58 protein-coding genes, 1 tRNA gene and 1 pseudogene (1 of these 60 running past the window's edge) are annotated in these 50,791 nt (G+C 57.8%); 16 read left to right on the top strand and 44 right to left on the bottom strand.

Annotated elements, in window-relative coordinates:
* Positions 1–117: 117 nt before the first annotated feature.
* Complete coding sequence (locus BG455_RS11270) at positions 118–885, top strand: FadR/GntR family transcriptional regulator (RefSeq protein ID WP_071470103.1); 768 nt, start codon at positions 118–120, stop codon at positions 883–885.
* Between the two features lie 49 nt (positions 886–934).
* Here the strand turns inward: BG455_RS11270 and BG455_RS11265 are convergent, their stop codons facing one another.
* From BG455_RS11265 to BG455_RS11245, 5 genes are all read right to left on the bottom strand, one after another.
* Entirely contained in the window at positions 935–1,495 is a 561-nt protein-coding gene (locus BG455_RS11265; RefSeq protein WP_425438743.1) for a F0F1 ATP synthase subunit B family protein, read from the bottom strand.
* Positions 1,495–2,013 (bottom strand): F0F1 ATP synthase subunit B', encoded by a 519-nt coding sequence (locus BG455_RS11260; RefSeq protein WP_071470101.1) that lies wholly within the window; start codon positions 2,011–2,013, stop codon positions 1,495–1,497. The genes BG455_RS11265 and BG455_RS11260 overlap by 1 nt, the downstream gene beginning before the upstream one ends.
* A 74-nt stretch (positions 2,014–2,087) precedes the next feature.
* The gene (locus BG455_RS11255) at positions 2,088–2,324 is read right to left on the bottom strand and encodes a F0F1 ATP synthase subunit C (RefSeq protein ID WP_071470100.1); all 237 of its coding nucleotides are present in this window, start codon (positions 2,322–2,324) and stop codon (positions 2,088–2,090) included.
* A 57-nt stretch (positions 2,325–2,381) separates the two neighbouring features.
* A complete protein-coding gene (locus BG455_RS11250; protein ID WP_084386306.1) occupies positions 2,382–3,089 on the bottom strand; it encodes a F0F1 ATP synthase subunit A in 708 nt (235 codons plus the stop codon).
* A 25-nt stretch (positions 3,090–3,114) separates the two neighbouring features.
* Positions 3,115–3,468 (bottom strand): AtpZ/AtpI family protein, encoded by a 354-nt coding sequence (locus tag BG455_RS11245; RefSeq protein WP_071470099.1) that lies wholly within the window; start codon positions 3,466–3,468, stop codon positions 3,115–3,117.
* Positions 3,469–3,692: 224 nt separating this feature from the next.
* Here BG455_RS11245 and BG455_RS11240 point away from each other — a divergent pair, with 224 nt between their 5' ends.
* Positions 3,693–4,046, top strand: coding sequence for an ArsR/SmtB family transcription factor (locus BG455_RS11240; protein ID WP_425438745.1), 354 nt, complete (start codon positions 3,693–3,695; stop codon positions 4,044–4,046).
* On the opposite strand, the gene BG455_RS11235 is transcribed toward BG455_RS11240, so the two are convergent.
* From BG455_RS11235 to BG455_RS11215, 5 genes are all read right to left on the bottom strand, one after another.
* On the bottom strand, positions 4,034–4,756 hold the full coding sequence (locus tag BG455_RS11235) for a proteasome-type protease (RefSeq protein ID WP_071470097.1): 723 nt from the start codon (positions 4,754–4,756) through the stop codon (positions 4,034–4,036). The two genes, BG455_RS11240 and BG455_RS11235, sit on opposite strands and share 13 nt — an antisense overlap.
* Positions 4,757–4,823: 67 nt before the next feature.
* The gene (locus BG455_RS11230; RefSeq protein WP_071470096.1) at positions 4,824–5,642 is read right to left on the bottom strand and encodes a transglutaminase family protein; all 819 of its coding nucleotides are present in this window, start codon (positions 5,640–5,642) and stop codon (positions 4,824–4,826) included.
* The gene (locus BG455_RS11225; protein WP_071470095.1) at positions 5,639–6,592 is read right to left on the bottom strand and encodes an alpha-E domain-containing protein; all 954 of its coding nucleotides are present in this window, start codon (positions 6,590–6,592) and stop codon (positions 5,639–5,641) included. The genes BG455_RS11230 and BG455_RS11225 overlap by 4 nt, the downstream gene beginning before the upstream one ends.
* Position 6,593: 1 nt before the next feature.
* On the bottom strand, positions 6,594–8,012 hold the full coding sequence (locus BG455_RS11220; protein ID WP_071470094.1) for a circularly permuted type 2 ATP-grasp protein: 1,419 nt from the start codon (positions 8,010–8,012) through the stop codon (positions 6,594–6,596).
* Positions 8,013–8,181: 169 nt separating this feature from the next.
* Positions 8,182–8,778, bottom strand: a complete 597-nt coding sequence (locus BG455_RS11215) for a LysE family translocator (RefSeq protein ID WP_071470093.1) — start codon at positions 8,776–8,778, stop codon at positions 8,182–8,184.
* 90 nt (positions 8,779–8,868) lie between these two features.
* Here BG455_RS11215 and BG455_RS11210 point away from each other — a divergent pair, with 90 nt between their 5' ends.
* The 3 genes from BG455_RS11210 to aroA all read left to right on the top strand — a co-directional run bounded on the left by BG455_RS11210 (position 8,869) and on the right by aroA (position 11,480).
* Positions 8,869–9,321 (top strand): Lrp/AsnC family transcriptional regulator, encoded by a 453-nt coding sequence (locus BG455_RS11210; protein ID WP_071470092.1) that lies wholly within the window; start codon positions 8,869–8,871, stop codon positions 9,319–9,321.
* Positions 9,322–9,404: 83 nt separating this feature from the next.
* The gene (gene parA / locus BG455_RS11205; RefSeq protein ID WP_071470091.1) at positions 9,405–10,046 is read left to right on the top strand and encodes a ParA family partition ATPase; all 642 of its coding nucleotides are present in this window, start codon (positions 9,405–9,407) and stop codon (positions 10,044–10,046) included.
* Positions 10,047–10,130: 84 nt separating this feature from the next.
* Positions 10,131–11,480, top strand: coding sequence for a 3-phosphoshikimate 1-carboxyvinyltransferase (gene aroA, locus BG455_RS11200; protein ID WP_071470090.1), 1,350 nt, complete (start codon positions 10,131–10,133; stop codon positions 11,478–11,480).
* A 4-nt stretch (positions 11,481–11,484) separates the two neighbouring features.
* On the opposite strand, the gene trmD is transcribed toward aroA, so the two are convergent.
* From trmD to ffh, 5 genes are all read right to left on the bottom strand, one after another.
* On the bottom strand, positions 11,485–12,288 hold the full coding sequence (gene trmD / locus BG455_RS11195) for a tRNA (guanosine(37)-N1)-methyltransferase TrmD (RefSeq protein ID WP_071470089.1): 804 nt from the start codon (positions 12,286–12,288) through the stop codon (positions 11,485–11,487).
* Complete coding sequence (gene rimM / locus BG455_RS11190; protein ID WP_071470088.1) at positions 12,285–12,794, bottom strand: ribosome maturation factor RimM; 510 nt, start codon at positions 12,792–12,794, stop codon at positions 12,285–12,287. Before rimM ends, trmD begins: the two co-directional genes overlap by 4 nt.
* A gap of 87 nt (positions 12,795–12,881) precedes the next feature.
* Positions 12,882–13,235 carry a 30S ribosomal protein S16 gene (rpsP, locus tag BG455_RS11185; protein WP_071470087.1) on the bottom strand — a complete coding sequence of 118 codons (354 nt, stop codon included), beginning with the start codon at positions 13,233–13,235 and terminating at the stop codon, positions 12,882–12,884.
* Positions 13,236–13,296: 61 nt separating this feature from the next.
* The gene (locus BG455_RS11180) at positions 13,297–13,593 is read right to left on the bottom strand and encodes a chorismate mutase (protein ID WP_071470086.1); all 297 of its coding nucleotides are present in this window, start codon (positions 13,591–13,593) and stop codon (positions 13,297–13,299) included.
* A 57-nt stretch (positions 13,594–13,650) separates the two neighbouring features.
* A complete protein-coding gene (gene ffh / locus BG455_RS11175) occupies positions 13,651–15,144 on the bottom strand; it encodes a signal recognition particle protein (protein ID WP_071470085.1) in 1,494 nt (497 codons plus the stop codon).
* Positions 15,145–15,394: 250 nt separating this feature from the next.
* On the opposite strand from ffh, the gene BG455_RS11170 reads away from it, so the two are divergent.
* From BG455_RS11170 to BG455_RS11160, 3 genes are all read left to right on the top strand, one after another.
* Entirely contained in the window at positions 15,395–16,534 is a 1,140-nt protein-coding gene (locus tag BG455_RS11170; RefSeq protein WP_071470084.1) for a PQQ-dependent sugar dehydrogenase, read from the top strand.
* A gap of 127 nt (positions 16,535–16,661) precedes the next feature.
* The gene (locus BG455_RS11165; protein ID WP_071470083.1) at positions 16,662–17,504 is read left to right on the top strand and encodes a bifunctional allantoicase/(S)-ureidoglycine aminohydrolase; all 843 of its coding nucleotides are present in this window, start codon (positions 16,662–16,664) and stop codon (positions 17,502–17,504) included.
* A gap of 55 nt (positions 17,505–17,559) precedes the next feature.
* A tRNA-Ser gene (locus BG455_RS11160) sits at positions 17,560–17,649 on the top strand.
* 143 nt (positions 17,650–17,792) lie between these two features.
* Here the strand turns inward: BG455_RS11160 and BG455_RS11155 are convergent.
* Positions 17,793–18,482 (bottom strand): ion transporter, encoded by a 690-nt coding sequence (locus tag BG455_RS11155; RefSeq protein ID WP_211307067.1) that lies wholly within the window; start codon positions 18,480–18,482, stop codon positions 17,793–17,795.
* A gap of 96 nt (positions 18,483–18,578) precedes the next feature.
* On the opposite strand from BG455_RS11155, the pseudogene BG455_RS17710 reads away from it, so the two are divergent.
* The 5 genes and pseudogenes from BG455_RS17710 to BG455_RS11140 all read left to right on the top strand — a co-directional run.
* Positions 18,579–18,728 (top strand): annotated as a pseudogene (locus tag BG455_RS17710) (DUF4236 domain-containing protein); the annotation flags it as partial.
* Between the two features lie 12 nt (positions 18,729–18,740).
* Positions 18,741–18,899 carry a hypothetical protein gene (locus tag BG455_RS17600; RefSeq protein WP_245735533.1) on the top strand — a complete coding sequence of 53 codons (159 nt, stop codon included), beginning with the start codon at positions 18,741–18,743 and terminating at the stop codon, positions 18,897–18,899.
* 389 nt (positions 18,900–19,288) lie between these two features.
* Complete coding sequence (locus BG455_RS11150) at positions 19,289–19,555, top strand: spike base protein, RCAP_Rcc01079 family (protein ID WP_071470081.1); 267 nt, start codon at positions 19,289–19,291, stop codon at positions 19,553–19,555.
* 59 nt (positions 19,556–19,614) lie between these two features.
* Complete coding sequence (locus BG455_RS11145; RefSeq protein WP_071470080.1) at positions 19,615–20,511, top strand: glycine-rich domain-containing protein; 897 nt, start codon at positions 19,615–19,617, stop codon at positions 20,509–20,511.
* A gap of 2 nt (positions 20,512–20,513) precedes the next feature.
* Positions 20,514–20,849 (top strand): hypothetical protein, encoded by a 336-nt coding sequence (locus BG455_RS11140; protein ID WP_071470079.1) that lies wholly within the window; start codon positions 20,514–20,516, stop codon positions 20,847–20,849.
* An 11-nt stretch (positions 20,850–20,860) separates the two neighbouring features.
* On the opposite strand, the gene BG455_RS11135 is transcribed toward BG455_RS11140, so the two are convergent.
* Together BG455_RS11135 and BG455_RS11130 are read right to left on the bottom strand one after the other, a co-directional pair.
* On the bottom strand, positions 20,861–21,970 hold the full coding sequence (locus BG455_RS11135) for a glycosyltransferase family 4 protein (RefSeq protein WP_071470078.1): 1,110 nt from the start codon (positions 21,968–21,970) through the stop codon (positions 20,861–20,863).
* A complete protein-coding gene (locus BG455_RS11130; RefSeq protein WP_211307068.1) occupies positions 21,967–22,500 on the bottom strand; it encodes a glycosyltransferase family 4 protein in 534 nt (177 codons plus the stop codon). Before BG455_RS11130 ends, BG455_RS11135 begins: the two co-directional genes overlap by 4 nt.
* Before the next feature lie 36 nt (positions 22,501–22,536).
* Here BG455_RS11130 and BG455_RS17450 point away from each other — a divergent pair, with 36 nt between their 5' ends.
* Entirely contained in the window at positions 22,537–22,689 is a 153-nt protein-coding gene (locus BG455_RS17450) for a hypothetical protein (RefSeq protein ID WP_211307069.1), read from the top strand.
* Between the two features lie 85 nt (positions 22,690–22,774).
* On the opposite strand, the gene istB is transcribed toward BG455_RS17450, so the two are convergent.
* The 17 genes from istB to BG455_RS11060 form a co-directional block, all read right to left on the bottom strand.
* The gene (gene istB / locus BG455_RS11125; RefSeq protein ID WP_245735535.1) at positions 22,775–23,551 is read right to left on the bottom strand and encodes an IS21-like element helper ATPase IstB; all 777 of its coding nucleotides are present in this window, start codon (positions 23,549–23,551) and stop codon (positions 22,775–22,777) included.
* A 35-nt stretch (positions 23,552–23,586) separates the two neighbouring features.
* Positions 23,587–25,095, bottom strand: a complete 1,509-nt coding sequence (gene istA, locus BG455_RS11120; protein ID WP_425438741.1) for an IS21 family transposase — start codon at positions 25,093–25,095, stop codon at positions 23,587–23,589.
* A gap of 59 nt (positions 25,096–25,154) precedes the next feature.
* A complete protein-coding gene (locus BG455_RS11115; RefSeq protein ID WP_143079926.1) occupies positions 25,155–25,649 on the bottom strand; it encodes a hypothetical protein in 495 nt (164 codons plus the stop codon).
* Positions 25,646–26,572: a glycosyltransferase family 2 protein gene (locus tag BG455_RS11110; protein ID WP_084386300.1), complete on the bottom strand. Its 927-nt coding sequence runs from the start codon at positions 26,570–26,572 to the stop codon at positions 25,646–25,648. The genes BG455_RS11115 and BG455_RS11110 overlap by 4 nt, the downstream gene beginning before the upstream one ends.
* Positions 26,566–27,810 (bottom strand): hypothetical protein, encoded by a 1,245-nt coding sequence (locus tag BG455_RS11105; protein WP_071470074.1) that lies wholly within the window; start codon positions 27,808–27,810, stop codon positions 26,566–26,568. The genes BG455_RS11110 and BG455_RS11105 overlap by 7 nt, the downstream gene beginning before the upstream one ends.
* A 54-nt stretch (positions 27,811–27,864) precedes the next feature.
* Entirely contained in the window at positions 27,865–28,341 is a 477-nt protein-coding gene (locus tag BG455_RS11100) for an EpsG family protein (RefSeq protein ID WP_177190880.1), read from the bottom strand.
* The gene (locus BG455_RS17150; protein WP_143079925.1) at positions 28,305–29,393 is read right to left on the bottom strand and encodes a glycosyltransferase family protein; all 1,089 of its coding nucleotides are present in this window, start codon (positions 29,391–29,393) and stop codon (positions 28,305–28,307) included. Before BG455_RS17150 ends, BG455_RS11100 begins: the two co-directional genes overlap by 37 nt.
* On the bottom strand, positions 29,380–30,240 hold the full coding sequence (locus BG455_RS17145) for a polysaccharide pyruvyl transferase family protein (protein WP_111361328.1): 861 nt from the start codon (positions 30,238–30,240) through the stop codon (positions 29,380–29,382). The genes BG455_RS17150 and BG455_RS17145 overlap by 14 nt, the downstream gene beginning before the upstream one ends.
* A 1-nt stretch (position 30,241) precedes the next feature.
* Positions 30,242–31,267 (bottom strand): glycosyltransferase, encoded by a 1,026-nt coding sequence (locus tag BG455_RS16915; RefSeq protein ID WP_170124768.1) that lies wholly within the window; start codon positions 31,265–31,267, stop codon positions 30,242–30,244.
* On the bottom strand, positions 31,264–32,766 hold the full coding sequence (locus BG455_RS11095; protein ID WP_071470072.1) for an O-antigen translocase: 1,503 nt from the start codon (positions 32,764–32,766) through the stop codon (positions 31,264–31,266). Before BG455_RS11095 ends, BG455_RS16915 begins: the two co-directional genes overlap by 4 nt.
* Positions 32,763–33,863, bottom strand: coding sequence for a DegT/DnrJ/EryC1/StrS family aminotransferase (locus tag BG455_RS11090; protein ID WP_071470071.1), 1,101 nt, complete (start codon positions 33,861–33,863; stop codon positions 32,763–32,765). Before BG455_RS11090 ends, BG455_RS11095 begins: the two co-directional genes overlap by 4 nt.
* Positions 33,860–34,285, bottom strand: a complete 426-nt coding sequence (locus tag BG455_RS11085) for a sugar 3,4-ketoisomerase (protein WP_071470070.1) — start codon at positions 34,283–34,285, stop codon at positions 33,860–33,862. Before BG455_RS11085 ends, BG455_RS11090 begins: the two co-directional genes overlap by 4 nt.
* Before the next feature lie 91 nt (positions 34,286–34,376).
* Positions 34,377–34,916: a GNAT family N-acetyltransferase gene (locus BG455_RS11080; RefSeq protein ID WP_071470069.1), complete on the bottom strand. Its 540-nt coding sequence runs from the start codon at positions 34,914–34,916 to the stop codon at positions 34,377–34,379.
* Positions 34,913–35,110 (bottom strand): hypothetical protein, encoded by a 198-nt coding sequence (locus BG455_RS11075; RefSeq protein ID WP_071470068.1) that lies wholly within the window; start codon positions 35,108–35,110, stop codon positions 34,913–34,915. The genes BG455_RS11080 and BG455_RS11075 overlap by 4 nt, the downstream gene beginning before the upstream one ends.
* Positions 35,111–35,113: 3 nt before the next feature.
* The gene (locus BG455_RS11070; RefSeq protein ID WP_071470067.1) at positions 35,114–36,136 is read right to left on the bottom strand and encodes an SDR family NAD(P)-dependent oxidoreductase; all 1,023 of its coding nucleotides are present in this window, start codon (positions 36,134–36,136) and stop codon (positions 35,114–35,116) included.
* Positions 36,133–37,482 (bottom strand): UDP-glucose dehydrogenase family protein, encoded by a 1,350-nt coding sequence (locus BG455_RS11065; RefSeq protein WP_071470066.1) that lies wholly within the window; start codon positions 37,480–37,482, stop codon positions 36,133–36,135. Before BG455_RS11065 ends, BG455_RS11070 begins: the two co-directional genes overlap by 4 nt.
* 292 nt (positions 37,483–37,774) lie before the next feature.
* A complete protein-coding gene (locus tag BG455_RS11060) occupies positions 37,775–38,155 on the bottom strand; it encodes a MarR family EPS-associated transcriptional regulator (RefSeq protein WP_071470065.1) in 381 nt (126 codons plus the stop codon).
* 320 nt (positions 38,156–38,475) lie between these two features.
* Between BG455_RS11060 and nusG the strand changes: the two genes are divergently transcribed.
* The gene (nusG, locus tag BG455_RS11055; RefSeq protein ID WP_071470064.1) at positions 38,476–38,988 is read left to right on the top strand and encodes a transcription termination/antitermination protein NusG; all 513 of its coding nucleotides are present in this window, start codon (positions 38,476–38,478) and stop codon (positions 38,986–38,988) included.
* 398 nt (positions 38,989–39,386) lie between these two features.
* Here nusG and BG455_RS11050 read toward each other — a convergent pair whose 3' ends face one another.
* From BG455_RS11050 to BG455_RS11015, 8 genes are all read right to left on the bottom strand, one after another.
* The gene (locus BG455_RS11050; RefSeq protein ID WP_071470063.1) at positions 39,387–40,052 is read right to left on the bottom strand and encodes a nucleoside/nucleotide kinase family protein; all 666 of its coding nucleotides are present in this window, start codon (positions 40,050–40,052) and stop codon (positions 39,387–39,389) included.
* A 104-nt stretch (positions 40,053–40,156) separates the two neighbouring features.
* A complete protein-coding gene (locus BG455_RS11045) occupies positions 40,157–41,635 on the bottom strand; it encodes a mannitol dehydrogenase family protein (RefSeq protein ID WP_071470062.1) in 1,479 nt (492 codons plus the stop codon).
* Positions 41,623–42,396 carry an L-iditol 2-dehydrogenase gene (locus BG455_RS11040; RefSeq protein WP_071470061.1) on the bottom strand — a complete coding sequence of 258 codons (774 nt, stop codon included), beginning with the start codon at positions 42,394–42,396 and terminating at the stop codon, positions 41,623–41,625. Before BG455_RS11040 ends, BG455_RS11045 begins: the two co-directional genes overlap by 13 nt.
* A complete protein-coding gene (locus BG455_RS11035; protein ID WP_071470060.1) occupies positions 42,393–43,397 on the bottom strand; it encodes an ABC transporter ATP-binding protein in 1,005 nt (334 codons plus the stop codon). Before BG455_RS11035 ends, BG455_RS11040 begins: the two co-directional genes overlap by 4 nt.
* A 12-nt stretch (positions 43,398–43,409) precedes the next feature.
* Positions 43,410–44,240 (bottom strand): carbohydrate ABC transporter permease, encoded by an 831-nt coding sequence (locus BG455_RS11030; protein WP_071470059.1) that lies wholly within the window; start codon positions 44,238–44,240, stop codon positions 43,410–43,412.
* A gap of 10 nt (positions 44,241–44,250) precedes the next feature.
* Entirely contained in the window at positions 44,251–45,117 is an 867-nt protein-coding gene (locus BG455_RS11025; protein ID WP_071470058.1) for a carbohydrate ABC transporter permease, read from the bottom strand.
* 95 nt (positions 45,118–45,212) lie between these two features.
* Entirely contained in the window at positions 45,213–46,517 is a 1,305-nt protein-coding gene (locus tag BG455_RS11020; protein ID WP_071470057.1) for an ABC transporter substrate-binding protein, read from the bottom strand.
* 90 nt (positions 46,518–46,607) lie between these two features.
* Complete coding sequence (locus tag BG455_RS11015) at positions 46,608–47,639, bottom strand: LacI family DNA-binding transcriptional regulator (protein WP_071470056.1); 1,032 nt, start codon at positions 47,637–47,639, stop codon at positions 46,608–46,610.
* A gap of 273 nt (positions 47,640–47,912) precedes the next feature.
* On the opposite strand from BG455_RS11015, the gene BG455_RS11010 reads away from it, so the two are divergent.
* Entirely contained in the window at positions 47,913–50,327 is a 2,415-nt protein-coding gene (locus BG455_RS11010; RefSeq protein ID WP_111361330.1) for a hybrid sensor histidine kinase/response regulator, read from the top strand.
* 210 nt (positions 50,328–50,537) lie between these two features.
* On the opposite strand, the gene BG455_RS11005 is transcribed toward BG455_RS11010, so the two are convergent.
* Positions 50,538–50,791, bottom strand: partial view of an FAD:protein FMN transferase gene (locus BG455_RS11005; RefSeq protein ID WP_071470054.1) — the end only. The gene runs 673 nt beyond the window's last position; only the last 254 of its 927 coding nucleotides appear in the window; its start codon lies off the right edge, out of view; the stop codon is at positions 50,538–50,540.

Here is a 50,791-nt window from a genome sequence, read left to right as displayed (position 1 = left end):
CGGCCCGGAACGGTTTTTTATTGCGTATCGGTCGAAGCGGTCATATCTTTTTACCAATATCTGCGTAAAATTCGGGCAGGCCCTGTTTGCCCGTACCAGACCCAAGGCCAAAACAGCATGCCCTTCCAACGCGTCCAACCCGAAAAACTGTCGCAAAGTGTCGTCCGGCAAATCGAAATGCTGATCTTGCGCGGCATTCTGCGCCCCGGTGAGCGGCTGCCATCCGAACGGGAACTGGCTGAAAAGATGGGCGTCTCGCGCCCGTCGCTGCGCGACGCGGTCTCGGAAATGCAGGCGCGCGGGTTGCTGACGACCAAAGCAGGGGCCGGAATTTATGTGGCCGAACTGCTGGATTCTGCTTTCTCTGACTCGCTGGTCAGCCTGTTTGCGGGCCATGACGCGGCCCTGTTCGACTATATCAGCTTCCGACGCGACCTGGAGGGGATGTCTGCCGAACGCGCCGCGCGGCTTGGGTCCGAGATGGATTTGAAAGTCATCGACACCATTTATCAGAAGATGGAAGACGCCCATCTCATCCGCGACTCGAGCGAGGAAGCCAGACTTGATGCGGAATTTCACCTGTCGATTGTCGAGGCGTCTCATAACATCATCATGCTGCATATGATGCGCGCCATGTTCAACCTGTTGCATCAGGGGGTGTTTTATAACCGCCAGATGATCTTTCGCCAGCGCGGCACGCGCGACGAACTGCTGAACCAGCACCGCGCCATCAACACCGCGTTGCAGGACCGCGACCCGATTGGCGCGCGCAACGCAGCGCAAGCGCATCTGGACTATGTGAAACAGTTGATGAGCGACCTGAAACGCAGCGAACAGAATGAAGAAATCGCGCGCCTGCGGTTCGAGCATGCGCGCGCCATGTAAAAAACCCGGCACAGGGCCGGGTTATTTACATATCTTGTCCGATGATGGCTTAGTGCAAATGCTCTTGCGCAGAGGCGATCGCTTTTTGAACGAGCGCGTCATTACGCTCTGCATCCATCTGCTTGGCCAGCACATCGCCCGCCGCCGCGATGGCAACCGCCACAGCCTTGTCACGCACAGCGCGAATTGCGGCGGCCTCGGCTGAGGCGATCTGGTCTTCAGCGCTTTTCAGGCGGCGCGCGATCGAAGCCTCGATATCGGCCTTTGCCTGATCTGCTGCGAGTTGCGCATCTGCCTTGGCCTTTTCGACAATGCGCGCGGCATCATCTTTGACCTCGGCATGGCGACGCTCGAACGAGGCATGTAGTGCCAGCGCTTCTTCGCGCAGGCGGCGTGCCTCATCCAACTCGGACTGGATACCGACTGCGCGGCTGTCCAGCAGGTCTGTCACTTTCGCAGGCACCTTGAAGTAAATCAGGATACCAAGAAAGATGACAAACGCCATCAGGACAATCAGGTCTGTATTATACAGCGAGAAGAAAGGCTTTCCCGCAGGCGCGGCCAGCGCAGGGCTGGCAATCAGTGCTGCAAGAACGGAAAGTCGCAACATCATGCATCCCCTTTCAAGCGCGCATTCACTGCCGCCGTCACGCTGCGCCCATCTGCTTTTGCGCCAAAAACATTCAGGATGTCCGATGTCACGTCTTTCGACACATCCGACACCATATCCATGGCACTGTCGCGGATGTCGCGGATGCGACGTTCCGACTCGGCAGATTTTGCGGCAATCTCTGCATCGGCCTTAGCAAGCTGAACATCAAGTTCTGCCTGCATTTCAGCCTTGGCGGCGTCAACAATCCGGCCTGCTTCGGCACGCGCATCTGTCAAAGCCTTGTTATAGGCTTCTTCGGCTTGCTGTGCTTTCAGCTTGAATTCTTCAGCCGCGGCAATATCGCTGGTGATTGTCCCACGGCGATCGGCCAGAACTGCTGCAACACGCGGCAAAGCCACGCGCGACATTATGTAGTACAAAACCACAAGCGTCACGATAAGCCAGAAAATCTGGTTCGAGAACGTGGTTACATCAAGTTGGGGCATACCTGGCCCCGAAGCGGCAGTCTCTGCCATGTCGTCCCCCTAAGCCCTGAATTCACCGAAGGGGCCAATCGGCCCCCCCGGGCATAAGGATATTCGGGAAGCGCTTAGACAGCGAACATCAGCAGCAGAGCGACGAGGAACGAGAAGATCCCCAGCGCTTCTGCGAATGCGATGCCGATGAACAGCATGGCTGTCTGGCCTGCGGCAGCCGACGGGTTGCGCAGGGCACCCGACAGGAAGTTGCCAGCAATGTTGCCCACACCGATGGCTGCGCCGCCCATACCAATGGCAGTCAGACCAACACCGATGTATTTGCCCATTTCTGCGATATCGCCTTCCATGTCATTTCTCCTTGAGGTTGGAATTGGCTAGAGTTGATATTCGACCGGAAACACCCGTCAGTGCGAGGGATGCAGTGCGTCCTTCAGGTACACACAGGTCAGAATGGTAAAGACGTAAGCCTGGATCACAGCGACCAGCAGCTCCAAAGCATAGAGCGCGGTAACAGCCAGAACCGGCACGAAGAACGCAGCCCCCAGCGCGCCCGCAAAACCTGCGAACACTTTCGCCACCGCATGCCCCGCCATCATGGCACCGGCAAGACGAATGGAATGACTGATGGGGCGTGCGAAGTAAGAGATCAGCTCGATCAGCGCCAAGACAGGGCGCAGGGCCAAGGGCGCGGAACTGACCCAGAACAGGCCCAGAAACTTGGTGCCGTTCAGAATGAAGCCCAGCGCCGTGACCGACAGGAACACCGTAAAGGCCAGCACCGCAGTCACAGCGATATGCGACGTCGTGGTAAAGGCGAACGGGATCAGGCCCAAGAGATTCGCAAACAGCACGAACATGAACAGCGTGAACACATGCGGGAAGAAGCGCACAGCGTCATGCCCTGCCACGTCTTTCACCATGTTATAGATGAACCCATAGGTCATTTCAGCGGCAGATTGCGCGCGGCTTGGAACCAGCGCGCGACCGCGTGCGCCGTAGATCATCAGCACAGAGGCCGCAACCACAGTCAGCGCCATCCACAGCGTCACATTCGTTGGTGTATACCAACTGACATCGCCACCAAACAGCGCCTTGACTTCAAACTGGTCCATCGGCCTGATTTCAAGGCCACCATTTTCACCCGCCACTGGTCTTGTCCCCTTGTTCCGCAGCCGCTTTCGGCGGCACCGTCGTGTCTTTTCCGGTTTCAAACTCGCGCGCAGAGCGCATCATCGTCTTGATCCCGGCCGCAAAGCCCAACAAAGTCAGCAGCACCAGAAATATCGGCAAGGTGCCAAGCAGCACATCCAGCCCGTATCCCATTGCCGCACCGATGCCCAAACCAGACACCAGCTCTATCACCATACGCCAGCCGATCTGGGCCATCGAATGGTGATCTTGCGCAGCGCGCGGCGGCTCGATCGCGGCTTTGGCCTTTGCGATCCGGTCTTCGAGCGCTTTGAGCTGCTCCATCTCGTCTCGCTTGGTCATGCCCGCCACCTCCGGCTGCAAGTTGCGCGATAACTAGGCAGGCAGGGGGTTAGAGTCAAGTCAGATAAATCACCCCCGAACACCGCGCAACCAACTGTAAATAAACAGATTTTGTAAATACGCAGAGTCAGGGCAAGCTGCCGCGTGCCACTTCTGATGCGCAGAGCATATTCAACCAAACAGTTGACCTTTTGCAACCAGCCCCCCAGAAGACGGGAATGGAGATGAATTCCGCCCCCAATCTTGACCAGATTTTCATGGCGCTTGCCGACCCCACACGGCGCGCCATTCTGGCCATGTTGCTGGAAGATGACATGGCCGTAACCGATGTGGCCCACCCGTTCGAGATGTCGCTTGCCGCGATTTCCAAGCACTTGGGTATCCTTGCGACTGCGGGGCTGATAAGTCAGGAAAAACGCGGGCGCGTGAAATGGTGCAAACTGGAACCCGATGCCCTGCGCGAAGCCAGTATCTGGATGCAAGCCTTCGGGCAGTTCGAGGCCATCAATCTGGATGCGTTCGAGCGGTTTTTGGCGCAGGAACTGTCCAGCCCCCCCGCAGATGATCACTTGATCTGAGTGAAGGCGTCGCGCAGCGCTTGTGACCATGCCGCAGACATGGCGGCGAATTGCTCGTCATTGGCTTCGATCCGGCGCTGTTCGGTGATCCGCAGCGCATCGGCTTCGATCACGGCCATATCCAGCGGCATCCCGACACTGAGGTTAGAGCGCAGCGTTGAATCCATCGATAGCAACACAGCCTTGCGCGCATCTTCCAGTGGGGTATCGGCGCTTATAACGCGGTCCAGAATGGGCTTGCCGTATTTATGCTCGCCGATTTGCAGATAGGGCGTGTCATCTGTCGCCTCGATGAAATTGCCCTCTGGATAGATCAGGAACAGGCGCATCCGCCCGCCCTTGCGCTGGCCTGCCACGATCATGGAGGCGCTGGCGCTTTGGTTCATGCGGTCCATGCGCATTTTTGTTTCTGCTGTCACGCGCGAGAGCATCTCGCCCACCATTGTGGCGACATCAAGCATATTCTCGGCCTTCATGATCGAGGTGTCATGCGTGGCGTCAGCATTGTTGATGTCTTCGGTCAGGCGCGCAATGGTCGTTTGCGTTACAGACAGGTTTCCGGCTGTCATCATGACGATGACACGCTCGCCCGGTTCCTCGAAGGTGAACATCTTGCGATAGGTTGAAATATTGTCCAGTCCCGCATTCGTGCGGGTGTCGGACAGCAAGACGAGCCCCGCATTCAGCAGAAGTCCGACACAATAGGTCATCGTTTGGTTTCCCTGAAAAGATCAGCCGTGAAGTCGTAGCGCTGTCGCTGCGCAGGTGCAAGCGCTGTCACTGTTGCTGCGCCTCGATCAGGACGGTTACATCCAGCGTTTCCTCGGCCCCGCCCAGCACCAACCCGCGGATGGGTGCTGCATCCTCTGCATCAAGGCCAGAGCCAAGGCGGATGTAATGCTCGTTCGGGCAGCATTTGTTAGACGCATCGAACCCGACCCAGCCCAGACCCGCGACAAAGATTTCAGCCCAAGCATGGCTGGCTTCATGCGGAGAGCCGTCATCGGTTGCGTTCAGATAGCCGGACACATAGCGCGCGGGCATATTGGCGATATGCGCGCAGGCAATCAGCACTTGCGTATGGTCCTGACACACGCCCGCGCCTTCGGTCATTGCCTCGGCGGCGGTGGTATGGGCGTGGGTTGCACCGGGGCGGTAGGGCAAAGCCTCGGCCACGGCGGCGGCCAGCAGATGCGCGCGGTCCAGTTCCGGCGCATCTTCCTTGCCCCGCAGCGCGTCATCGACCAGATCGCGGATCGCGCGGTTCGCCTCGGTGCGCATGGTGTGGCGCATATAGGCGCGCGGGGCCACGCGTTCGCGGTGGCCGCGCAGAATGCCAGAGGTGTCTGTCGTCTCGACCTTGCCGCTGACCGTCACCTCGATATGGGTGACGGGCATCCGAAGCGAGACGGTTTGAATATAATCCCCAGCCCCATCGCGGAACAATTCCCCCATCACGGCGCCCGGCACCTCGACCTTCCAATCAATCACCTTCTGCCCGTCGCATTTGGCCGGCGTCAGGCGGTGACTTTGCAATATCCCCCCCACGGGAGAGGCGAAATCATAGCGGGTCTTGTGAAAGACAGTCAGGATCATCGCGCTTCTCCGGTCAGATATTGGTCATTGATGCACTGACCAAGGCCCGCATTCTCGGAAATCATGCGCGTCAGGAATTCGTGCAGCCCTTCATCGAACACATCTTCGATCCGCGCTTCGGCCAATTCGCCCAACAATGTGCGCGCGGCTTCCTGCGCGGGGCTGGAGCGGCCATAGATGCGCCCCAGATGGTCCAGGTGTTCATTCACTTCCAGACAGCAGGACAGAAGCGAGCGCGGGAATTTAGGGTTCAGGATCAGGAAATGCGCAATCTGCGCGGCACTCAATTCCCCGCCATAGGCCCAGTTATAGGCCCGATGCGCCGACAAGGCGCGCAGCAGCGTTGTCCATTGGTAATTGTCCAGCCCCGATCCGATATAGGCGACCGAGGGCAGCAGCACATAATATTTCACATCCAGCAGGCGCGCCGTATTGTCCGCACGTTCCACCGCATAGCCCAGATTCATGAAGCGATAGCCATCATTGCGCAATTGCGTGGTTTCAATCGCGCCACGGATCAGGGCGGCGGTGCGCAAGGTCCAGTCAGTCAGTTCCGGCACTTCCAGCGAGGACCGCTCGCGCCGGGTCAGGGCCTTCAATTCCTGAAAGCTGGTATTGATCGCATCCCAGACCTGAGAGGTCAGGGCCGTGCGCACAATGCGCGCATTCTCGCGCGCAGCGGTGATGCAACTTGCAACAGACGAGGGGTTTTCAAGATCGAAAAACAAGAAGCTCTCGGCATTGCGCTGCACCAGATCGCCGTATTTATCGGTGAATTGCTGCAAGGTGCCCTTGCTTTGCAGTATCGCGCCCCATTCATTGCGGAACCCCCCGCCCGCATTGGGCAGAAGTGCGTTGCGAAAGCCCAGATCCAACAGACGGGCCGTGGTTTCAGAGCGTTCCAGATATCGGGCCATCCAGAACAGGTTGGCGGCTGTGCGGCTTAGCATTTCATTCCTCCGCGATGACCCATGTATCTTTCACACCCCCGCCCTGACTGGAATTCACAACCAGTGATCCATCTGTCAGCGCCACGCGCGTCAGCCCGCCCGGCACCAGTTCCACATCGCGCCCGACCAGACAATAGGGCCGCAGATCGACATGGCGCGGGGCGATGCCTTCCTCAACAAATGTCGGGCAGGTGGACAGCGCAAGCGTGGGCTGGGCGATATAGTTTGACGGGTTCGCGGCAAGTTTGGCGGCAAAAGCCTCGATCGTGGCCTTATCGGCTTTTGGCCCCACAAGCATGCCATAGCCGCCCGATCCATGCACTTCCTTGACCACCAGTTCGGCCAGATGTTCCTGCACATATTTCAGGTCATCCGCCTTGGCGCATTGCCATGTCGGCACGTTTTCCAGAATCGGTGCTTCGCCCAGATAGAAGCGGATCATCTCGGGCACATAGGTATAGATCGCCTTGTCATCTGCCACACCCGCACCGGGGGCCGAACAGATGGTCACCCCGCCAGAGCGGTAGACATTCATCAGCCCCGGCACCCCAAGGGTGGAATCGGGGCGGAAACACAGCGGGTCAAGATAGGCGTCATCAATCCGGCGATAGATGACATCCACTTTTTTCGGCCCTTCTGTGGTGCGCATCCAGCAGAAATCGCCCTCGACAAACAAATCCTGCCCCTCGACCAGCTCGATCCCCATCAGGTCGGCCAGAAAGCTGTGCTCGTAATAGGCCGAATTGTAATGGCCGGGCGTCAGCAGCACCACGCAGGGGTCACGCTCGCATTTCGCGGGCGCGACAGAGGCCAGCGTGCGCTTGAGCAGCCGCGCATAGCCATCAACCGGAGCCACGCGGTTTTCCTGAAACAGATGCGGGAACATCCGCATCATCACCTCGCGGTTCTCCAGCATGTAGGACACGCCCGAAGGGGTGCGGCAATTGTCTTCCAGCACATAGAACTGGTCTGCGCCCGTGCGCACCAGATCAATGCCCACAATATGGCTGAACACGCCCAAAGGCGGGCGGAACCCTGCGACGGCAATCTCATAGGCCTCGTTTTGGTAGACCAGATCCGCCGGAATGCGGCCCGCGCGAATAATCTCACCCCGATCATAGACATCGGACAAAAACGCATTCAGCGCGCGCGCGCGCTGCTTGATACCCCGTTCCAGCCTGCGCCATTCATTGGCCCCGAAGACACGGGGGAACATATCGAAGGGGATCAGCCGGTCAGGGTCACCCCCTTCGCCATAGACGGCGAAGGTAATGCCATAGCGGCGGAAAAGCCCCTCTGCCTCGGCCTGTTTCAGCGCGCGGAATTCGGCGGGCATGTTCTGATACCAGCCTTCCAGCATCTGGTAAGGCATGCGAAGTCCATCGCGGTCATACATCTCGTTAAAGAAAGCTTCTGTCATCTGCTCAATCGCTCCCTGACTTGGGATCATCAAAGGCGGAAGCTTGGGGAATGTAAAGGTGTCAGGCTATATTCGCTGAAATTTTGGGCATTTGTGCGAATATCCGCCGTAAAAACAAGGTTTCCAGCCGCGTGCCGCCAAGATACGCGCCCTGCCCGCCCTGCAGCACTTAGTTCTGGAACAACACGGGCACCAGTGACGCCACCAGCAGCGCAGCCATAGTGTAATTGAACACCCGCAGCGCAACCGGATTTTGCAAGAACCGCCGCACCCCCAAGCCCAGCACTGTCCAGATGATCGTGGTCGTCCACCCGACACACAGGAACCCGAACGCGACCCATGCCACCGCGATCCATTCCTGCCCCGGCGCATAGAGCGCCACCGCCCCCAGCGAGATGATCCATGCCTTCGGATTCACCCATTGAAACGCCGCCGCCTGCAAAAAACTGAGCGGGTTTCCTGCCCGCTGCGCGCCAGCCGGCGGGGCCGCATGGGCGATTTTCCACGCCAGCCACAGCATATAGACCGCAGACACAAGTTTCAGCACCATCTGCGCAGGCGGATAGCCAATGAAAATTCCCATCAGCCCGACACCCACCAGAAACACCATCACCGCATGCCCGATGGCGACACCCGCCATATGCGGCACTGTGCGCCGGAACCCGAAATTCACGCCAGAGGCCAGCAGCATCACATTATTCGGCCCCGGTGTAACCGAGGTGACAAACGCAAATGCAATCAAGGCCAGAAACAGGTCCAAAGTCATCGGCACGCCCTTTATGTTGGCAGTGTTTTAGCGCCAGAATGCTGCCGATACATTGCAAAAGCTGCGCAAGAAATGCTATTTCTGCAATAAATGAGTGATCTTGACAGAAAATCAGAAGCGATATTGCGCATTCTCTCACAAGATGGGCGCATCCCGAATATTGAACTGGCAGACCGTGTGGGCCTGTCCCCCTCTGCCTGCCTGCGCCGCGTTCAGGAATTGGAGCGCCAGCGCGTCATCACCGGCTACCGCGCCGTGATTGACCCAACCCAAACCGGAATAGGCTTTATTGCCTATGTCACAGTGGGCCTGTCAAAACACACCAAAGCCGCACAGGCAGAGTTCGAGCGCCTGATGCGCGCCTCTCCGCAAGTGCGCGAATGCCACAACATTACCGGCACTGTCGAATACCTGCTGCGCGTCGAGGCGCGCGATCTGGCCGCTTACAAGCAGTTTCACACTGAATATATGGGCGCTTTCCCCTTTCTGGACCGGATCACAACCATGGTGGTCATGGGATCGCCCAAGGATGAACGCGCCTGAAATTTGCGCGTGCATCCTGTGGAAAACTCGCATATGCTGCACCGCAGCATAAGCTGGGGCGATCAGGGCGAGGGGTGCGGATCATGGCCAAGGGTAAGGTAATTACAATCGCGCAACAAAAGGGTGGCAGCGGCAAGACAACGCTTGCGGTCAATCTGGGCGTGATGCTGGCGCGTGCCGGTCACACAATCGCGTTTCTGGATACCGACCCGCAAGGCTCGCTCGGGCGCTGGTTCATGACCCGCAACGACGCTGGCCGCGCCGAGAATATGGAGTTTTCCACGGCATCCGCATGGGGTGTGGGTTATGAGGTGGGCAAACTGCGCGACATGGCAGACTATGTCATTATCGACACCCCGCCCAAAGCCGATTCCGACCTGCGCCCTGCCCTGCGTGTGGCCGATCTGGTGCTGGTGCCTGTGGCCTCCAGCCATGTCGACCTATGGGCCACCGACGGGGTGCTTGACCTGACACGCCGCGAAGGGCGCGAGGTGCTGGTCGTGCTGAACCGTACCCGCGCAGGCACACGGCTGGGGGCCGAGGTGATGGAAGCCGCACAAGCCCTTAGCGCCAATCTTGCGACCAGCCAGATTGCCAACCGTGTCGCCTATGCCGAAACGCTGGGTCAGGGGCTTGGCGCGATCGAGGGGGTGCGCAGCCCCGCCATGCGCGCCGAACTTGAAGCGCTGGTCGCCGAAGTCAGCGCCGCATTGCAAGACGACTGACACCACCACGCAACCGCCCCATGGACGCCCCGTGCGGGTTGCGCTATTGCCTGCGCAGAATTAACCTGTTCGAGAGGCGCTTCTATGTCCGGCCATGGCCCCGCATTTTCCATGACTGCCCGCAAATCCGGCCCGCTTTCCGGCGTGGCCGAGGTGCCCGGCGACAAATCCATCTCGCACCGCGCGCTGATCCTCGGGGCCTTGTCCATTGGCAAAACCTCGATCACCGGCCTGCTGGAAGGGCAGGATGTTCTGGACACGGCCAAGGCGATGCAGGCCTTTGGCGCAGAAGTCACGCAGCATGGCCCCGGCGACTGGTCGGTGCATGGCGTGGGCGTGGGCGGCTTTTCCGAACCCGAGCAGGTGATTGATTGCGGCAATTCCGGCACGGGCGTGCGGCTGATCATGGGTGCCATGGCCACCACCGATATCACCGCCACATTCACCGGCGATGCCAGCCTGAACAAGCGCCCCATGGGCCGCGTCACCGACCCGCTGGCGCTGTTTGGCGCACAGTCCCATACCCGCCGTGGCGGACGCCTGCCCCTGACACTTATCGGCGCGGCGCAGCCCGTGCCTGTGCGCTACCGCGTGCCGATGCCATCAGCGCAGGTGAAATCCGCGGTTTTGCTGGCAGGGCTGAATGCCCCCGGCCAGACGGTGGTGATCGAACAGGAACCGACCCGCGACCATACCGAACGCATGCTGCGCGGCTTCGGGGCTGTGATCACGGTTGAAGATACCGATGAAGGGCGCGTCATCACCCTGAACGGCCAGCCCGAGCTGGAAGGCCAGAATGTGGCCGTGCCGCGCGACCCTTCCTCGGCCGCTTTCCCGGTATGTGCTGCATTGATGGTTCAAAATTCCGATATTCTGGTGCCCGGAGTGAGCCAGAACCCCACCAGAAATGGCATTTTCACAACATTGCAGGAAATGGGCGCAGATCTGGTGCTGGAGAACCCGCGCGAAGAAGGCGGCGAGCCTGTGGCCGATCTGCGCGTGCGCTTCTCCCCCCTCAGGGGGATCGAGGTGCCACCCGAACGCGCCGCCAGCATGATCGACGAATACCCTGTGCTTGCCGCTCTTGCTGCCACTGCCGAAGGCGTCACTGTCATGCGCGGCATCAAGGAATTGCGCGTCAAGGAATCCGACCGGATCGATGCGATGGCGCGCGGGCTGGAAGCCTGCGGTGTGCGCATCAGCGAAACCGAAGACAGCCTGACCGTGCATGGCATGGGGTCGGATGGCGTGCCGGGGGGGGCGACAGTGCAAACCCATCTCGACCACCGAATCGCCATGAGCTTTCTGTGCTTGGGGCTGGTGGCTCAAAAACCGATCAAGGTTGATGACGCAGGCCCAATCGCCACATCTTTCCCCAGCTTTGAAACCCTGATGCGCGATCTTGGCGCACGCATCACCCGCGACAACAGCTAGGCACTTAGCCCTTGCGCGCCTGCCATGCGGCCCACAGGTCGGGGCGGCGCGCGCGGGTCAGGGCTTCGGCCTGTTCCTGCCGCCAGCGCGCAACCGCGCCATGATTGCCCGACATCAGAACCGGCGGTATCTCGCGCCCTGCCCATTCGGCGGGGCGGGTATATTGCGGATGCTCCAGCAACCCGTCCGAGAAGCTTTCTTCCTCGACAGATGCCGCATTGCCCAGCACCTCGGGCAGCAGCCGCACAGTTGCATCAATCATGGCCTGCGCGGCAATCTCGCCGCCCGTCATGACGAAATCCCCAAGCGAGACTTCCTCGATCCCGTAATGGTCGATCACGCGCTGGTCCACACCTTCAAACCGCCCGCAGATCATGGTGACGCCGCGCGCGCCCGCCCAGCGGCGCGCTGTGTCCTGCGCAAAGGGCCGCCCGCGCGGGCTCAGGCACACAAGCGGCCATTCCCCCCGATCTTGCGGCACACCGCGCATGGCTGTCTCGATCGCACGGCCCAGAACATCTGCGCGCAGCACCATGCCGGCCCCGCCGCCAGCGGGTGTGTCATCGACATTGCGATGCTTGCCCATGCCAAAGGGGCGCAGGTCAATCGCCTCCAACCCCCAGCGCCCTTCTGCCAGCGCGCGCCCTGTCAGCGACAGGCCCAGCACACCGGGGAAGGCTTCGGGAAACAGGGTGATGAGTCGCGCCTGCCATGCGGCCGCAGGCGTGCCGCGCCTGTCCAGATCACGCGGGGTCAAAGACGGGGTAATGGCCAGTCGGCCCGCTGCGCGACGGGGGCGCGCGCTCACTCGATCAGCCCTTCGGGCGGATCGGCAATGATGCGCCGCGAGGCCAGATCAACCGTCGGCACAATGGCTTGCGTGAAGGGCAACAAGACCGCCCCCTTGCGCCCCGGCACCACCAGTTCCAGCAAATCCGAGGCGCCATGGTTAAGCACCGCCTTCACGCGCCCCATCGACACGCCACCTGTGTCGAACACCTCCAGCCCGATCAGATCGGCATGGTAATATTCGTCATCGGGCAAGGCGGGCAGTTTGTCGCGCTCTGCAAACAGGCGCACCCCGCGCAAGGCATCGGCCTGCTCGCGCGTGTTCACCCCGCCAATGCGCGCGGAGAACCCTTGCGCCACTTGCGCGCCCAAGGTCAGTTTGAACTCGCGCGCACCATCTTCAGACCAAAGCGGGCCATAATCCGCAATCGCGCCGGGATCGGCACAAAAGCTTTTCAGCCGCACTTCGCCGCGCACCCCATAGGCACCGGCAATCGCTCCGACACAGATGCGCGATTTAGTCATGTGGTCATTTTCTTGCGCCAAATACTCTCGGGGGGTGAATTGCCCGGAACGGGCAAGAGGGGGGCAGACAGCCCCCCTTTCACCGGCTTATTCAGCCGTGGCTGCTTCGGCTTTTGCGGCCTTCTCGGCAGCACGCGCCTTGGCTTTCTTGCCCGGCTCGGCTTTCTTCATGTTGGCGCGTGTGGTCGCGCCGCGCGCACCAGCAGCTTCAAGGAAGCGCAGGATACGGTCTGTGGGCTGTGCGCCCTGATCCAGCCAGTGCTGCACACGCTCCATGTCCAGTTTCACGCGGTCTTCGCTGTCTTTGGCCAGAAGCGGGTTATAGGTGCCCAGCTTTTCCAGAAAGCGGCCATCGCGTGGCATGCGCGAATCTGCAACAACGATCGAGTAATGCGGGCGTTTCTTGGCTCCACCACGGGCCAGACGAATCTTAACTGCCATGTCATATTCTCCTTTAGATGGCGTATTGCGCAAAGGGGTTTCCCTGCGCGATTTCAGTGTGTTAGCGTTGCAACCTCTCGTGGTGACGGATCACTTCCGAGATGATGAAATTCAGGAACTTCTTGGCGAATTCCGGGTCGAGATCGGCCTCTTTGGCCAACCATTCCAGCCGCTCGATCTGGCGCTCTTCGCGCGTCGGGTCCGAGGGGGGAAGATCGTGTTGCGCTTTCAGGCGGCCCACGGCCTGCGTATGCTTGAACCGCTCGCCCAAAGTATAGACAAGGATCGCGTCCAGACGGTCGATACTGTCGCGGTGGTCGGCCAGCAGGTCTGCGGCACGTTGGGAATGCTCACTCATGCGGGACGCCCCCTATGGCCGCCAGATGCGGGCCTGACTGTGTTGCGCAAAAAATCGTCATTTTTTCTTGAACATCCCTGACAGGCCGCCGGGCAGGCCACCACTGCCCATTCCGCCCATTCCGGGCATGCCGCCCAGTTGCCGCGCGGCCTGTTGCATCAGCTTCGGGTCCATCTGGGCGGGGTCTGGCATGGCATCGGCCCCTTTGCCCTTGCCCATCATGCCTGCCATCGCCTGTTTCAGCATGCCTTTCTTGCCCATGGTTTTCATCATGTCGGCCATCTGGCGGTGCTGTTTGAGCAATTTGTTCAGGTCGGACACATCCAGCCCCGCGCCTGCGGCAATACGTTTCTTGCGGCTGGCTTGCAGGATTGCGGGGTTGGCGCGTTCTTTCTTGGTCATGGAATTGACCAGCGCGATCTGGCGGCGCAGCATGGAATCGTCAAAGCCCGCTGCCTCGGCCTGTTTGGACATTTTGCCCATGCCCGGCATCATCCCCATGACGCCCTGCATGCCGCCCATTTTCAGCATCTGTTCAAGCTGCAGTTTCAGGTCGTTCAGGTTGAACATGCCCTTTTGAAAGCGCTTCATCATGCGCTCGGCCTGTTCGACCTCCAGCACTTCCTGCGCTTTTTCCACAAGCGCCACAATGTCGCCCATGCCCAAAATGCGGCCCGCAACGCGCTTGGGGTCGAACACTTCCAGCGCATCGGTTTTTTCGCCCAAGCCCACAAAGCGGATGGGTTTTCCGGTGACTGCGCGCATCGACAGCGCGGCGCCACCGCGCCCGTCGCCATCCATCCGCGTCAGCACAACGCCGGTCACGCCAACCTTGCCATCAAACTCGGCCGCGACATTGACCGCATCCTGCCCTGTCAGGCCATCAACGACCAGCAATGTCTCGCGCGGGCTGACCGCGTCGCGCACGGCCTGCACCTCGGCCATCAGGGCCTCGTCAATATGCAACCGGCCCGCTGTATCCAGCAGATAGACGTCATAGCCGCCCAGAGTGGCTTGCTGCTTTGCGCGCTTGGCGATCTGGACTGCGTTCTGGCCCAGAACGATGGGCAGGGTATCAACCCCGATCTGCGCGCCCAGAATGGCCAACTGTTCCATCGCTGCGGGGCGGTTCGTGTCAAGCGAGGCCATCAGCACGCGCTTGCCTTCGCGTTCGGTCAGGCGGCGCGCCAGTTTCGCAGTGGTGGTTGTCTTGCCCGACCCCTGAAGCCCGACCATCAGCAAGGATGCAGGCGGGTTGTCAATTTTCAGCGCGCCCGGATCACCTTCGCCTTCCAGCGTGGCGATCAGTTCATCATGCACGATCTTGACGACCTGCTGGCCCGGTGTGATCGACTTGGTGACGCTTGCGCCTGTGGCTTTCTTTTGCACACGCTTGACGAATTCGCGCGCCACATCCAGCGAAACGTCCGCTTCCAGAAGCGCCACGCGCACTTCGCGCAGTGCTGCGCGCACGTCATCTTCCGAGAGCGCACCCTGCTTCGTCAGCCGGTCAAAGACCCCGGACAGGCGCTCAGAGAGGTTCTCGAACATAAGCGTCACTCCTTACCCTGAAAACAGAGCCTCAAACCAGTATGGCACCCACGGGCGCAACGCGCTGGTGGGTGGCGATCCTTGCCGCAGCAAAGGACCGGAAGATTAAACCTCCGGCGAATTGCGCTTCGCATATGCCCGAACCCCTGCAGAGTCAAGCTTGCATATGGAACCCCTTTTGCATTCGTGAGTTGAGTTTTCCACGAGCAAGCACAGTTCTTGGAATACACGACTGCTCTGGAGGTTTTTTATGCGTTTGACAACGACTGCTTTACTCTCGCTGGCCGCTGCCGGTCTGGCATTGCCTGCCCAAGCGGAAAACGGCTATGCCATCGACATTCTGGCGCAAGAGCTGGACCGCCCTTGGGGCATGGCCTTTCTGCCCGATCACAACGATCTCATCGTCACCCTGCGCGGCGGCGAGGTTGTGTTGTGGAATGCCGATGATGGGGTTGTGCCCGTCTCTGGCGCGCCAGAGGTGGTAGCCAGTGGCCAAGGCGGCCTTCTGGATGTCGCTGTCGGCCCCGATTTTGAACAGGATGGCTGGGTTTATATGACATGGGTTGCCGGTGTGGACGGTGGCACAACCACGCATGTGGGCCGCGCGCAACTGGACCGTGACGCACAGGCGCTGACAGGTCTGGAAGTGTTGCATGTGGTTCAGCCCGGTATCGACAGCGGCGCGCATTTCGGCTCTCGGATCGTGTTTCAGGACGGGTATCTTTATGCCGGTTTCGGGGACAGGGGCAGCAAGGATTTCTCGCCCGCGCATATCTCGCAAGACCTGAGCAGCGAGAATGGCGCGGTCATCCGCCTGACGCTGGAGGGTGAAATTCCCGACGATAACCCCTTTGTCGATGAAGACGGCGCGGCAGGTGCGATCTGGTCCTATGGCCACCGCAACATTCAGGCCATGACGATTCACCCCGACACAGGCGCGGTCTGGCTGGCCGAGCATGGCGAAGCGGGCGGCGATGAGGTAAATATTGTCGAGCGCGGCGGTAATTTCGGCTGGCCGCTTGCCTCTGAAGGGGTGACATATAGCGGCGGCGAACAATTCGCCGAACCCCACCGTGACGGTGACGGCTTCATCTCGCCTATCCATGCATGGCCCGCGGGGCGCGACAATCACAATCCACCCTCGGGCATGGTGTTTTATGACGGGGATGCTTTCGCAGACTGGCAGGGCCATGTGCTGATCGGCAATCTGTATCACAGGTATCTGGGGCTTTGGGCCCAAGAGGGTGACGGGCTAAGCGAAGTTGCCAGATTGCTGGATGGCGAAGACATGCGCATCCGTGATGTGGCTGTCGGCCCAGAAGATGGATTCATCTATGTGCTGTCAGATGGCGAGAATGCATCGCTGCTCAGGCTGACCCCCGAGGATTAAGGGCGCTTGATTCGCCCCCCCCTCGCGGACTTCATGGAATTTAAGGAAGGTCTCTCTTGGCTTTGGGTGCTGGCCCTGCGACAGCGCATTTGCTAGCGTCAGCGCAAACCCTGCCAGAGAGGCCCCCATGACGCCACGCGCATCTGCACCGCAACCCTATTATGTGCCCAAAGGCGGCCTGCCCCCGCAGTCACAACTGATCACGGGGCGGGCGATGTTCACGGACGCCTTCGCCATCATCCCGCGCGGCGTGTTGTCCGACATCGTGACCAGCGCGCTCCCTTTCTGGGATGGCGCGCGTTTCTGGGTTCTCGCACGGCCCATGAGCGGGTTTTCCGAGACCTTCTCGCAATATATTGTCGAGCTGGCACCGGGCGGCGGAAGCGAGCGGCCCGAAACCGACCCGAATGCCGAAGGCGCGGTGTTTGTCGTCGAAGGTGCGGTCTCAGTCCAGCTTGACGGGCAGGACCATCACCTGACGCAAGGCGGGTTTTGCTACCTGCCTGCGGGTGCCCAGTGGCGCATTCGTGCACAGGGCGACACAGGCGGCGTTTTCCACTGGATCAGAAAGCGCTACCAGAGCGTCGCAGGGCTGGACGCCCCCGATGCGTTTTTCACCAATGAAAATGACATCCCCCCTGCCCCGATGCCGGATACAAACGGGGCATGGGCCACCACCCGCTTCATGGACCCCGCAGATATGCGCCATGACATGCATGTCACAGTTGTGACACTGCAACCCGGCGCCGTCATTCCCTTTGACGAGACGCATGTGATGGAACACGGGCTGTATGTTCTGCAAGGGAAAGGTGTGTATCACCTGAACCAACACTGGGTCGAGGTCGAAGCAGGTGATTTCATGTGGCTGCGCGCCTTTTGCCCACAGGCCTGCTACGCAGGCGGGCCAGAGCCGTTCCGGTATTTGCTCTATAAAGATGTCAATCGACATGCCGCGCTGCCTTACGCATAAAGCTGCAACTCTGGCCTTGCAAGCGGTGGCCACTCCACGCTAAGAGACCCCTGACGGAGAGGTGGCCGAGTGGTCGAAGGCGCACGCCTGGAAAGTGTGTAGGCGGGGAACCGTCTCGAGGGTTCGAATCCCTCTCTCTCCGCCAGACTGCTTTCAGTCAATAAAACCCTTCAAATTCATAATCTTGAGGAGAGGTATATTTCTGCGAGACCCGCTTTGGACCCCTCTAGGCGCAAATTGTTTGGCGCTATTTTCTTGCGTCCTAGTTCTCCGTGGTTCGCATAAGGCCTAATCCCGAGTCGCCCGAATGTTGCGCAAGGCATCGCTGAAAGCCCCTGCCAATATTCCTGTCGGAAGCGCGATTAAGCCAATACCTGTTAGCGCAGTAAAAGCCGCTGCGACGCGACCCAAGACCGTGACAGGGACAGTGTCGCCATAGCCTACAGTCGTGAGCGTGGCGATTGACCACCACATTGCCCTAGGGATGGACCCGAACGCCTCAGGCTGGGCATGACGCTCTGCGAGATACAAGGCGCTTGAAGACAGCAGCATAAGAGCGACAGCGGCCACCATGCTTACCCCCAACTCATATCGACGCTGCGAAATGGCCGCGCCGATCATCTGGAGGGCAAGGGAATAGCGCCCCAGCCGCGCAAGGCGCATCAGCCGGACTGCGCGGAACATGCGCAAGAGCGCCGCTTCCAGACCAAACAAAGGAAGCAAGAAGGATACCAGAACCAATAAATCCAACAGTGAGGCGAAGGTAGCGGCATAGCTTGCACAGGATGGGTAGCGGGGATTAACCGGGGCCGCATAAATCCGCCCCAGATACTCAAAACTGAACAAAACAAAGAAAAAGACATGCGCGACTGCAAACACGGGTGCGAACAGGTCTGTAACAGTATGCTCAGTCTCAAACACCCCGAACAAAACCGAAATACAGATAAGAGTAATGATCGCGGTGTTCGTGCGTGACAAGCCCGGGGACGCCTTCATCTCAGGGTCGAGGGCGAAAGACAGTTTTTCTCTCAGCAAAATGTGCTACCTTTTCGTCATTAAAAATCGGGGATTGTAATGGCATTCCGTTTCAGAAGGACAATGAAAATCGCACCCGGGGTGCGGCTAAACCTCACAAAAACCGGCGTAAGTGCAAGGGTTGGACCACGCGGCGCGGGTGTAACCGTTGGAACAAGCGGGACAACAGTTAGCGCAGGTATTCCCGGCTCGGGGCTTCATGTGAGCGAAAAGATCACGCGCCGCGCGAAGCAAACCAAAGTGCAAACAGCCGCATACGAACTGCATGACGCGGGCACCAAGCTAGGTTTCTTCGGCTGGGTTGGCGTTGCGACTGTGACCTCTCTTATTGTTTGGGGGGTGTTGGCGCTGCTTGGGTGAAATCCAATTCCAAGAATCTCTTATTTCCAATGAATTAATCAAATTTCACATGCGGGACGCCATCCGATCACAGACGCCTCATAGGCCTCTATATGCACATCTGGGAAGCCCCCCCACCGCTTTTACCACCCTATGGCCCCAGCGCGATCCACCTTTCCCGCACCGCTCCATTGATACACACGCCGTGCACGAGGGCAGCACCCTGAACAGACCTTGCGCGGCGACTGGCCGCTTATGCCCCCATCCAAACCCCTGCGAGAATGACTGCCAAGATGATACCAAGGGGTAAATCGATCGCACGCATTGGAGAGCCGCGTTTAAGGGATCATCTGTAATCTGCGTGTGTCGTCGCCTTGGATGCGGCCCCAACCTGAGACACGGAGAGTTCCATGAAAGACCCTTTAGCGACACGCGCGGCATCAATATCTGGACCCGCGACTGACATTATCCCTGTGGCCCCCAACGATTTGACCGATTTTGACGAACTGGCCATGTCCCTGTTCATCGAGGCAGGAGGCGCGCTGCGCGTGGTGACCCGCCGGGGCGAGACCCGAGACCTTCTTGTGGAAGACCAGACGCTTTTGCCGGTTGCAGTCCGCCGTGTCATGGCGACGGGAACGACAGCAACGGGGATTCATGCGCTGGTGGTCGGCTGATGCTGGGGTTTGGGCGCGGTTACGCCGTCCTTGCAACAAGACACAGGCGGCGGCAGGCCATGCTGGCGACGGGCGGCATGACCACAGTCATCACCGAAGGGGGGCGCTTTTACCGGGTGCATCGGTTCGAGGCCTCTGGCGTGCTGACTGTCGTTGCGGCCGGAGCCGTTGAATGCGTCATCATTGGCGGTGGCGGGGGCGGCGGGTTCCGGCTTGGGGGCGGCGGCGGCGCTGGCGGGGCTTGGAAATTTGTGCAGGGCGAGACGGATAACAACCTTGCAAGCCCGCTGCATCTGCCGTCCGGCACCTATCCGGTCATTATCGGCGCAGGTGGTGCCGGGTCGGGCACAGTGGGCCTGCGCGGGACAAACGGGTCAGCAAGCTCGGCCTTTTCGCTGACGGCAAGTGGCGGCGGCGGCGGTGGCAGCAACGGCGCCGTGGGAACCCTGGCCGGCGCAAGTGGCGCAAATGGTGGCGGCGGCGTCTATTCCGCAGGCCCCCCCTCTGGGATCGGCGGGACAGGGGCGTTGCCACAGGGCCGGAACGGTGGCTCTGTGACCGGCAGCGCGGCCGCGTCACTTGGGGTGTCAGCAGGTGGCGGCGGGTTTGGCAGCGCAGGCGTAGACGGTACCTCGACCAGCACCCCGGCCGCCCCTATGGGCAACGGTGGTCACGGCCTGACAACGCATATCGCAGGTGCAAGCCTGTCCTTATGTGGCGGCGGCGGCGGCGGAGGTGGGCCGGTCTTTTCGGGGGGGTATGCAGGCAGCGGCCAGGACGGCGGGGGCCATGGCGGCGTCTCTGGTGCGGCCGGGCATGGAATGATCAATTCCGGTGGCGGCGGCGGCGGCGGGGGGGCGAGCGGTGCCACCAACTTTGCTGCCGGAAACGGCGGCTCTGGTCTGGTGATCCTTCGGTACCGGATCAGCCAATCCGAATATCTGGCCGAGGTGTGAACATGGCGCATTTTGCCGAAATCGATGACAACAGCATCCTCATCCGCGTCCTGGTTGTGCCAGAGAACCAAGCAGAGCGCGGCGCGGCCTTTCTGCGCGATGATATGGGCTTGGGGGGGCAGTGGGTGCCGACCAGCTACACTGGCCGGATCGCGCGCCGCTTCGCTGGTCCGGGTATGCGGTGGGACGCGGCGCTTGGCGCGTTTTTGCTACCGCAGCCTTTCCCGTCCTGGTCACTGGACACCGAGGGGGAATGGCACCCCCCTGTTCCCCGCCCTGAAGGGGACGGCTGGGATTGGGATGAAGCGGCCAGCGGCTGGGTGGAACGCGCGTGGTAGCGTGCAGACTCTTACTGCGGCAGCAAACTGGTATATGCCGCAATGACCTGCGCCTCGTCGAACTCGGCCTCGGCGCGGGCGCGGGCGCGCCGCGCCATATCAGCACGCGCCGAGGCGGGCATCGACACGAAACACTCCAGCGCCGCGATCAGCGCCTCAACCGACCGCGGCACGCAGAGGTAACCCGTTTCACCGTCAAGCACGGCATCCCGGCATCCTGGCGTGTCAGTCGTGATTGCAGGGCGGCCCAAAGCTGCCGCTTCCAGCAGAACCCGTGGCGTCCCCTCGCGGTACCAGGTCGGCAGCACAACACAATGCGCCGCCTCCAGCGCAGGACGGACATCCGAGGTCTCGCCCAGATATTCAATGACCCCCTCTTTGTGCCAAGCCTGCACCTGTTCAAGCGGCACAGCAGAACGACTGGACCTGTCGATCGATCCCAGAACCTGAAACCGCAGGGACGGATCGCGCGCGCGCATCACGCGGGCGGCATCGGCAAAAAGTCCGACCCCCTTGTCCCACAACAGCCGCGCCACCAGCAGGAACACAATACCCTGCCCCGCCTCAGGCAAGGGACGTGCCGCAAAGCGCGCCAGATCAACCCCCGAGCCGGGCAACAACTGACTGCGGTCGGGTGCGATCAAACCGGCCTGCAGGAAGATCGCTTGATCCTCGGGGTTCTGGAAGAAGACACACCGCGCGCGGGCAAAAGCCAGACGGTAGAGCAGCCGGATAATCCGGTTGAGTGCTCCGGCATCGTTGAAGGCCGGTCCCAGCCCCGTGACATTCGGCACGAAAGCAATACCCAGCCAGCGGCAGACCAGCCCGGAATAAATGTTGTTCTTGATTGTGTAGCCGAAAACAAAGGCAGGCCGCTCGCGTCGCAATACCCGGTAGAGTCGCCCCAACAGCGCAAGCTCTGCGAGCGGGGCGGTGCCGTTGCGGTCCATCGGCAGGTCTATGACCCGACACCCCATTGCAATCAGCTTCTCGCGGGTGGGGTCTGTGGGCGCAAGAACAACCACCTCAAAACCGCGCGCAATAAGCGTTCGCACCAACCCCTCGCGGAAATTGGCGATCTTGAAGCAGGTGTTGCCGGTAAGGAGGATTCGCGCAGTCACGAATTTCTTGCTCCAATCTTCGTGTTTCCAGCGGCTAAAAAGATGTCACCTAATTGCTTAGACCAAACCTGAAGGCTGTAAAATTCTTCGATACGTTTTCGCGCCACTGATCCCATTTGTTTGCGCAGTGGCTCATCATGGCAAAGCTGTAGAATGCGCGCGCTCCACTCATGAGGCTCAGAGGCAAAGAAACCATCTGTCCCGTCACGAACAATCTCTCGATTTGCTCCTATCGGTGACGCGATGACCGGAAGTCCACAGGCCATGTACTGTATCAGCTTGTACCCGCATTTCCCGCGGGTCCAAGGCGTGTCGGTCAGGGGCATGACCCCGATATCCATACCTTGAATAGATGCAACTTCGCTTTCTTCAGACCACGGAACAATCTCCAGATTTCCCTCTCGAGATGCACAAAGCGCAGCACCCACAGCGCGAAATATGACACCTGCCTTTTCCAGTTCTGTTGCCAGCCCTGCATAGACCGGATATCCCAGATCACGCCATGTCTGCGGGGTTCCGATCCAGCCCACGCGTGGCATTCCATCTGGGCTGGGAACACTGTCTGTGTGATACCTCTCGATATCGACAACGGTCGGGATGATCTCGACCCGCTTGGCACCCGCCTTGAGGGCACGATCAGCCAGATATTGGTTCCCAGCAATGACACAAGCCGCATTGGCCATGACCGCGTCAATCTTGCGGCCCAAAGCCGCATGTAGCGCGTCAACCACCTTGTCCGGTGCCGACAACCACCTTGGGCGGTTGTAGCGGCCGCCGGGGTTGTGTTTTTCACATTTTTTGAGGTCAGGTTTTTCCTTTATCTTGGTTGTCGTTTTTGGTTGTCGCTGAGGCTTCGTTTTGCATTTTCATGTTGGCCGCAGCGCTTCTTTGGCGAAAGCTTTGCGCATTCATTTCGAGGATGCTGGCATGGTGGACAAGTCGGTCGATAGCCGCGACGGTCATGGCTTTGTCAGGAAAGATTTGATCCCATCCACTGAAGGGCTGATTGGCCGCAATGGCGATGCTGCGATATTCGTATCGCCGGGCAATCAGTTCGAAGAGTACCCCAGTTTCGGCCTGATCCTTGTGGGCATAGGTGATGTCATCAAGGATGATCAGGTCAAATTTGTCGAGCTTGGCCAAAGCAGCTTCGAGTACCAGATCTCGACGTGCGGCTTGCAGTCTTTGGACGAGATCGCTGGTCCGAGTATAGAAGACCCTATGGCCTGCTTCGATCAGGGCATGACCGATGGCACAGAGAATGTGGGTCTTGCCTGTGCCGGAGTTGCCAATGGCGATCAGGTTTGCGCCGCCGTCCAACCAGTCTCCGGCAGCCAGGGCTTCGACCCGGGCGCGCGGTAAGGTAGGCAGAGCCTTGAAATCGAAGGTTGCCAAAGTCTTTCCTGCTGGGAGCTGGGATTCAGTCAGATGGCGGCGCATGCGGCGCATGTCCCGCTCGGCGAGTTCGTATTCGGCCAGTACGGCGAGGAAGCGCGCAGCCGGCCAGCCTTCGGTATCGGCTCGTGTGGCGATTTCCTGCCAGAGCTTGTGGAAGCTGGGTAAGCGCAGGGCGTTCAGCATGCTGGGCAGAGTGTGGATATCGATCTCCCGGGAGGTCATGCGCATGCCTCCAGCAGGGTGTCGAAGCTGTCCAGCGACGGATGAGAAACAGCAATATCCTTTGGCAGGGCCGTCTGTTTAGGGGTGATCTGGGCCGCGAGGGTCTTTGGGTCCGGTATCAAACCAGAGCCAAGATCGTCGGCAAGAAGATGTGCCAATTCCGCTTCGCAGGCTTGATCGTGGGCAATAAAGAGCAGAGTGACCATGCGGCGGCAGGCGTCCCGTCGCGGCAGGCTGTGCTGCAGCACTTCCCAAGCTTGCGCATATTCGGTGCGGGGGAATAGGCTATCTCGGTAGATTGAGCTCCAAAGGGCCTGTGGTTTGCGCTTCAAGGCATGGATAACGTGGTGGTAATTGATGACATGGACACGATGGCCATCGTTGCGGCCTCGGCCACGGGGATGCGTTGTGACAAGGGTGCCGCCCAAGAATGCATCAAGGTGGTCATCATACAGATGGATGCGCAAACGCTGTCCGATGAGCTGTGAAGGCGCACTGTAAAAGATGCTTTTGACCCTGAAGCCACCCATTCTTGTGACGGGCACGATAACTTCCGTGTAGTCTGTGGTGCGACGCGGCGGCAAAGGTTTAAGATACAGCTGTTCTACCTCAACCGCTTGCGTGCGCTGTCGGTTGCGCCGCGCCACCAGCATATCAATGAAGCGACGATACTCGACCACAGATGCAAAATCACGGCTACCGCGCAGGATCAGTGCCTGTGCGATGGCCTTCTTCAAGTGACGGTTCTGCGATTCCACGGCTCCATTCTCATGGGCTTCACCACGATTGTTGCGACTGGCATCCATGCCGTAATGACCCACGAAAGCTTCATAGCGCTTGGTAATATCCTCACACTCGTCACGCGTCAGATTACGAAATGCGGCTGAAAGACTATCCGTGCGATGATTTTGTGGAACACCCCCCAACGACCACAACGCGTGCTGGAGGTTCTCGGCCAAGGCCGTAAAGCTCTCCCCGCCCATGACAACACCAACATGTTCCCAGCGGCTATAGACCATAGCGAAATGATAAAGCAGGTGCGGGAATGGTACGCCTGCAATGGTCACTTCCAGCTCAGCTGCATGGGTGAAGTCGGACTGTGCCATATAGCCTGGCTCAGGTGTTTGGCGGAAAATGATGTCGCGCTCCGGGCCTTTGAGCGCCCGCCACTGCCGAACCCTTCGCTCAAGGGTTCGGCGAATGCGGTCATCTGGAAAAGCCAAAGGGTGTAGACCCTGAAGGTGGCGCAACAACGTCACGGCCTGCAGCGCATTGTCGTTCTCCAGAACAGGAAGAATGTCATTCTCCCAATACCCTTCAAGAGGATCGGCTACTGTTCGCCCGTGAACAATCTTGCGCTGTGAAGGGGGCGTTGGATCTGCATCAAATCGCCGAGCGGTTCTTTCGCTGAACCCGGCACGGGCAGCTGATGTACATTGGCTGTGATGTTTGAGGTCGGTCATGTATAATCTCAATTGCTGGTCGGTGATGGATTGATAGGCCAACCGGGGTCCTCCGTTGGAACGCAGAGGCTTCCGGCTTATCAACCCGCAGCGACCAGCACCTAACCCAAAATCACCTTGGCCGGTGGCGCTGACCTCCAGGCGGGCAAGCCCGCCCTCCGATCAGCGCCACCGGCCAAGGTGGTTGTCGCTACCGGCCAAAGTGGTTGTCGCTCAACAGCCGCACGCACGGCGCGGTGCGGGCTTTGGTCATACCTGTGGAAGACCGCATCATCATAATCCACAACATAGGGCACATCACGCGGCAGCATGGCGCGCTCCAAGGCCCACGGCATCCATGGCAGAGCCTCTTTCTCGATCCATATCAGCTGGGTGTCACCCGCCTTTCGCATATGTTTGATCCGCTGCGTAAAATATCCCAGCGTGCGCCCAAGATTTCTGCGGCCAGAATAAAGGTCGGTCAGGTATGCATCATCGAAAAACGGCGCAACCTCGATCTGGAGTCCGGCCCGTTCGAGGGCGGGAAGATACTGAAGCGCACGCAACCGCGTGGATGCACCCAGTCGGGAATAACGGGTGAGAGCAAGGATTTTCACTGTTTACGTCCCCCATCTGTCACGACCCACCCCCACAACATCCGGTACCCTCGGAACAAATCCCCGACCTCGCGCCAGCGGCCCGTTCCCGCAAGCAATGCGAAACGAGACAAAGGTTCGATCAGAAGCGTTGAACAGGTCACGCACAGAGCCGCAAACGGGGAGAAATGCTTGAACGCATACTGTATGCGACTGCGCAGCGAATAGAACAGGCGGTGTGCCTTGACCTGTTCCGACACGCCCCCGCCTTTGTGGAATGCCTGTGCATTCGCCAGATAAGTGGTGCTGAAACCTGCCTGCGCTGCGCGAACCGAGAGGTCAAGATCTTCCAAATATACGAAGAATCGTTCGTCAAACCCGTAAAGCAGATCGAACACTTCGCGCCGCATTAAGAAGAACGCTCCCATCACATGATCAACCTTCCGCGTTTCGGCATGATCCCAAGCTGACATGTGAACATCCCACTGCTTGAAGAACGCTGTAAGTCCCAGCGATTTTGCGACAAGCCGGCCGGGTGTCGGGGCAAAAGCGCATGTGCGCTGAACCTGTCCGTCCTCGCCCACCAATTGCACGCCGACGATGCCCACCTTTGCGTTTTCGGGTGCCAGCATATGCGCCAGCGCCGCCTCTAGGGACTCAGGCAACAACCGCGCGTCTGGATTGAGGAACAAGATAAACGGACTGTCGCCCCGTGCCGCGCCAAGGTTGCAGGCACGCCCGAAGCCAAGGTTCTGGCCTGCCTTCACAAGGTCAACATCGGCAGCCGCTTCGAGGAAATCCGCAGAACCATCCGTTGACCCGTTGTCCACAACAGTGCACCTGCCAACAAGCGCCGCACGATACGCACGGATTGAGGCTATGCACTGAAAAAGTTGGCTTCCAGAGTTCCAATTAACAATAACGATATCGACCGACGCTAACATTGACCTTGCTTTCTTTCCCTGAAATAGGCTTTAAAGAAATATACTACCGGAAGTATATACATCCACTGAAAAACAACACCCTCAATATAAGGATTAGTTGTGGCTGCAATCAGCGCAGAAATTAGTCCCCCTGCCAAAAATCGTTCATACTTGCTTAAACCTGATTTAAGATGAGTCATAAAAATATAGAAAACCGTCATCACAAAAGGAATTGCGTACAAGATAGATCCAATTAAGCCAACTCTAAATAGAGTTGCAAGGGGAACAACCTCATAGCGCCACGGAAACTGACTGACAACAATTTCAACGCCAATTCCATGCCCCGCTCCAAGTAACGCTCCATTCAAAAAACCGTCCCACAAGAGCGGAACATAATCCGCTCGGACATCACCCCCAGAATACTCTAATTTAAAAATCAATCGATTTATTGAAATTGCAATATCAATGTCAAAAAAATGAAATAAAATCCATCCTACAATATAAAATATTAACAAAATTGCCATCAAAGATATTGCACCACGGACCAGAAAATCACGAAGCCGCCGACTAGAAAAAAGGATACCCATAAAAATACCAATTACAACCACTAAAATTAGAGCACTTCTCCCTGAAGTAAATGCTGAAATGAGAAGCGTAAATAGGAAAAGATAACGAAGAAAAAATCTTGAAATAATATAAGTTGATGAAAAAAAACCGCCAGAAATGAAAATGAGCGATCCAAAAACATGCATTGATACTCCAAAGTACCCGTCACTATAGTGTACATTTGGCTCCACAGACATTGCCTCTATCACAGGCAGAAAGGTCTGATTCATGAATGCCCACACAAAAAAAGCCTGCGATGCCACAGCGAAAACACCCAATATTAAAAGGCCATTAACTATGGACTCTAGGCCAAATCTATCAAGACCTTTACTAATCACAACAATCCAAAGAAGTGGTGATATGACATATACAAGAATAATTTGTGGTATCGCTTCGGCGGGCGCACCATTTATCACTCCAACCAACAAATAAAAAACTGTGACGAAACAACCTGCAAAGTAATATAGAAGTAAGGAACCATTACAAATAACGCGCCCGCGGATCATATATATCAAAAACAAAACAACAAGCACAGTCGCCATAAGAACTTTCAAAGTATTTGGAACGACGACTGTCAACGCCCCTAAGGCTAACCATGCAAAAACTTCGGCGATAAATTTGCAATTCCTAGAAAACGAATATTGTTTATACATCAATAAATCCGCTCTTGATGTTGGTTATTAATAAATAACACATTACATTCGCTCTCATAAAAAACCATCTGATCGAAACCACAGGAAAGAGCGGGCCACCGCAGCACGGATTTGGGTGTATTCGTGCAATGGGTACCAACAGCATAGGTAAAACAAGATGGTCAGGAAGGGACGACGGTAGGCAGAGAAAATGGCGAATTTGATAAGCAGGGACGCGGATGCAAGGACGGCCAGCAGGAATTCAACCTCGGCATTCAGGACCAGTTTAAAGAAGGATGCGACCAGTACGAAGCCCGGTTCGAAACGCGAAAAATCCTGTTCACCAAAGACGCGTATGTTTTCGTAGAAAGAAACATAACTAAAAAAATCTCGACCGCTTCCAAAAAATTGATATCCCGCAGCTATTCCTGCAAGAACAGCTACTACCCAACTCACCTTAGTTCTAAAACTAAACCAGTGCCGGCCATGCTGAAGTGATTCTGCATATACTAGCATTATCGTTTCTCCAACGATTTCGATATTGCCGTGCAAAGATCCTCCCAAAGGATGGGCCATAGCACTGAAACCAAAGGTTCGGTCCGAAGCATCTCTCGACCAACTCTAATTTTTTTAATATTCTCTTCTGAACAAAGAAACTCAGCCCATTGGCTCATACATACAAAGTGAGCTGCAGGTTCAGAGAAATGATTTCTTAGTTCAATCAACCTTGTACTTAGAAATGGAATTCCTCCTGCAATATAACTTGATGCCTTGGTTGGAAAACAAAGATTGTAATACAATCTCTCATCATCATAAGGAATTAACCCAAGGTCACACGTTTCTATAAATTTGGCTGCTTCCGCTTCTGAAAGCGATCCAAGATATGAAATCCTTTCTTGCTCCCCAAACCTATCAATGATCCAATCTCCATTCTCACCAAGTAGAAAAAGCTTATGCGGAGTCGCACTGATCACAGAGATCATTTTCTCTATTTGCCTTCCCTCATTAAGGGTGCCCGCATATACTAGATTAAGACAATTTTCCTCTCTATAGGTATCAACAGATGGCGGAATTGCGACGGGCCAGGCGCCATTGACAAGATGAAACGCGTGGCCATCATTGATATCGTAAAGGTTACATGCGTATTTCTTCATCTCAACCGAAGCGAAAATAAACCTCAACTCTTTTATTGAAAACAATAAGCGATCAAAATTATGTAGATTATTTTTTCCTAACTCCAAATCAATAGCTTGCTCATATGGAAGATCATTTACTTCAAGAAATACCTGATTTCGTGTTGCGGTATGCCGCAATAGAGCACATACAAACTTCCTGACTGGATATAACGCAAGCACACGTGCTCCGAACAACGAATATAATACTCCGTAGTGCAGGAAAATGATTTCACCCTTCCAACAAAGTAAGCGAAAGAGCACATGAAGCAGATTAAGAAATCGATATGGGATTGGACGTTTAGCGAGAATAGTCTGGTCAACACCGTCTTTCCTGATCAGCGTTGCAATTGCCGCATTGCGAACACTTCCCCCCTCCGTCGACTGGACAGGAAGAATGACAACGTGTTTTGAGGGTTTAAATTGCGTCATTGATAAATTTCCGTGGAAAAGAATCAAGAAGATCTTCAGCACTTTCTAAAAACCGAGATATCTGACAAACTCGGTCAGCAAGCATAGCAAGATGCTCTATATCTTGACGCTCCTTGATACAGTAAACCTGCTTTTCAGGAAAATCTGTTGTAGAGAAATAGTCATTGAACTTCCAGTCCCCACCAACAATCTTATTACTAATTCTAATCCACAGATTTGGAATCTGGTAGGTATCCGCCAAAATTAAACCATGAAGCGATGAAGAGAAAACGAACTGGCATGAAAGCAAATCGCTAATGAACAATTCCGGCTCCCTGCGAACATCAATTAAATGTAATTCTGAGCCTGTACCTACAAGCATTTCACTCATGACTTTATAATCTACATAATGCGGAACTATGCCTATACGACCACTCACAACTTTCACTTTTGGATAAAAATAGCGTGGCATCAACAATGCTGGATCACCAAGCGGCAAATCCTGCGTGAGGATTTTATTTTTTGCAAGAAGGTCTCGTGTTGCCTTGCCGCGCACAGCATATACGCGTCTCGGGTTAATGGTCAAATTAGATATATTTGGAGAGATGAATCCGGACCCCCAAACATAGTCTTTCGCAGTAGCCGCACCTAGAATGCTCCCTAAACCAAGTAACCGTGGGAAAATAGAGGTATGTGCACGGTGGACATTCCTGGCAGAAATTTCACGGACGAGGTACGGACTCAGCAAATCCCCAATATTCATAACCTCATTAAAGTAAAGCAAAGGGATAGATCGAGGATTCGAACTTTTTAAAAATGCATCCTTTGCGAGATTTATTATTTTTTTTGTAGTAATTTTCTTGTGCATTTTAGACCCCACTTTGCCTTTTTTTGGCAACCATATAAGCTAAAGCTTTCTTAAGAAGGTTAAAAAGAGGCCCTATGCCGACAAGTTTTTTTTGTTTGATAATTTCAATTATATCATGTCTGCTCACTTCGCCCTTCATAATCTTTTGGTCAAACATACGAATTAATTTAGTTTTTTCAATCCAGTCATTCACGCTCGAAGCCTCACAGTCGGCTAGCAGTTGTCGAGACTTTGCAGAGCATAGATCTTTACGATATTGCGCAAATATTCCTTCAAGCCGCATGTTTCTAAGTGATGCGATGCCAGAAAGGTTATTTGAGTGAACTCTATATTTCACCAGCTTCCTTGAGATTATTAGACCGTCTCCTGACAATAACCCCCTTAAAATTGATGGAGTGTCTTCAGTAGGGCAACTAGAAGAAAGATATCCAAATTTACATTGATTATCTCTAAGGTATCCTCGCGTAGCCCCATTTAGCCCAGGCGGCGCTGATTTTAGATAACTCTCTAAAGTCACTATTCCAGGTGCATTATGAGGTTCTGATTTAATCAACTCACCTTTCGCGTCGATTCGCCATGCGCCAGTATCAATGAACGAGAAATTCTTATTCAATTTCCAGAAACCAACAAGCGTGCTGACTCTATCCGGGAGAGATATATCGTCCCCTGCTGCTACAACAAAGTATTTACCTCGAGATTCATTTATTATTTTACTGAAGTGAGTTGAAATACCCAGATTTAAGTGGTTTCTTCGTAGTAGAACGATGCTTGGCCCTGAGTACCCTGCTGCGACTTCGCGCATGATCTCAAACGTCCGATCACTCGAACAATCATCCGACAGAATGATCTCCAGCGGCTCATAGGTCTGCGCCAGTGCCCCCTCTACTGCCTCGCGGATATATTTCTCCTGATTATAGGCAAAGAGAGCAAATGTGACCAATGGGCGCTCTGGTGTTCCCGCTGGCAGATCGAGGTTCCCGTAAACCTCAACAAGCGCGTCGTCATGCGTCGTCTGATTATCACTCACCGCAATCTCTCCAATAGTGTCCGGGTGCGTGCCCCGGCGTTTGCAAGTTTCTGAAACCGTCCTGTCGCCCCTGCCGCATCTGCAAGGCGCAGCAGGGACCAAATGCCCAGCCCGAGTCCGCAGGCCAGCCCCGCGACAAGCCCCGCCCCGTCGGAAACCCGCGCCGCCAGCGCGACTGCCACCGCCGCAGCCATGGTCACGCCCGCCAGCCAGACCACTGCGCGTGACCAGCGGAACCCGATCCTGCGTCCGCCCAGCCACCAGACCAGCGGCAGATAGGCCACATAGAGCGCCAGAAACGCGACGCCGGTGGCTGTGACCCCCAAGAGCGGCAGTCCGATGGCAACGCCCAGCACGAAGACCCCGATCCCCACAGTCTCGGTCACGATAAAGGTGCGCCCCGCCCCCAGCGCCAGCAACACAAAGCCCAGCGGCCAGCTGATCACCTTCAGGATATCGCCCAGCAACTGCCAGCGCAGGATTTCCACTGCCGGGCCGAATTCGGCGCTGTAGAGCAGCCGGATCACCCAAGGTGCGCAGCCCAGCATCATGACAAGGACGGGTCCGCAGAGCAGCAATCCAACCTCGGTCTGTTGATTGACCAGATGCACGGCCGCTGCGCGGTCGGTGATGATTGCCGAGAGGCGCGGAAAGTAATCCGTGCCCATCGCGCCAAGGATGAAGGTCAGATATGTCATCCCGATTGACCAGGCGGCTTGAAACTGGCCCAGTGCCTCGGGGCCCAGTTCGCGCTGGACAAGCACCCGGATGGTCAAATGCCCGCTTGTCGAGACAAGCGCGCTGACCATAAGCGCCACGCCCAGCCACGCCATTTCCTGCCATGCCGTGACCAGCGCGCGGGGCCGGTGCCCGTGCCCTTGGCGGCGCAGGCGGCGCACATAGACAAGACCCAGCGCAAAGGTTGTGACGGGCGTGATCAGGACAAGTGCCAGCAGCCCGCCCTCGCCCCAGACCCAGAGTGCCGCGACACCGCCCGCCGCCCCCACCAGACCACTGATCGCAGTGATACGCGCGATGCTGCCGATCTGGCGCAGGCCCGTCAGCACAGCAGTTTGCGCACCCGCGAAAACCATAAGCCCGACGCCACAGGCCAGCCACACCACTTGGGATGCAAGCGACGGATCGGCCAGCAAGCGCGCGGCGATCATGTCTGCGGCAAGCCAGAACACAAGCCCCCCGACCACCCCTTGCACCAGCGCGCCCCAGAACAGCGCGCGGCGCGCCAGATCAACTGCAGCGTCGCCTTCGCTGGTTGCGGCTGCGATACACCGCGTGCCCGCGCTGTTCATGCCAAGCCCCGCGATCGTCGCGCCGCTCTGGATCAGGTTCTGATACAGCCCGATCAACCCCACACCTGCCGGCCCCAGCAGAACCGCCGCGACCTTCATCTTGACCAGTCCGGCCAGAATGTTCACCACCGAGGCACTGCCCACGATGGACGAGGCCCGCAGGATCGTGCGGTAGGATGCCTGGCTCAAAAGGTGGCTTCCAGCACTGCTGCGCTCACCGCCTGCGCATCTTCGGTGGAAAGATGCGGCCCTATCGGCAGGCTAAGGATTTGCTGCGCAAGATCGCGCGCGATGGGGAAATCCGCAGGCGCGAACCCAAGGCTGGTATAGGCCGCCTGCATATGGGGCGGGATGGGGTAGTGGATCAGCGTGCCAATGCCTGCGCGGCCCAGTCGTGCTTGCAGGTCATCCCTGTTCAATGCGCCCACAACATACAGATGCCAGACAGGATCGGCCCAAGCGGGCACATGCGGCAAGACCAGCCCGCTGGCCTGAAGCGCATCGCAATAGGCGCTGGCAATCGCGCGTCGCCGGTCTGTCCAGTCATCTAGGTGGCGCAGCTTCACCCGCAGCACCGCCGCCTGCACTGGGTCCAGACGTGAATTCACCCCTTGCACGTCGTTCACATATTTCTCGCGGCTGCCGTAATTGCGCAGCAACCGGACCCGGTCGGCCAGATCGGTGCGGTTCGTCGTGATCGCCCCGCCATCACCAAGCGCGCCCAGATTCTTGCCGGGGTAGAAGCTCCAGCACACCACATCCGCATGCGCACCAATCCGCTGCCCCTTGTAGCGCGCGCCATGAGCTTGCGCCGCGTCTTCGATCACTGCCAACCCGTGCTGACGCGCAACTGCAAGGATCGGGTCCAGATCGGCAGGTTGCCCATATAGGTGGACAGGCAGCACAGCACGCGTGGCGGGCGTGATCGCCGCCCCGATCCGCGCAGGATCGATATTGTGGGTGGCCGGATCGGGTTCGACAGGCACGGGCCGCGCCCCAACCGCACTGACCGCCAGCCAAGTGGCGATATAGGTGTTTGATGGGACGATCACCTCATCCCCTGCGCCAATATCCAGCGCGCGCAACGCAAGGACCAGCGCATCAAGCCCATTGGCAAGGCCCACAGCATGATCCGCCCCGCAATAGGCGGCCCATTCAGCCTCGAATGCATCGACTTCGGGGCCAAGGATGTACCACCCTGAATCGAGCACCCGTTGCATGGCCGCGTCGATCTCTGGCTTGAGTTCACGATAGGCGGCGCCAAGATCGAGGAAGGGGATATTCATGCTTGGTGACTTTCAACTTCTGCGCGGAAATCGTCGTAATTCCTGAAATAGTCCGCCTCGTCATACCGATGCGACGCCAACACCATGCAGACCGCGCCCTGACTGAAAGCATCCATCTCGCGCCAGATCATCTTGCTGATGTATAAGCCCTTGCGCGGATCGCGCAGCCAGTAGTCGGACTTCGTGGTTCCGTCGTCGATTCTCATGCGAAAACTGCCTGACAGGGCGAAGACCACCTGTTCAAGCTCCCTATGCGCATGGCCGCCACGTTCCGAGTCCACGGGGACGTTATACAGGTAATAGACCCGTCGAATCTCGAAGGGGATATGATTTCCGCCTTCAACAAAAGTCAGATCACCACGCGGATCATGGATCTGAGGCAAGCTGACTTCACGAACAAAACCTTTTGCGCTTTTGTTCATAGACTCCCCTCCGATAAGTGATGAACCAAATATGATTTCCCAGTATCGATCCGGACACTTTCAGGAATGGTGCAAGTTGCAGACCAGTCGTTCATCTTTCACTCTCTCCTTTCAGGACCGCCAGAAAACCCGCGCGATCGGCATCGAAGCGACTGCGTGCATAGGTGAAATAGATGTCCTGCTCATCGCGCTCCGTTTCGACCATGCCCAAGCGGCGGTAAAACGCCTCAGCATGGGTGTTTGCGATACGGACATCTACACAGGCTTGTGACAACCCAAGGCCCTCGAACCCGAAGGAAAAAGACAAGATTGCACTTTCAAGCGCCGCCTTGGCAGGTTTGTTTTCATCAAGAATCCAGCTTCCCCAAGTGAAGCTGTCGCCCGAGATATCATACAACCGGACTGTACCGCAGCGCGTCGCGTCGTGGCGCTCAATCACAAAGTAATATTCCTGCCCAACGTCCTCGCGCGCCTTATAGGCCCTGATCCATGCCACCTGATCTTCGACACTGCCAGTCACCGACGAGAGATGGGTGTTATAAGTCGGGTCCAACCGCAACGTATGCACATAGGAAGCGTCCGTTTCTTCGATCAGCCGCAGGCGCAGGTTTGGGCCGCAAACAGGGGTCATGGCAGCATTTCCTTGTGCCGCAGCGCCGGAAGACACTGCCCGTATCCCGTCATCGCCATCGGCGTACCGCGCGCGTTGAGCGCCTTGGCAGTTCGCCAGCCCAGTGGGGTACAGATATTTCCCACGCGCCGCGCCTGCATCCCCTGCGGGGTGATCGGCACAGTATTCGGCAATTCCGTTCCCTCAATCTGCATCGCTCACTCCGTCCGGTGTCCGGTTTGCGCTGAATATTCACTGTGGAACCAGTCGATAAAGGCTGCGACACCTGCGTGAATGCCAGTCTGCGGTGTGTATCCGGTCAGACGTTTCAGCAAGTCCCCATTGGCCCATGTCGCGGGCACATCGCCCGATTGCATGTCCATATAGTTGCGGATGGCCGCTCGCCCTGTTGCGGCCTCGATGGCGTCGATGAAATCCTCCAACCAGACCTTGGTTGAATTGCCGATATTGACAACGCGGTACGGTGCAACAGGTGACAGGCTGTCGCCTTCGACCGGCACGCCCTGCCCCGGTACAGCATCGATCAGCAGCCGTATCCCGCGCACAAGATCTTCCACATAGGTGAAATCCCGCCATAACTGGCCGTGGTTATAGACGTCGATCGGTTCGCCCGCGAGTATTGCCTTGGTGAATTTGAACAACGCCATGTCAGGACGCCCCCAAGGGCCGTAGACCGTAAAGAACCGGAACACGGTGATCGGCATGCCGTGAATATGCGCCCATGCATGGGCCATCGCCTCATTCGCCTTTTTCGTCGCCGCATAGAACGACATCTGTAAATCTGCCTTATGGGCTTCGGCATAGGGCATTTCGGTATTGGCCCCATAGACCGAACTGGTCGAGGCCATGAGCAGATGCGCGGGCCGCACCGCGCGGGCTGCCTCCATCAGGTTGAAGGTGCCAATAAGATTGGTGTCGACATAAGCGCGGGGGTTCTCGATGGAATAGCGCACCCCAGCTTGGGCTGCGAGATGGATGATCACATCGGGGCGCGCCTGCGCTACTGCATGCGAAAGCGCAGCGTCATCTTCCAGCATCGCCTCTGTCGCGCTGAATTTTTCGTGCTGGCGCAACAGCATGTGGCGCTTTTCCTTCAGCGCGACGTCGTAATAATCGGTCATGCCATCAAAGCCTGCCACCTCCCAGCCTTCTTGCAACAGCAATTCAGCCAGATGAAAGCCGATGAACCCGGCCGTCCCCGTGATGAAAGCGCGCCTCATTTTACGGCAGCTTTCACTTGGTCCTGCCAAGGCCCGCTTTGCCTGCGCCCGACACCATCATAGCCGGTGAATCCGGCTGCAAGCACGTCGTCGCAACTGTAGATGTTGCGCAGGTCTGCCATGACAGGCGTGGTCATCGCCTTGGCCAACCGATTCAGGTCCAGCGCGCGAAACTGGTTCCATTCCGTCAGGATCAGCAGGCACTCCGCGCCTTCGGCGGCGACATAGGGGTCGGTTTGCCAGTCCACGCCGGGCAGCAGCGCCTCGCCTTCCTTGCGGCCATGCGGATCGACCACGCGAACTTTTGCCCCGCCGCCGACCAGCGCGGGCACCACGGCCAGCGAAGGGGCGTCGCGCATGTCGTCGGTTTCTGGCTTGAAGGTCACGCCCAAGACCGTCACGGTCTTGCCATTGACCGACCCGCCACACAGGTCCATCACCTTGTCGAGCATGCGCCGCTTGGTAAGATCATTGACGGTGATCACCGTCTCGACGATCCGCTGGGGCACGCCATGTTCTTGCCCGATCCGCGCCAGCGCAGTGGTGTCTTTGGGAAAGCACGACCCGCCATAACCCGGCCCGGCATGCAGGAACTTGTTGCCGATGCGCCCGTCCAGCCCCATGCCTTTGGCCACGGATTTCACATCCGCCCCCACCCGTTCGCAGAGTGCGGCAATCTCGTTGATGAAGGTGATCTTGGTCGCCAGAAACGCATTGGCCGCGTATTTGATCATCTCGGCGGATTCGAGATCCGTAAAGACGATCGGAAAATCGCGCAGGAAAAGCGGGCGGTAGATGTCGCCCATCACCTCTTTCGCGCGGTCGCTTTCAACACCGACCACCACACGGTCAGGCTTCATGAAATCGTCAATCGCGGCCCCTTCGCGCAGGAATTCGGGGTTCGAGGCCACGTCGAATTCTGCCTCTGGCCGGGTCTTGCGAAGCACCTCGGCGACTTTGCGGTTGGTACCAACCGGCACTGTCGACTTGGTGACCACGACCGCATAGCGCGTCAGCGCACGGGCGATGTCTTCGGCGGCCGCCATGACATAAGTCAGGTCGGCATGCCCGTCACCACGCCGCGTGGGTGTGCCAACCGCAATGAACACGGCATCCGCCCCATCCACCGCCGCTGCAATATCTGTGCTGAAGGTCAGCCGCCCCGCAGCAACATTGCGTGCAAGGACGACATCAAGGCCCGGCTCGTAAATGGGCACCTCGCCACGCTCTAGCATGGCGATCTTCTCGGGCATCTTGTCAACGCAAATCACATTGTGCCCGAAATCCGAGAAACACACTCCGGAGACAAGACCCACATAGCCGGTCCCGATCATTGCAATTTTCATTATTCAGTAACCTTTGCGTTCATTTTACCGCATGCGCATCACGCACGGCTGCCTTACAAACCACTCTTGCCCCGAAACGCTCCGAAGACTCCAAGGCGAAGTTTACGACTTCTTCACAAATCCCATCGTCACACCACAATCGTAGCGCCGGGATTTCAGTATCTGCCTGCGCAGAGGGCGTTACATCGGCAAATCGTTACGCAATACATCATCGGCCAACACGCGCGGTTCCAGATGGACGACAAGACAGATGACCCTGCAGATGGGCTGTCTTGTCACGGCACATGTTGAGTTAGTTTCCTGCTTTCAACGTGGCGCGGATATCGGCCAGGTCCTGCTCGGACAAATCGGCCCGGACCTCTTCGATCTCGGCCTTCAGCGCGTCATACTCTGCCAGCTTGCGGATCATGAAGCGCCGCGTCAGATCGGCTTTCGCTGCAATACCTTTCGGGGTAAGCACATAGGCATATCGCCGCTTATCCTCGGCGGCAGTGAAGTTGCCAAGCTTCAGCATCCCCTTCTCGACAAGCGCATTCAGCACATAGTGAATGCCCCCGGTGCTGATTCCAACGGCCTGTGCCAGCGCGCGCTGGCTCATTTCAGGGTTGTCCTGAAGCAGGCGCAGGACGCGGAACTTCACATCCTCGCGCAGCTTGTCGCGCTGTGTGGTCATGGCTGGACTGCGTTCTCGCAGGCTACCGCACAAGGACTGCCGAGGGGGCACCTTGGGGTCGCAAGTTTCATTTTTTCCAAAACGCTCGACATGATCGCTCTGATTTGAGCGGTACAGTCTTCGCAATTGTCCAGCAAGGCAGAAATCGTCCATTCTCTCAAACAGCTTTGAAAATTTAGGGTGTGCGCGACTTTTCACCTGTTCAATCTGTGAACACTTCAGACGCGGCGACATCGCCCCATGACTGTGCCACACCAAGCTTGCATCTTGTCGTCGCTCGAATTTGAGCGCATGATAAGATTGCAGAAAGTTGAGGCACGATGCACGACCATGACCCCGTCACCACCTGGTTTCTGGCCCAGTTCAAACCGAACAGCCATCATATTGCCCAGCGCAATCTGAACCGGCAGGGGTTTCGGACTTTCCTGCCATTGCAGGAAGAAGACAAACGCGCCCGAGGCAAATTCATAACCCAGATACGCCCGCTTTTTCCGGGATATATGTTTGTTGCGCTGGACATTCAGCGCGGGGGCTGGCGTGTCGTCAACTCTACCTCTGGGGTCACGCGGCTGGTCAGCCTTGGCAAAGAGCCGACACCTGTACCGCGCGATCTGGTCGCCCAGTTGATGCTGCGCTGTGACGAAGACGGCAAGCTTCTGCCGCCCGAACTATTACAGCCCGGCGATGACGTCATGCTGACCAAGGGGCCATTTGCGGATTTCGTGGCGAGGGTCGAGGGCATCGCGCCCGATCGCCGCGTCTATGTTTTGTTGGAATTGATGGGTATGCAGACGCGCGTTGCAGTGGGTGCGGACCAGTTGCGCACGGTCTGATGCCGCGGCACTGTTGCTCCTTGGGGATGCGTGGCACGACACTATCGGTCGCGCATAAACTTCTGTACCCAGTTACATTCCGCCGACAGTCTGTCGTGTTCCGCATCTAAAGATTGGGGCGGCCAATCGATGACGAAGGTCGGCAAGACGGGATTTTGCAGACGCTGACTTTTTGGCACAAAGCCGCAAAGCGCAAGGCCGCGATGCGGCGATGCGCGCTTTGGGCTAGAGTGCTTTATGCTGGCCAACTACGCGAAAGATCAAGGCTTTGCGCATAGCCAAGCCAAATCGCCGTGCAGTGGGTGCGGCCCTTGATTGCGCGCAGGGTATGTCTGAGAAGCCCTGCTTGCACCCGTGGGGAACTTGCATGAGGTGCAGAACACCAGCCCGCTTACACCTTACGCACTGCGTCCAAAAGCAAAGTCATGTGCAAGCGTCATATCCGCGCGCAGTTGCGCACCAATGATGCGGCGCGCATTCACAAGGTCATTCCCTTCTGCGCGGCTGCGCGCAGTCTCGGGCGTGTAACCATATTTGCGCCATCTTGCGATGCATCGCTCCTGAATAACCGGAAGGGGCGTTTCGATCCAGATCGAGAAATCCCAAAGTGGCGCAAGCGCCGCCCAGTGGGGTTCGTCGAATAACAGATAATTGCCTTCAACGATGGCAAACTCGCAACCGCTTGTCACGATGCCTGCCCCGGCGACCGCCAGATCGCCCTTGCGGTCAAATACCGGATAGACCACGTCACCGCCTTGTTTCAACCGCTGTACCAGCGCGACGAAGCCCTGCATGTCAAAGGTTTCAGGTGCCCCTTTGCGCGCACGCAGGCCGCGCGCGTCAAGCAGGCGATTGTCAAGGTGAAACCCATCCATTGGCACAGTTTGCGCCTGCATCCCCTCTCGTGTCAGAGTGTCGCACAGAAGTGCCGCGAATGTGGATTTCCCGCTGGCGGGCGGCCCTGCGACAGCCACCAGCTTGCGCCCCCCGCCTTGAAGGCGGCGCAAGTGGTCCAGCAACTGTGCCTCTGGGTCGCTAGGTGATGCAGAATGACGAATGCTCATGAAATGCCCCTTCAAGCATGGCAAGATTCTGGCTTGTGCTGGCGGGTGTCAAGGTCAGGCAAAGGGCGCGTGGCGCCGCCGCCTGCCCTGCGGCAGCGGTGCTGTCAGATGCCTGTATAGGCACGCAGTGCCGCGCCACTGCCTTGCGCCCAGATCAGCTGCAACCAGCGCGTGAAACTGTCGCGGAACACGCTTTGCGCGCCCAGATCACCGTATATCTGGGTCTGTTCCAGCCATGCAGCGGGGCGCGAGCGCGCTTGGTGTGCAACCTGTGTCAGCATGCTCCATTGTGGGTCATTGGGCGCGATTGTGCTGCCATCCTCGCGGGTGCCCGCACACATGCGCGCCCAGAACGCCTGCGCCAGGGCAAGCCCCTCGATGGGCGTGCCGCTTGCCAATGCGTCGCGCAGGCTGGGCAAGACAAAGCCCGGATGCCGCGACGACCCGTCAAAGGCCACACGGCGGATGGTGTCATGAATCGCGGGGTTGGCAAAACGCTGCGCAATCAGATCGACATATTGCGCGGGCGTCATACCGGGCACCGGCACGACTTGCGGAACAATCTCTGTCCTCTGGACTTTGCGGAACAGTGCGTTGATCTGGGGGTGGGACATGGCTTGGGCAACAGTGCCGATGCCCATAATCTCGGCCACATTGCCGATCACCTGATGGCCTGCATTCAGAATGCGCAGTTTCTGCGCCTCATAGCCGTGAACATCTTGCGTAAACTGCACCCCCACGCGCGCCCAATCGGGCCGCCCTGCGCAGAATTTATCCTCGATCACCCATTGGCGGAACGCTTCATGCGTGACGGGTGCCGCGTCGCGGATGCCGAACCCCTGCGCAAGGGCAATCTCATCAGGGCCGGTGGCAGGGACGATGCAATCAACCATGGCATTGGGAAAGCTGCACTCTGCCGCGATCCAGTCGGCCAGTTCAGGATCGCTGAGCCGCGCCAGCGTCACCACGGCCTGTCGCAAAATGGCACCGTTGGATTGCAGATTATCGCAGGACATGCAGGTGAACGGGCGCAGGCCCCGCGCGCGCCGTAGCCGCAGGGCCGCAACAATGGCCCCGAAGGCCGTGCGCGGCGTGTCAGGATGTGCGGCATCATGCACGATATCGGGGTGGCACCTGTCAAAAGCTTTGGTGGCGGAATCGATGAAATACCCGCCTTCGGTGACTGTCAGCGACACAATACGAATGGCGGGCTGCGCCATGCAGGCAATCAGGGCTGCATTGCCTGCTTCAACGGCGACAAAATCGATCATCGCGCCGACAATCTCGGCCGATATCCGGTCCGGTCCCAGTTCGATCAATGTGGTCAGGCAATCCTGGCCCAACAATTTGGCGCGCATCGCGGCGTCATTGGGCCGTATACCGGCCCCAATAATCGCCCAATCCTGCGCCAGCCCTTCATTCATCAGCCGGTGAAGATACCATGCCTGATGCGCCCTGTGGAAATTGCCCAGCCCGATATGGACAATGCCCGGCGACAGGCTTGCGCGGTCATAGGCGGGACGGCGCACAGTCTCTGGCAGCTGGTGCAGCGTGGCCTGCGAGAGGGGGATCAACTCATCCATTGACCACCATCCACGTTGTAGGTTTGCGCGACAATGTAATCTGCCTCTCTCGTGGCAAGGAAAATTGCCATGCCGGTCAGGTCTCCGGCCTGCCCCATGCGGCCATAGGGCACGGCAGCGCCCACTTCGCGCTTTTTCTGGCCGGGTGCCTTGCCCTCGTATTTTGCAAAGAACGCATCCACCCCGTCCCAATGCGCGCCATCAACAACCCCCGGCGCAATCGCGTTGACATTGATACCATGCTTGATCAGGTCCAGACCCGCCGATTGTGTCAGGCTGATGATTGCGGCCTTGGTTGCGCAATAGACGCCCACCAACCCCTCGCCGCGCCGACCGGCTTGCGAAGCCATATTGATGATCTTGCCGCCCTGCCCACGCGCGATCATGTGCCGTGCCACCGCTTGCAGGGTGAACAGGCTGCCCGCGACATTGATCTCGAAGCAGCGATTGTAATCTTCGCGCGTGATCTCGACGATGGGGGCGGCAGTGAAGATTGCGGCGTTGTTGATCAGAATGTCGATCTGGCCGAAATGCGCCACAGTCGCATCGATCGCGGCGTCAATACTGGTCTGCTGCGTGACATCCATCTCTATGGCCAATGCGCCCTTGCCCAGCCGATCCGCCTGCGCGCGCGCACTGGCAAGGTCAATATCAGCCAATGCCACCTGCGCGCCTTCGGCCAGATAGGCTTCGGCAAAGGCCAGCCCGATGCCACGCGCGGCCCCTGTGATCAGGGCCGTCTTTCCTTCAAGGCGGCTCATGGCAGTCTGTCTCCTGCCTTGTCAAACCTGTGCATAACGTCGTTGCGCGGGGTCAGATATATTCTGTCGCCATGTTTGAAGCTGATTTCACCATCCACGCGCACCGTGATCGTCTCGGCCAGACCTGTGTCATGGACATGAAAGAACGTGTCGGACCCCAGATGTTCAGCCACGCCAACCACCCCCGACCATGTGCCTTCACTGGAGGACACGCTCAGGTGTTCGGGGCGGATGCCGATGGTATGGGCGTCGTGTTTGCGCGCCTCATCGCCCTCGATCAGGTTCATCTTTGGCGATCCGATGAAACCGGCCACAAACAAATTCTTGGGGGCGCGGTACAAATCCAGCGGGCTGCCGACCTGTTCGATATGGCCTGCATGCAGCACCACAATCTTGTCGGCCATGGTCATGGCTTCTACCTGATCATGGGTCACATAGATCATCGTGGTTTGCAGGCGGTTGTGCATTTCGCTGATTTCCAGCCGCATGCCCACGCGCAGCGCCGCATCGAGATTTGAGAGCGGTTCGTCGAACAGAAACGCCGAGGGCTCGCGCACGATCGCGCGGCCAATCGCGACACGCTGGCGCTGGCCACCCGATAGCTGGCCGGGGCGGCGGTCCAGATAGGCGGTCAGGTTCAGCACATCTGCCGCCTGCTCGACCCGGCGGTTCTGTTCGGCCTTGTCCATGCCCGCCATGCGCAGCGGAAAGGCGATATTCTTGCGTACAGTCATATGCGGATAAAGCGCATAGGACTGAAACACCATCGCAAGGCCCCGCTTGGCAGGCGGGATCGATGTGGCGTCTTGACCGTCAATCAGAATGGCCCCCGATGACACATCTTCCAACCCTGCGATCAGGCGCAAAAGCGTGGATTTACCACAGCCAGAAGGGCCGACAAATACAGTGAATTCGCCATCCTCAATCGTCAGGTCCAAGGGCGGGATGACGGTCACATCGCCGAAACTCTTGGTGACCTTGTCCAGAACAATGCGTCCCATAGTGAATTTCCCTTACTTTACCGCGCCAAAGGTCAGGCCGCGCACAAGTTGCTTCTGGCTGAACCAGCCGATGATCAGAATGGGTGCAATCGCCATGGTCGAGGCCGCGGACAATTTGGCGTAGAACAGCCCCTCCGGGCTGGAATAGCTGGCGATGAAGGCCGTCAACGGGGCTGCGCGCGCCGCGGTCAGGTTCAAGGTCCAGAACGCCTCGTTCCATGCAAGGATGATGTTGAGAAGCATGGTCGAGGCAATGCCCGGAATGGCCATCGGTGTCAGCACATACAGGATTTCCTGCCGCAGGCCCGCGCCATCCATCCGCGCCGCTTCAAGAATTTCGCCGGGGATTTCCTTGAAATAGGTGTACAGCATCCAGACCATGATCGGCAGGTTGATCAGCATCAGAACAAGTGTCAGCCCGATGCGCGAGTCCAGCAGGCCAAGCTGGATGAAGATCAGATAGATCGGATACAGCACCCCCACCGCAGGCAGCATCTTGGTGGACAGCATCCATAGCAGAATGTTCTTGGTCTGGGTCGAGGGCACGAAGGCCATCGACCACGCGGCGGGAATGGCAACCATCATACCAAGCAGGGTAGACCCGCCTGCAATGATGACCGAGTTCCACAGGAACCGGCTATAGTTCGAGCGTTCCTGCACCACGCGGTAATTCTCCAGCGTCCAGTCAAAGAAGAACCACACGGGCGGGTCTGCGATGGCCTGCGCTTCGGTTTTGAAGCTGGTCAGGATCGTCCACAGGATCGGAAAGAAGATCAGCAGGCCAATCCCCCATGCGATGACTGTGTTGAGTGTCTTGCGTTGCGTTGTGACAGAACGGGCCATGATAACCTCCTCAACGATCCAGATTCTTGCCAACGATGCGCATCAGGAACAGCGCAAAGATATTGGCCAGAATGACCGCATAAATCCCGCCCGCAGAGCCTAGCCCAACATTCTGGCTTTCCAGCACACGCTGGTAGATCAGATATGTCAGGGTGCGCGTGCCGAACGACCCTTGTGTGGTCACAAAAATCTCGGCGAAGATGGCCAGCAGGAAAATTGTCTGGATCAGGATCACAATGGTGATTGCCCGCGCCAGATGCGGCAGCACGATATGCCAGAAACGCGACAAGGCAGATGCCCCGTCCATTTCCGCCGCTTCAATCTGCTCGCTGTCCAGCGATTGAATCGCGGTCAGCAGGATCAGCGTGGCGAAAGGCAGCCATTGCCATGACACGATCAGGATGATCGACGCCATCGAGGCATCTGACAGCCAGATAATAGGGTCTGCCCCGAAAAACCGCCACAGATGCGACAAAAGCCCGTTATTGGGGTCCATGAACATGTTTTTCCAGACCAGCCCCGACACAGTGGGCATGACGAAAAACGGCGCGATCACAAGAATGCGGACAATGCCCTGCCCCCACATCGGCTGGTCCAGCAAAACCGCCAGCAAGATGCCCAGTATCACTGTAATGAGAAGCACGCCGCCCACGATGATCAAGGTCGCCTGAACTGCGGGCCAGAAGGCGCTGGATGTGACAAAGCGGACGTAGTTTTCAAACCCGACCCAGTCCAGAAACCCGCCGCGCATGGGCAGATAGCGCTGGAAGGAAAAGATCAGCGTCATTGTCAGCGGCACAAGCATCCAGCCCAGAAGCAGGATGACTGCGGGTGCCAGCATCAATCGGGCAGCACTGCGCGAAGCCTTCGTGGCCATGGCACTGTCCTTTCATCAAGGCGAGAGTCACAGGGATTGCGAAAATGTTGAAAAAACAGGGCAGGCATGGCCCGCCCTGTTCTGCGACCTGTGGCTTAGTAGCCCGCCGCTTCCATTTCGTCGGTCACCAGCGCTTGCGCGCGTTGAAGCGCCTGTTCCGGCGTCAGCTGACCGGCAACCATGGCCGAAAACTCCTGCCCCGCCGAGGTGCCGATACCGGCCCATTCAGGAATTGCCACATATTGGATGCCCACATAAGGGACAGGGTCAACTGTGGGGTTGTTCGGATCGGCTGCGTTGATGGATTGCAGCGTCATCGCGGCGAAAGGCACTTCGGCATAGTCCGGGTTTTCATAGAGCGAGGTGCGGCTGCCCGGAGGCACATTTGCCCAACCTTCACGCTCTGCCACCAATTCCAGATACTCTTTCGATGTGGCCCAGTTGATGAACTCCATCGCGGCGGCTTCTTGCTGGGTGCCCGCAGGAATTGCCAGCGCCCATGCCCATAGCCAGTTGGCGCGCTTGTCCATTCCGTCCTTGTTGGGGGCCAGAGCAAAGCCCACATGGTCTGCCACGGTCGAGTCGTTGGGATTGGTCACAAAGCTTGCAGCGACGGTTGCATCAATCCACATACCGCAACGGCCCTGCTGGAACAGCGTCAGGTTTTCGTTAAAGCCGTTGTTGGCGGCCCCCGCAGGCCCGTAATTCTGCAACAGGTCGTTGTAGAAGGTCACCGCTTCCAGCCATTCAGGGCTGTCAAGCTGGGCGTTCCAGTCTTCATCGAACCAGCGCGCGCCAAAGGAATTGGCGACTGTGGTGATAAAGGCCATATTCTCGCCCCACCCCGCCCGGCCGCGAATGCAGATACCGTTGATGTTGTTGTCACGGTCGGTCATGGCTGCGGCGGCTTCGGCAATATCGTCCCAAGTTGGCGCTTCGGGCATTTCAAGCCCTGCCGCTTCCATCAGATCGGTGCGATACATGACCATCGAGCTTTCGCCATAAAACGGCGCTGCATAAAGCGACCCTTCATGGGACAGCCCCGCGCGCATGGCAGGCAGGATGTCGTCGATGTCATAGTCATCGGGCAACCCGTCCAGCGAAACCAGCCAGTCGCGCGCGGCCCAGATCGGCGTTTCATACATGCCGATTGTCATGACATCGAACTGCCCGCCGCTGGTTGCGATATCCTGCGTCACACGCTGGCGCAGGATGTTTTCTTCCAGAATGACCCATTCCAGCGCGATCCCGGTCGCTTCGGTAAACTCGCTGCTTAGCGACTGCATGCGGATCATGTCGCCGTTATTCACGGTTGCGATTGTAAGGGTGTCTGCGGATGCACCAACAGCCGAGATCAACCCCATTGCTGTTGCCGCATAGAGTGATTTTCTCAAACTCATCTCATCTCCTCCCTGATATGGATGAGATGCCAGCGTAAGTTATAAACTTGCCGCGCGTCAACAAAAATATTCACGCGCGCAAACTATTGCTCATGCAGAACTGCGCAGGACCAGTTTGGCAGGAAACAGCGTTTCGGTTCTCTCGTCAAACTTGCCGCCTGCCTCGATCAGGTCGGTCAGGGTTGAAAAGGCATGATTCGCCACAGCGTCGTAATCATGGGCCGCTGTCGTCAGCGACGGGCATGTGAACCGCGAAAACGGATGATCATCATGCGAGGCCACCCGCAGATCACACCCCTCCTCTCGACCAACTTTCAACCCGCGCTCATAGCAGGCTGACAGCAGGCCGATGCCAAGCCTGTCATTGCTGCACAAGACAGTATTGGTCGAAAACCCGCCTTCATCGAGAATGCGCAACGCCCCCACGCGCCCAATCTCCTCGAACGCCCATCCAGCGCCTTCGACACTGAAAACCTGCGGCTCGAACCCCAGTTGATCCATCATCTTGTAATAGGCAGTCCGGCGCTTGTTCGCGTTGGGGTTTGCAGGGGTCTGCATTTCGAAAAAACAGGGTGGCTGGCCCGTCCGTGTCAGGTAGTCCACTGTCTGAGACACAAAGCTGAAATTGTCCGAACCGACAAAGGCTTCGCCGATCCCGTCCATATTGCTGTCAAACAAGACTGTGGGCACTTCGGTGCAAAACTGCTTTATCGCCGCACGGTTTGAAATTCTGCCAAGCGGTGCCAGCAACACGCCTGCCGGTTTCAACAGCCTCAACCCGTCAAGAACATCCACCTCCAGCTCTGGCTGGCCATGCGCGCTGTAAAGTGCAGGGCGATACCCCGCAGTTATGCAGCGCCGTTCCAGTTGCCGCGCGATTTCTGCAAAAAACGGATCAGCCAGATAGGGCACAACAATACCAACAATCTTGGTCAGTTTGCGGTTCTGGTTCACCGCAAAGATATTGGGCCGGTAGTCATACTGCGCAAGCGCCGTTTCAATGCGCTGCCGGGTCGAAGGGCGGACACTTTCGGCATCCTGAAAGTATTTTGAAACAGTTGGCCTTGAAATACCGATCAACGCGGCGAATTCTTCCATGTTGCGTATTTTGGTGTCAGACATTCGACTCGGTCCCATCGCGTGGCGCCACTGCGCCTGATTTAAGCACTCCACCGCAGGCTAATCTTATCGCGCGCAAAATTTCAAATGGCAACTCTCGCATGGCTATTATTGGTGCGGCATACTCTGGGTGGACGCACCACCGCGATAGGCCATGCTGGCCGTGTCACGCGCAGGCAAGTGTGATATTTCCACCAGCCCGCATCAAAAGAGAGTTTGCGATTCACCCGAAAACCAGTAACCGTCGGATTCGTTTTTCCGTTATGGTTTTTGATCATGCTGCCCGTCCCAGAAGCTCTGACACCATCGGCAAGTGACACCGACAAGGTTAATCTCTGGGAATTGCTCAGCGCCCTGCCCGTGCCTGTTGTGGCATATGAGTTGCGCGCAGAGAATATGGTCCGGTTCGTAAATCCCAGCTTTACCAGAGACTTTGGCTATACAATCGAGGATATGCCGAACCTGTCAGCATGGGCCACGCTGACCTATCCAGACCCGAAGTGCCGCGCGTGTGTCCTTGCCCACTGGCAGACCGAGGTTGCCGAACGTCAGGCAAGCGGCAAGATAAAACCGCCCGGCGAATATCAGATCCGCGACCGCGCAGGCCATCAACGCGATGTGCTGGTCGGGTTTGCCTTGCAGGGCGATCTTGCGATCGTCACGTTTCAGGATGTCACACCAACACGCGCAGCCGAAGCCGCGCTGGAAGCGGAACGCCGCCAGAAAGAGCAAACAGCCTATGCACTGACTGAAAACATGCCTGCAGGTGCCTATACAATGGTCCTGCGCCCCGGCGCCGAGATGGCCGAATTCGCCTTTCTAAGCCGACAGTTCCTGCATATGCTTGACATGACCAAAGAAGAGGCCGAGGGCGACCCGATGCGCGTATTTGCACGCGTGCATCCCGAAGACCGGCCACACTGGATCGAGATGAATGCCAAAACCGTAGCCGGTCGGCTGCCCTTTGCCGAAGAGGCCCGCATCGTGGCAAACGGCCGGACCCGATGGGTCAGGGCCGAATCCGTGCCGCGCAGTCTTGCAGATGGGTCGGTCATTTGGGAGGGTCTGCTTGTCGATATTCACGCCTTCAAGACGGCCGAGCAAGAATTGCAGACCGTTCTTGAAGCGGCCCGTGCATATACATGGCGGCGCGATATTCGCGCGCAAAGGTCTGAATTTGACGGGCGTTGGGCGAAACTGGCAGGCCACCCGCCGGGCGAGCAAGACATGCCAAGTGACAGCTGGATTCGCACCGTCCACCCCGACGATGTGGCAACGGTCAGGGCAGAGGTCGCGGCGCTTGAAAACGGGACGTTTGAACGGCGCATCCTGACATATCGAAGACAGATAGACGACGCATGGATTTGGTTGCAAGTTCATGCAGGCGTCAGCGAGCGCGACGAAACGGGCAAGCCAACCGCCCTTTCAGGCGTAAGTTTCAACATCACCGCAGAAATGGAAGCGCGGCTCAAGGCGCAAGAAGATCAGGCGCAGCTGCGCGAAGATTTGCAGCGCGCCCAACAACGCGACACTGTGGCACAGGTTGCGGGCGGCGTGGCCCATGACCTGAACAACCTGATTGCGGTTGTGGCTGGCACAACAGAAATGCTGGAACAGCGCGCGGGCGACCAGCCATGGCTGAAGGAAGGGCTGGGCCGCATCCAGCGCTCCATGACGATGGCGCGCGACCTTATTTCAGGGCTTGACGGGCTTGTGCGCCCCGACACCCAGCGCGAGGCGCATGATCTGGGCAAACTTCTGCGCGATGCAGTGGATCTGTTGGGCCAGCGGCGCATTACACACCATTCGGTGCGTCTGGATCTGGCCGATGACCCCACGCCAATTTGGGCCAACCCCACCGAACTGGCGCAGGTCATCGTCAATCTGGCGGTCAACGCCTGCGATTCAGGCACCCAAGAGCGTCCGGCCACTGTGTCGTTGAAAACATTTCCCACAGGCAGTGCACTGCCAAAGACCCCACCCCATGCAGGGATTGCGCCGCAAGCGGGCTTGCCCATGGCCATGTTCAGCGTCAGCGACACAGGAACCGGCATTACGCCACAGGTGCGCGCGCGCATGTTCCGGCCCAATTACACGACCAAAGGGTCGGCAGGCACGGGGCTGGGCCTTCTGATTGTGTCAACCATTCTTCAAAGCAACAACGCGGCGCTTTGGGTGGACAGCACAGTGGAGAAAGGCACCGAAATAACTGTCGCATGGCCGCTTGCGCCGCGCACCCAGCCCAAGCGCCTGAATGACCATGACAAGGCCGCATTGCTGATTGATCCCACAGCGCTGGCAGATACGCTGGCGGATCAGCGCATTATGGTTGTGGACGACCTGATAGACGTCGCAGAGGTTCTGGTCGATATGCTGGAGGCCGCAGGTGCGCTGGCCTTGGCCGTGTCCGATCCCGAAGTCGCCGTGAAATCCCTTGCAGAGGCGCCAGACCTCTGGTCTGCGCTGGTCACCGATCTGCATATGCCGGGCATGAACGGCCATGCCTTGGCGGCGCATGCAAACAGCCTGTCGCCACCTGTTCCGACAGTGCTGGTCACCGCACGCGCGGATACGCTGAGTGACGAGACGAAAAAAAATTTCAGTGCGGTGCTGTCAAAACCCGTCACGTCCTTGCAACTTGTGCGCGCCGTGCGTCAAGCTGCAGACCAGAACCGGCATATGGAGCACTGACACCTCATTGTGCCCTGCCCCACGTGACCAGGTCTTGCGCAGCGTTGCGCCGGACTTGATCCGGCGCCTCTTGCCTTATCTGCCATCCGGGGTCTGGGGAAAGCTGGCTGAAGAAAATTCAGCAAAAATTTGATGGGCATTCTCGGTTTGAAATTACAGCAAAACAAAACGTCTAATCGTTCCGGTGCCTCTAGGAAAACCCGAAACGCTCTAGCTATGGATCAAAACCGTGTCACGGGTGCCGTGATGGTCCAGAAGAAGAACACGGTCAATCCCGCCCAAGCGGATCGCGCAAGCCTGCAGCTCGGCCTTGGTCATGAAACAGGCCGCCGTAGAAAATCCGTCCGCAACAGAAGCGCTGCGCGCAATGACTGCGACACTGGACCAATGCGCCTGCATGCGCCCTTGCGGGTGCAAGATATGCTGCGCGCCAGTGCTAAGCCGCAGCGCCATAGGGCTGGAGA

Source organism: Roseinatronobacter thiooxidans, from assembly GCF_001870675.1.
GTDB lineage: Bacteria > Pseudomonadota > Alphaproteobacteria > Rhodobacterales > Rhodobacteraceae > Roseinatronobacter > Roseinatronobacter thiooxidans.
This window is presented reverse-complemented; position numbering and strand designations above follow the sequence as displayed.

What these genes read in the sequence shown, in the direction of transcription:
- BG455_RS11270 (WP_071470103.1), top strand. Translation starts at nt 118, where the DNA reads ATGCCCTTCCAACGCGTCCAACCCGAAAAACTGTCGCAAAGTGTCGTC.
- BG455_RS11265 (WP_425438743.1), bottom strand. Translation starts at nt 1,495, where the DNA reads ATGTTGCGACTTTCCGTTCTTGCAGCACTGATTGCCAGCCCTGCGCTG.
- BG455_RS11260 (WP_071470101.1), bottom strand. Translation starts at nt 2,013, where the DNA reads ATGGCAGAGACTGCCGCTTCGGGGCCAGGTATGCCCCAACTTGATGTA.
- BG455_RS11255 (WP_071470100.1), bottom strand. Translation starts at nt 2,324, where the DNA reads ATGGAAGGCGATATCGCAGAAATGGGCAAATACATCGGTGTTGGTCTG.
- BG455_RS11250 (WP_084386306.1), bottom strand. Translation starts at nt 3,089, where the DNA reads ATGGACCAGTTTGAAGTCAAGGCGCTGTTTGGTGGCGATGTCAGTTGG.
- BG455_RS11245 (WP_071470099.1), bottom strand. Translation starts at nt 3,468, where the DNA reads ATGACCAAGCGAGACGAGATGGAGCAGCTCAAAGCGCTCGAAGACCGG.
- BG455_RS11240 (WP_425438745.1), top strand. Translation starts at nt 3,693, where the DNA reads ATGAATTCCGCCCCCAATCTTGACCAGATTTTCATGGCGCTTGCCGAC.
- BG455_RS11235 (WP_071470097.1), bottom strand. Translation starts at nt 4,756, where the DNA reads ATGACCTATTGTGTCGGACTTCTGCTGAATGCGGGGCTCGTCTTGCTG.
- BG455_RS11230 (WP_071470096.1), bottom strand. Translation starts at nt 5,642, where the DNA reads ATGATCCTGACTGTCTTTCACAAGACCCGCTATGATTTCGCCTCTCCC.
- BG455_RS11225 (WP_071470095.1), bottom strand. Translation starts at nt 6,592, where the DNA reads ATGCTAAGCCGCACAGCCGCCAACCTGTTCTGGATGGCCCGATATCTG.
- BG455_RS11220 (WP_071470094.1), bottom strand. Translation starts at nt 8,012, where the DNA reads ATGACAGAAGCTTTCTTTAACGAGATGTATGACCGCGATGGACTTCGC.
- BG455_RS11215 (WP_071470093.1), bottom strand. Translation starts at nt 8,778, where the DNA reads ATGACTTTGGACCTGTTTCTGGCCTTGATTGCATTTGCGTTTGTCACC.
- BG455_RS11210 (WP_071470092.1), top strand. Translation starts at nt 8,869, where the DNA reads ATGAGTGATCTTGACAGAAAATCAGAAGCGATATTGCGCATTCTCTCA.
- parA (WP_071470091.1), top strand. Translation starts at nt 9,405, where the DNA reads ATGGCCAAGGGTAAGGTAATTACAATCGCGCAACAAAAGGGTGGCAGC.
- aroA (WP_071470090.1), top strand. Translation starts at nt 10,131, where the DNA reads ATGTCCGGCCATGGCCCCGCATTTTCCATGACTGCCCGCAAATCCGGC.
- rimM (WP_071470088.1), bottom strand. Translation starts at nt 12,794, where the DNA reads ATGACTAAATCGCGCATCTGTGTCGGAGCGATTGCCGGTGCCTATGGG.
- rpsP (WP_071470087.1), bottom strand. Translation starts at nt 13,235, where the DNA reads ATGGCAGTTAAGATTCGTCTGGCCCGTGGTGGAGCCAAGAAACGCCCG.
- BG455_RS11180 (WP_071470086.1), bottom strand. Translation starts at nt 13,593, where the DNA reads ATGAGTGAGCATTCCCAACGTGCCGCAGACCTGCTGGCCGACCACCGC.
- ffh (WP_071470085.1), bottom strand. Translation starts at nt 15,144, where the DNA reads ATGTTCGAGAACCTCTCTGAGCGCCTGTCCGGGGTCTTTGACCGGCTG.
- BG455_RS11170 (WP_071470084.1), top strand. Translation starts at nt 15,395, where the DNA reads ATGCGTTTGACAACGACTGCTTTACTCTCGCTGGCCGCTGCCGGTCTG.
- BG455_RS11165 (WP_071470083.1), top strand. Translation starts at nt 16,662, where the DNA reads ATGACGCCACGCGCATCTGCACCGCAACCCTATTATGTGCCCAAAGGC.
- BG455_RS11150 (WP_071470081.1), top strand. Translation starts at nt 19,289, where the DNA reads ATGAAAGACCCTTTAGCGACACGCGCGGCATCAATATCTGGACCCGCG.
- BG455_RS11145 (WP_071470080.1), top strand. Translation starts at nt 19,615, where the DNA reads ATGCTGGCGACGGGCGGCATGACCACAGTCATCACCGAAGGGGGGCGC.
- BG455_RS11140 (WP_071470079.1), top strand. Translation starts at nt 20,514, where the DNA reads ATGGCGCATTTTGCCGAAATCGATGACAACAGCATCCTCATCCGCGTC.
- istB (WP_245735535.1), bottom strand. Translation starts at nt 23,551, where the DNA reads ATGCTGAACGCCCTGCGCTTACCCAGCTTCCACAAGCTCTGGCAGGAA.
- BG455_RS11110 (WP_084386300.1), bottom strand. Translation starts at nt 26,572, where the DNA reads ATGTTAGCGTCGGTCGATATCGTTATTGTTAATTGGAACTCTGGAAGC.
- BG455_RS11105 (WP_071470074.1), bottom strand. Translation starts at nt 27,810, where the DNA reads ATGTATAAACAATATTCGTTTTCTAGGAATTGCAAATTTATCGCCGAA.
- BG455_RS17150 (WP_143079925.1), bottom strand. Translation starts at nt 29,393, where the DNA reads ATGACGCAATTTAAACCCTCAAAACACGTTGTCATTCTTCCTGTCCAG.
- BG455_RS17145 (WP_111361328.1), bottom strand. Translation starts at nt 30,240, where the DNA reads ATGCACAAGAAAATTACTACAAAAAAAATAATAAATCTCGCAAAGGAT.
- BG455_RS11090 (WP_071470071.1), bottom strand. Translation starts at nt 33,863, where the DNA reads ATGAATATCCCCTTCCTCGATCTTGGCGCCGCCTATCGTGAACTCAAG.
- BG455_RS11085 (WP_071470070.1), bottom strand. Translation starts at nt 34,285, where the DNA reads ATGAACAAAAGCGCAAAAGGTTTTGTTCGTGAAGTCAGCTTGCCTCAG.
- BG455_RS11080 (WP_071470069.1), bottom strand. Translation starts at nt 34,916, where the DNA reads ATGACCCCTGTTTGCGGCCCAAACCTGCGCCTGCGGCTGATCGAAGAA.
- BG455_RS11075 (WP_071470068.1), bottom strand. Translation starts at nt 35,110, where the DNA reads ATGCAGATTGAGGGAACGGAATTGCCGAATACTGTGCCGATCACCCCG.
- BG455_RS11070 (WP_071470067.1), bottom strand. Translation starts at nt 36,136, where the DNA reads ATGAGGCGCGCTTTCATCACGGGGACGGCCGGGTTCATCGGCTTTCAT.
- BG455_RS11065 (WP_071470066.1), bottom strand. Translation starts at nt 37,482, where the DNA reads ATGAAAATTGCAATGATCGGGACCGGCTATGTGGGTCTTGTCTCCGGA.
- BG455_RS11060 (WP_071470065.1), bottom strand. Translation starts at nt 38,155, where the DNA reads ATGACCACACAGCGCGACAAGCTGCGCGAGGATGTGAAGTTCCGCGTC.
- nusG (WP_071470064.1), top strand. Translation starts at nt 38,476, where the DNA reads ATGCACGACCATGACCCCGTCACCACCTGGTTTCTGGCCCAGTTCAAA.
- BG455_RS11050 (WP_071470063.1), bottom strand. Translation starts at nt 40,052, where the DNA reads ATGAGCATTCGTCATTCTGCATCACCTAGCGACCCAGAGGCACAGTTG.
- BG455_RS11045 (WP_071470062.1), bottom strand. Translation starts at nt 41,635, where the DNA reads ATGGATGAGTTGATCCCCCTCTCGCAGGCCACGCTGCACCAGCTGCCA.
- BG455_RS11040 (WP_071470061.1), bottom strand. Translation starts at nt 42,396, where the DNA reads ATGAGCCGCCTTGAAGGAAAGACGGCCCTGATCACAGGGGCCGCGCGT.
- BG455_RS11035 (WP_071470060.1), bottom strand. Translation starts at nt 43,397, where the DNA reads ATGGGACGCATTGTTCTGGACAAGGTCACCAAGAGTTTCGGCGATGTG.
- BG455_RS11030 (WP_071470059.1), bottom strand. Translation starts at nt 44,240, where the DNA reads ATGGCCCGTTCTGTCACAACGCAACGCAAGACACTCAACACAGTCATC.
- BG455_RS11025 (WP_071470058.1), bottom strand. Translation starts at nt 45,117, where the DNA reads ATGGCCACGAAGGCTTCGCGCAGTGCTGCCCGATTGATGCTGGCACCC.
- BG455_RS11020 (WP_071470057.1), bottom strand. Translation starts at nt 46,517, where the DNA reads ATGAGTTTGAGAAAATCACTCTATGCGGCAACAGCAATGGGGTTGATC.
- BG455_RS11015 (WP_071470056.1), bottom strand. Translation starts at nt 47,639, where the DNA reads ATGTCTGACACCAAAATACGCAACATGGAAGAATTCGCCGCGTTGATC.
- BG455_RS11010 (WP_111361330.1), top strand. Translation starts at nt 47,913, where the DNA reads ATGCTGCCCGTCCCAGAAGCTCTGACACCATCGGCAAGTGACACCGAC.